A 57476-nucleotide genomic window follows, 5' to 3' on the forward strand; every position below is an offset into this window, starting at 1 on the left:
GGCGACCACCCGCTCGATCCTGCTGCGCGACACCGACCAGCGGATCAACGGCCTGCTCGCGCAGGAGGCCGGGGAGTTCGCCAACTTCGAGGAGCAGGGCTTCGACCCGGAGACGGGCCGCCCGTTCACCGACCCGGGCCGGCTGCTGCGGGTCTTCCTGGAGCGGCAGTACGCCGACCTGGACGAGGAGCTGGTCGGCCTGGTGGGCGAGGTGGGCAGCAGGCCCACGCAGATCATCCAGCAGCGCGAGATCCCGGTCGACCGGCCCCTGCACGAGGACGCCGACGCCCGGCGCCGCATCTACGCCTCCCCCGACTCCTCCGGCACCCTGCACCGGCCCGAGGGCGAGATCCGCTGGGCCAAGGTCACCGTGGCCCGCTACGGCGGCGAACCGGCGGCCGCGTTCGTGGTGGCCTTCCACCCGGGGCGCGAACAGGCCCGCGCGGACGAGGTGTTCCGCGTCCTGCTCGCCATCTCCGGCGTCGCCCTGCTGATGACGACCGGCATCGCCTGGGTGGTCGCGGGCCGCATCCTCAAGCCGGTGCGGCTGGTGCGCACGACCGCCGCCCAGCTCACCGAGCAGGACCTGACCCGGCGCATCCCGGTGCACGGCCACGACGACGTGGCGGCCCTCGCCGAGACGTTCAACGCCATGCTGGACCGGCTGGAGCGCGCCTTCGCCACCCAGCGCCGGTTCGTCGACGACGCGGGCCACGAGCTGCGCACCCCGATCACCATCGTGCGCGGCCACCTGGAGCTGATGGGCGACGATCCGGCGGAGCGTGAGGAGACCGTCCGCCTCGTCACCGACGAACTGGACCGGATGAGCCGCATCGTCGAGGACCTGCTGCTGCTCGCCAAGGCCGAACGCCCCGACTTCGTCACCCCCGAGCCGGTGCAGCTCGCCGAACTCACCGCCGACGTCTACGTCAAGGCCCGCACCCTGGGCGACCGGGAGTGGGTGCTGGGCGAGGTCGCCGACCGGGAGGCGCACCTCGATCCCCAGCGGATCACCCAGGCCATGGTGCAGCTCGCGCAGAACGCCGTGCAGCACACCACGGCCGGTCAGCGGGTCCGCATAGGCTCCCGCGCCGACGGTTCACGGATCGAGCTGTACGTCGCCGACTCCGGGCCCGGCGTCCAGCCGCAGGACGCCGAGGTGATCTTCGAGCGGTTCCGGCGCGGCACCGCCCGGCGCGGAGTGCGCGGCACGGGCGCCGGGCTCGGCCTCTCGATCGTGCGGGCGATCGCCGAGGGCCACGGCGGCCGGGTCGACCTGCGCACCACCGAGGGCGGCGGCGCCACCTTCGTACTCACACTGGAAGAGGCACGACCATGAACCGCATCCTCATCGTCGAGGACGAGGAGCGCATCGCCTCCTTCGTCGAGAAGGGCCTGCGCGCCAACGGCTTCACCACCACCGCGGTCGCCGACGGCGAGGCCGCCTACGCGTACGCCCTCACCGGCGGCTTCGACCTGGTCGTCCTGGACATCGGGCTGCCCGGCCGGGACGGCTTCACGGTCCTGCGGGAGCTGCGCGAGGCCCGGGTGACGACCCCGGTGATCGTGCTGACCGCCCGGGACTCGGTACGGGACACGGTGGCCGGTCTGGAGGGCGGCGCCGACGACTGGATGACCAAGCCGTTCCGCTTCGAGGAACTGCTCGCCCGGGTGCGGCTGCGGCTGCGCACGGCGGCCAGGGCGCCGGAGGTGACGGTGCTGCGCTCCGGCGACCTCTCCCTGGACCTGCGCACCCGCCGGGCCCGCGCCGGGGACCGGACGGTGGACCTGACGGCCCGTGAGTTCGTGCTGCTCGAACTGTTCCTGCGGCACCCGGGGCAGGTCCTGTCGCGGGAGCAGATCCTGTCCCACGTGTGGGGCTACGACTTCGACCCGGGCTCCAACATCGTGGACGTGTACGTGCGGGCGCTGCGCAAGAAGCTGGGGGCGCACCGCGTGGAGACGGTGCGGGGCATGGGGTACCGGCTGCCGGGATGACCGGCTTTCGCGTGAAGTTTCCTTCATGTCGGGCTCATTGAGGACTCACCGCCCGGAAGAACCCTCGATGGCGTGACGTTGAACCTCCGCCTCGGGGCGGCCCTGTGCGCGGCGCTGTCCCTGTGCGCGCTGCTGGCGGTCCCCGCCAACTTCCCCGCCCTGGGCGGCGACGCGCGCCTCACCCTCGCCGTGTTCGCGCTGGCCACCTGCGCCTGGATCGGTACGCCGATCGACGACACGTACATCGCGCTGGGCGCCGGACTGGCGCTGACCGCGACCGGCGTCATCAGCAGCGACACCCTCTTCGGCACCCTCGGCGAAGACACGGTGTGGCTGCTGATCTGCGCCTTCGTACTGGCGGCCGCGGTCGCCCGGACGGGGCTCGCGGGGCGGGCCGCGGCGTTCCTGGTGGGCGGGGCGCGCACGGTGCGGCAGTTGGTGCACCTGACGACGGCCGCGCTGGTCGTCACGGCCTTCGCGGTGCCGGCCACCTCGGGCCGGGCGGCGCTCGCGCTGCCGGTGTTCCTCGCCCTCGCCAAGGCGCTCGCCGACCGGAAGCGACTGGTCGTGATGCTGGCGCTGCTGTTCCCGACCGTGATCCTGCTGTCGGCGGTGGCGACCCTGATCGGCGCGGGCGCGCATCTGATCACGGTGTCGGTGCTGTGGGAGGCGACCGGGGACCGGATCGGCTTCACCCAGTGGCTGCTGCTCGGCCTGCCGCTGGCGGTCGCCTCCTCCCACCTCGCCGCCGAGACGGTCCTGCTGACGACCACGCGGCGCGCGGACCGCGCGGGCCCCGTCCACATCCGTGCCGAGGAGATACAGCGGCACAGCGAGAGCCCGGTCACCGGGCCGTGGACGCAGGCGGAGAAGCGCTGCGCGCTGCTGCTGGCCACGGTGGTGGCCCTGTGGTGCAGCGAGCCCCTGCACCGGGTCTCCCCCGCCGTCGTGGCGCTGATCGGCGCGGTCGTCGCGTCCTCCCCGGCGCTGGGCACCGTACGGCTCAAGGACGCGCTGAAGACCGTCCCGTGGTCGCTGCTGCTGTTCATGGCCGCCACGATGGCGATGGGCGTCGCGCTGGCCGACTCCGGCGCGGCGAAGTGGCTGGTGTCGGGCCTGCCCGCGGACGTCGCCCCGGGCGTCTTCCTCGGCGTGGTGGTCGCGGTGAGCACGGCGGCCCACCTGGTCCTGCAGTCCCGTTCGGCCCGCTCCTCGGTCCTGGTCCCGCTGGTGATCGCGGCGGCCGTCGGCGCCGGGGTCAACCCGGTCGCCGCCGCGCTCGCCTCCACGGCGGCGGCCGGGTTCTGCCACACGCTCCCGGCCTCCGCCAAGCCGGTCACGCTCTTCTCCGACGTCCCCGGCGTCCCCACCTACACCCCGCGCGACCTGCTGCGGCTGTCCGCCGTCCTGGCGCCGCTGACCGCCCTGCTCGTGCTGTTCTTCGCCGCCGCGGTCTGGCCGCTGCTCGGCGTGCCCGTGACCCGCTGAAGGAGCCCCCGTGTCCTCTCCGTACCCCCCGGCCTCTCCGTCCCGTGTACTGAACCGTGTCGTCGTGGCGCCCAGCGGCTTCAAGGAGTCGCTGTCCGCCCAGGCCGCCGCCGACGCCATCGCGGCGGGCGTCCGCCGGGTGCTGCCGGAGGCCGAGATCGACCGGATCCCCCTGGTCGACGGCGGCGAGGGAACCGCCGTCGCGCTGGCGTCGGCGACCGGCGGACGGCTGGTCGCGCTGGCCGCCACCGGTCCGGTCGGCGACCGGGTCGGCACCCACTTCGCGCTGCTCGGCGGCAAGGACACGGCGGTGGTGGAGATGGCCGCCGTCGCGGGCCTGTCCCTGGTGCCCCGCGCCCTGCGCGACCCCGGCGCCACCACCACGTACGGCGTCGGCGAGTTGCTGCGCGCCGCGCTCGACACCGGGGTGCGGCGCGTCCTGGTGGGCTGCGGCGACTCGGGCACCTCCGACGGGGGCGCGGGCGCGCTCCAGGCGCTCGGGGCGCGGCTGCTGGACGCGGACGGCTTCGAGCTGGCGCCCGGCGGACGGGAGCTGAACCGCCTGGTCCGCATCGACCCGTCCGGTCTGGACGCCCGGCTGAAGGACACCGAGCTGCTCGTCGCCTGCAACCCCTACAACGTGCTGTGCGGACAGCGCGGCGTGGCCCGGGTGTTCGGACCGCAGAAGGGGGCGACGCCCGCGCAGGTCGAGGAGTTGTCGGCCGGGCTGGAGAACTGGGCGCGCGTCCTCACCCGCGACCTCGGCGTGGCCGGCACCGATCTGCGCACGGGCGCGGGCACCGGTGCCTCCGGCGGTCTGGGCGCGGGGCTCGCCGCCGTCGGCGCCCGGCTGCTGCCCCGCTTCGACGTGCTCCTCGACCATGTCGACCTGGACGCCCGCCTCGCCCGCGCCGACCTGGTGCTCACCGCCGAGGGCGCCCTGGACCACCAGACGCCGCGCGGCAAGGTCCCGGCCGAGGTGGCGCGCCGCGCCAAGCTCTCCGGGCGGCCGGTCCTGGCCCTGGCCGGCACGCTCGGCGAGGGAGCGCACGAGGTGCCGGGGGTGGACGCCTGCCACGGGATCATGCCGGCGCCGATGGCCCTGGCGGACGCGCTGGTGCGCGCCTCCGAACTCCTCACGGACGCCACGGAGCGGGCGCTGCGGATGATCGTGCTGGGGTCGCGGCTGCCGGGCCGGGCGGCTCAGGCGCCGGTACCGGCCGCGGGGGCGGCGGAGGTGGTGTCGGGCACGCAGCGCCCGTCCTCGGTGCGGTAGTTCCAGCGGGCGCCGTCGCTCACCAGCTCCTTGACGGCGCCGACGAACCGCTCGACGTGCTCGTCGGGGGTGCCGGCGCCGAAGCTGACGCGGATGGCGTTGAGGGACTTCTCGCCGGGCGCTGCCTCGGGCGCCCCGCACTCGCCCTGGGTCTGCGGGTCGCTGCCGAGCAGGGTGCGCACCAGCGGGTGGGCGCAGAACAGTCCGTCGCGCACGCCGATGCCGTACTCGGCGGACAGGGCGGCGGCGAAGTGCGAGCTGTTCCAGCCCTCGACGACGAAGGAGAGCACCCCGACGCGCGGCGCGTCGTCGCCGAAGAGGGACAGGATCCGCACCTCGGGCACCCCGGCGAGGCCCTCGCGCACCTTCCGGATCAGGTACTCCTCGCGGGCCACCAGCGCGTCGAACCCGGCCTCGGTGAGCACCTTGCAGGCGGAGGCGATGGCGTAGGCGCCGATGACGTTGGGCGACCCGGCCTCATGGCGGGCGGCGCTGTCGTGCCACTGCACGTCCACACCGCCGTCCGCGCGCCGGGTCACGCTGCGGCTGGCGCCGCCGCCGGCCAGGTACGGCTCGGCCTCGCGCAGCCAGTCGGCCCGCCCGGCCAGTACGCCGGAGCCGAAGGGCGCGTACAGCTTGTGCCCGGAGAAGGCGACCCAGTCGACGTCGAGGTCGGTCACCGAGACGGCGTGGTGCGGGGCGAGCTGGGCGGCGTCCAGCACGATCCGGGCGCCGTGCGCGTGGGCGGCGGCGGCCAGTTCCCGCACCGGCCACAGCTCGCCGGTGACGTTGGAGGCGCCGGTGACGCAGACCAGGGCGGGCCCGTACGGCTCCCGTGCGGCGAGGGCGCGCTCCAGGGTCTCGACGGCCTGCGCGGGGGTGCGCGGGGCGTCGAGGTAGGTCACGTCGGCGTCCCGCCAGGGCAGCAGCGAGGCGTGGTGCTCGGTCTCGAAGACGAAGACCCGGCAGTGGGCGGGCAGCGCGGCGGCGAGCAGGTTCAGGGAGTCGGTGGTGGACCGGGTGAAGACCACCTGGTCCTCGTCCCGGCAGCCGAGGAACTCGGCGACGGTCCTGCGGGCGTTCTCGAACAGGTCGGTCGACAGCTGCGAGAGGTACCCGGCGCCCCGGTGGACGCTGCCGTAGTACGGGGCGTAGGCGGCCACGTCGTCCCAGACCCGCTGGAGCGCGGGCGCGCTGGCGGCGTAGTCGAGCGCGGCGTAGGTGACCTCCCCGCCGGTGACGAGCGGCACGGTGACGTCCCGGCCGAGAACGGGCAGCGGGGTGGCGACAGCGGTGGGTACGGACATGGCGGACTCCCGTGAGGACCAGCGCGCGGCGAGGCGCTGTGAAAGAGGAAAAAAGGGGGATGCGGAGGCGGGGCTCTGCGGCCCTATCGCATTCGCTGGTTCACGGGAGACTCCCTCGGACGACCCAGGACCCCTGGTTTCGCGAGGGGTCCGCGCTTGCCGTGGACCTTGCTGTCCACGACCTGGTCTTCACCCGGGGCACCCCGCCACGGACGGAGGGTTGCCGGACAGTCGGCCGGGGCCTCGTGACTGTCACTCATGACCTGTCGAAAAACCTAGGGGAACTGATCGGCGTCCCGCAACCCGAGTCCGGATCGCGGGACGCACGTCACACGGACCGCCGTACCGCTGTACCGCCGGCCGTACTGCCGCTCAGGCGTTGCTGACGGCGACCCAGCGCTCCAGCGCCCGGCGGGCCGCCCCGGAGTCGATCGCCTCGGCCGCCCGGTCCATCCCGGCCCGCAGCCGCTCCGCCAGGGCCCCCTCGCCGGGCTCCAGGGCGGCCAGGGCCGCCGCCGAGTTCAGCAGGACCGCGTCCCGGACCGGGCCCGTCTCGCCGGCCAGCAGCCGACGGGCGACGTCGGCGTTGTAGGAGGCGTCGGCGCCGCGCAGCGCCTCGACCGGCACCAGCTCGATGCCGACGTCCCGCGGGTCGAAGGTCTCCTCGGTCACCCGGCCCCCGCGCACGGTCCACACCCGGGAGGTGGCGGTCGTGGTCAGCTCGTCCAGTCCGTCGTCGCCGCGGAAGACCAGCGACGAGTGACCGCGCTCGGCGAAGACACCGGCGATGATCGGCGCCATCCGGGCGTCGGCGACCCCGACCGCCTGGGCCTTCACCCGGGCGGGGTTGGTCAGCGGGCCCAGGAAGTTGAACACCGTGCGGATGCCGAGCTGGCCGCGGGCCGCCGCCACGTGGCGCAGCGCCGGGTGGAACTTCACGGCGAAGCAGAACGTGATGCCGGCTTCCTCGGCAACCTCCGCCACCCGCGCGGGCGTCAGCTCCAGGTTGACCCCGAGCTTCTCCAGGACGTCGGAGGCCCCGGACGCCGAGGAGGCGGCGCGGCTGCCGTGCTTGACGACCTTGGCGCCCGTGCCGGCCAGGACGATCGCCGACATGGTGGAGATGTTGACCGTCTTGGCGCCGTCGCCGCCGGTGCCGACGATGTCGACGGTCTCCCCCGGCACCTCGATCACGTTGGCGTGGTCGTACATCGTGCGGACGAGGCCGGAGATCTCCTCGACGGTCTCCCCCTTGGCCCGCAGGGCCACGGCGAAACCGGAGATCTGCGCGTCGGTCGCCTCACCGCGCATGATCACGTCCAGCGCCCAGGCGGTGTCGTCCGCGCTCAGGTCGCGGCCGTCCAGCAGTCCGTTCAGCAGGGCGGGCCAGGAGCGGTCCGCCGTGGTGTCGCCTCCAGCGGGGGTCACAGCGCTCATAGCCGCTCCTGAATCGTGTGTGTCGTCGACGGGATCGTGCTCCCACCCTATCCAGCCCCGGGCACGGCGAAGGGCCCCGTCCGCAGACCGGAACGGGGCCCTTCGACCGTGGTGTGGCGACGCTGGAGGGTCAGTGGTGGCCGTGGCCGCTCGTGATCTCCTTGTACTCCTCGACGGTCGGCTTCGGAATCTGCGACTCCTCGCCGTAGTAGGCCTCGCTGAGCTTGGCGCGGAGCTTCTGCGTGCCCGTCGCCTTGCGCTCGACGCCGTTCTCGTCGACCGTCGGGCCGATCTCGGCCGGCTTGTACTGCTCGTGCGCCGTGAGCGTGTGCAGCTGCTCCTGGCTGAGCGGCTCGTGCACCTCGATGAACTCACCGTGCGGCAGGCGCTTGATGATGCCGGACTCGCGTCCGTGCAGCACCTTGTCCTTGTCGCGGCGCTGGAGGCCGAGGCAGATCCGCTTGGTGACGATGAAGGCGACGACCGGGCCGACGAAGAACGCGACGCGGACGAACCAGGTGATCGCGTTGATCGACAGGTGGAAGTGCGTGGCCCACAGGTCGTTGCCGCCACCGATCAGCAGCACGAAGTAGACGGTCAGCCAGGCGACACCGAAGGCCGTGCGGGTCGGGGCGTTGCGCGGGCGGTCCAGGATGTGGTGCTCGCGCTTGTCGCCGGTGACCCAGGACTCGATGAACGGGTAGACCGCGATCGCCGCCAGGACCAGCGGGAAGATCAGCAGCGGGACGAACACGCCCAGGACCAGTGTGTGGCCCCAGAAGTTGATCTCCCAGCCAGGCATCACTCGGATCAGGCCCTCGGAGAAGCCCATGTACCAGTCCGGCTGGGCGCCGGTGGAGACCTGGTCGGGGCGGTAGGGACCGATGGCCCAGATCGGGTTGATCGTGGCGATGGCCGAGACGACGGCGATCACACCGAAGACCAGGAAGAAGAAGCCTCCGGCCTTGGCGGTGTACACCGGCAGCAGCGGCATGCCGACGACGTTCTTGTTGGTCTTGCCGGGACCCGCGAACTGCGTGTGCTTGTGGTAGAAGACCAGGATCAGGTGGCCCACCAGCAGGCCGAGCATGATGCCCGGCAGCAGCAGGATGTGGATCGAGTAGAACCGGGACACGAAGTCGTGGCCGGGGAACTCCCCGCCGAAGAGGAAGAACGAGATGTACGTGCCGACGATCGGCACGGACAGGATCGCGCCCTCCATGAAGCGGATACCGGTGCCCGAGAGCAGGTCGTCCGGGAGCGAGTAACCGGTGAAGCCGGTGAACATGCCGAGGACGAGCAGCAGGAAGCCGAACAGCCAGTTGACCTCGCGCGGCTTGCGGAACGCGCCGGTGAAGAAGACGCGCATCATGTGCACGAACATGCCGGCCAGGAAGATCAGCGCGGCCCAGTGGTGGATCTGCCGGATCAGCAGACCGCCGCGGACGTCGAAGCTGATGTCCAGAGTGGAGGCGTACGCCTCACTCATCATCTGGCCCTGCAGCGGCACGTACGAGCCGTGGTACTCGACCTCGGCCATCGACGGGTGGAAGAACAGCGTCAGGTACACACCCGTGAGGATGATGATGATGAAGCTGTAGAGGCAGACCTCACCCAGCATGAACGACCAGTGGTCGGGGAAGATCTTGCGCATGTTGGCCTTGGCCAGGGAGTAGATCCCCAGCCGGCCGTCGGCCCAGTCGGCGACGCGCTCGCCGGCCGGTGCCTTCCCGCGCGAGCGGGGTTCGTTGGCTGCAGTACTCATCCGCGCTCCCAGTAAGCAGGACCGACGGGCTCCTCGAAGTCGCCGAGCGCTTCGAGGTAACCCTCGTCGTTCACGCCGATGCGCAGCTGCGGCAGGGCGTGACCGGCGGGACCGAAGATCACCCGGGCACCGTCGGCAAGGTCGAAGGTGGACTGGTGGCAGGGGCAGAGCGCGTGGTGCGTCTGCTGCTCGTACAGGGAGATCGGGCAACCGACGTGGGTGCAGATCTTCGAGTACGCCACGATGCCCTCGTGCGACCACTCGAGCTCGCGCTTGTCCTTGATGGAGTCCGGCTCCAGCCGGATGATCATCAGGGCGGCCTTGGCGATCTCGTTCTGGAAGTCCTCGTCGTGCTCCTCCAGGCCCTCGGGCATGGCGAAGGTGAGCGAGCCCACCGCGACGTCGGAGGGACGCAGCGGCTCGTTGGTGTTCATGTTGACGAGGAGCTTGCCCTTGGACCACAGGGTGTGGCGGAGCTTGGTCCCGGGCAGCGGACCGAGGTCGCGCAGCAGGACGACGCCGGAGAGCGGCACCAGGGTGAGCGCGCCCAGCATCGTGTTGCGGATCAGCTTGCGGCGTCCGATCACGGACTCCTTGGCACCCTGCTTGAAGTCCGCGTGGACCTTGGCACGGACCTCGGGGGATGCCTCGATCGGGTGGCGCTCGTCGGCGACCTCCTCATCGGACATCAGGGTGCGGGCCCAGTGGACCGCGCCGGCGCCGATGGCGAACAGCGCGACGCCGAGCGTCATGCCGAGCGCGAAGTTCAGCGCACTGATGTGACCGAGCGGGAAGATGTAGACCGACTTGTCGACCGGGATCGCCACGAACGAGGCGATGAAGCCGATGGTGGCCAGCATCGACAGCGTGAACAGCAGGGCGACCGTGCGCTCGGACCGCTTGGCGGCCCGCTCGTCGACGTCCTGGACCCGCGGCTCGTGGGGCGGCAGCCCCGGGTCGGCGAACGGGTTCGTCTCGTCCGCGGGCCGGGCGGCCGCGCCGTGCGGGCGGTCCTGCTCTGCCGGCAGCTTCTCTTCTGGAATGTCTTGGCTACTCATGACTTCTTGGCCTTTGCGGTCCGAGCGGCGACCCAGACGGCGACGGCGATCAGCGCGCCCAGTCCGAACACCCAGGCGAACAGACCCTCACTGACCGGGCCGAGTCCGCCGAGGCTGAGACCACCGGGGCTCTCGGTGTCGTCACCGTTGACCGCGTCCAGGTAGGCGATGATGTCCTTCTTGTTCTGCTCCGACAGGGTGGTGTCGGGGAAGGAGGGCATGTTCTGCGGGCCGGTCTGCATGGCCTCGTAGATGTGCTTCGGGTCGACACCCTCGAGGCTCGGCGCGAACTTGCCGTGCGTCAGGGCGCCACCCTTGCCGGTGAAGTTGTGGCACTGCGCGCAGTTGGTGCGGAACAGCTCGCCGCCCTTGGCGATGTCCGCGCCCTCGGGGCCGTACTTCTCCTCCGACGGGATGGCCGGACCGGCACCCAGCGAGGCGATGTAGGCCGCGAGCTGGTCGATCTCCGCCTGGGAGTAGATGACCTTCTTCTTCGGGACCTGCGCGCCGGGCTGCTGGGCCGGCATGCGGCCGGTGCCCACCTGGAAGTCGACGGCCGCGGCGCCCACGCCGACCAGGCTCGGACCGTCGGTGGTGCCCTGCCCTCCGGTGCCGTGGCAACTGGCACAGCCGACGGCGTAGAGCTTCTTGCCCTCGTCGATGGCGAGGGACTGGGCGGATTCATCGGCCTGCGCCTTGCTCGCGGGTGCGAACGCGGCGTACAGCCCCCCTGTGCATGCCAGCGCGAGGAGTAGGACGACGAGAGCCGCCAGCGGATGGCGTCGTCGTGCGGAGAGCTTTTTCACGGATTACCCCGGTGTCAGGATCTTCTGCGTCGATGCTTCTGGTATTGCGCGGGTGCGTGCCGCGACTACTTGATCAGGTAGATCGTGGCGAACAGGCCGATCCAGACCACATCGACGAAGTGCCAGTAGTAGGACACGACGATGGCGGCTGTCGCCTGCTCGTGGGTGAACCTCCGGGCCGCGTAGGTGCGGCCGAGGACCAGCAGGAAGGCGATGAGGCCGCCCGTCACGTGCAGTCCGTGGAAGCCGGTGGTCAGGTAGAACGCCGAGCCGTACGGGTCGGACGAGAGCGAGATGCCCTCGTGCTTGACCAGCTCGGTGTACTCGAACACCTGACCGCCGATGAAGATCGCACCCATCACGAAGGTGACGATGAACCACATCCGGAGCTTCTTCACGTCACCGCGCTCGGCCGCGAACACGCCGAGCTGGCAGGTGAGCGAGGAGAGCACCAGGATCGTGGTGTTCGTCGCGGAGAACGGGATGTTCAGCGCGTCGGCCTTCTCGGACCAGAAGTCCGGGCCGGTCACCGATCGCAGGGTGAAGTACATCGCGAAGAGGGCCGCGAAGAACATCAGCTCGGAACTCAACCAGATGATGGTTCCGACGCTGGTGAGGTTCGGCCGGTTGACCGACGGGTGCGCGTGCCCGGTTTCTACTGTCGTTGCTGTCGCCACGACCGACATTATGTCGGTCGCTTATCCCGCCCTCACCCCGGGGGGTGCCGTTCGGTGTGTTCCCCCTGCTCGTACGGCCCGGATGGCCCATCGAACGGCCCGTCGAAGCGCTGTCCGAACCAGTGCTGACGGGGCGTTCGAGGGAGTAGCATCCGCCCCAACGGGCTACGACAGCCTTCACCGGTCTCACCGCGTATCGGAGGAAGCATGCAGGCGACCGCCACGGTGCTGGTCTACAGCGACGACTCCAACACCCGCGAACAGGTGCGGCTCGCGACGGGGCGCCGGCCGGCTCCGGACGTGCCCGTGGTCGAGTTCGTGGAGTGCGCCACCCCGGCCGCCGTGCTCAAGGAGCTGGACAAGGGCGGGATCGACGTCTGCGTCCTGGACGGTGAGGCGGTGCCCATGGGCGGCATGGGCATGTGCCGCCAGATCAAGGACGAGGTCTTCCAGTGCCCGCCGGTGCTGCTGCTCATCGCCCGGCCGCAGGACGCGTGGCTGGCGACCTGGAGCCGGGCGGAGGCGGCGGTGACGGCGCCGGTGGAGCCGGTGGAGTTCGCGTCCGCGCTGGCCGCGCTGCTGCGGGAGAAGCGGCTGCAGGGCGTCTAGGGGCGCCTTGGAGCCCGGTCGGCTGCGTCGTTCGGCGGCTGACGGCCGGTGGGGGTTGATCGCGCAGTTCCCCGCGCCCCTGGCGGCGCTGCCCCGGACGGCGTCTTCATGCGCTCTCCGGTCGCAGACGGGCTTGCTCTGCCGTGCCGGTCGCGTTGCCCGTGCCGCCCGTCAGGGCGCTGCCCGTGCGCCACTTGGTCCAGTCCATGTTCCAGTCGCCGAAGCCGTTGCCGAAGGGTTCCATCGTCTCGCCGCCGGAGTTGACGACCTCGACGAGGTCGCCCTCCTGGACGGTCTCGAAGAACCACTCCGCGTTGTCGGTGCTCATGCCGACGCAGCCGTGGCTGACGTTGGCGATGCCCTGGGAGCCGACAGACCAGGGGGCGGCGTGCACGTACTCGCCGCTCCAGGTCACCCGGGTGGCCCAGTAGACCGGCAGGTCGTACGACTCCGAGGAGCCCTCGGCGATGCCGACGGTGCTGCTGCGCATGCGTACGAAGGATTCCTTGCCGAGGACGACCTTGACGCCGTTGCGGGTCTCGAAGCCGGGCTTGCCGGTGGTGACCGGGATCTGGCGGATCTCCTCGCCGTCCTTGAAGACCGTCAGCGTGTGCGCGGCGGCGTCGGTGACGGCCACGACGCGGTCGTCCGTGGTGATCTTCAGCGGCTTCGCCTTGCCGCCCCACATCCGGTCGCCGATCTTGATGCCCTCCAGGGTGCTGCGGACCTGGACGGTGGCGTGAGCGGGCCAGTACTCCTGGGGCCGGTAGTGCAGCTTCTTGTCGTCCACCCAGTACCAGGCGCCGCTCACCGCGGGGGTGGAGTCGACCTTCAGGGCACGCTCCACTATGGCCCGCTGCGCCGGGTCCCGGACCGGCTGGCTCAGTTCCGCGGTGACGGGCTGACCGACGCCGTACGCGCCCGCCTTGGGCCCGAAGGTGACGTCCAGGGTCTTCTTCGCGCCGGGCTTGCCGGTCTCGAAGGTGAGCACCTTGCGGCCGGGCGCCCCGTCCCCGTCCTCGGTGCTGACCCGCACCGTGTAGCTGGCGTTGGCCGCCAGCGGAGAGGTGCTGTGCCAGCGGGCGCCGTCGGCGGACAGCTCGCCCGCGACGTGGCGTCCGGCCGCGTCCACGGCGGTGACGTCCGTGATGCGCCCGTCGGCGCCCTCGGCGACCACCTCCAGGGGTTTGTCCGGGTCGGCCTTCTTCCCGGCGTCCGTGGGGCCGTTGAAGGAGATCTGGCCGGCCGCGTCGTAGGGCGTGGCGGACAGCGGGTTGTCGTCGTCACCGAGGCAGGCGGTGCCGCTCGCGCCGAGGGCGATCACCAGCAGGGTGCAGCCGACGACCGTACGCCCCCGCGCCTGGAAGTGAACCGTGATGCTCATGGCCTCACGCTAGGGAGAGACGTCAACGGCGGCACGGTGGGTAAGCCGGAAGGGTGAGAGACGGTACGGCAGACGAAGGGGCCCGGACGCTCCTGACGGAGTGTCCGGGCCCCTTCGTGCTCGACGCGTGCTACTGGGTGCGGTTCTCACCGCGGTAGTACTCGAAGACCCAGCCGAACAGGCCGACCAGGATCACCGGTGCCGAGAAGTACATGATCCACCAGCCGACGGCCACGCCCAGGAAGGCGAGGGCGCCGCCCAGACCGAGCGCCAGCGGCTGCCAGCTGTGCGGGCTGAAGAACCCGACCTCGCCGGCGTCGTCCGCGACGTCCGCCTCCGTGTTGTCCTGCGCACCGGCGTCGACCCGCCGCGCCGTGAAGGCGAGGTAGAAGCCGATCATGATGGCCAGGCCGAAGGCGAGGAAGAGCGCCGTGGTGCCGGCCGGCTCCTTGGACCAGTAGCCGTAGACCACGGCCACGGCCAGGATGAACAGGCTCAGCCAGATGAAAATCTTGCCCTGGATCTTCACTTCCCGGCCTCCTTGCCGCCGGCGAGGGCCTTCTCACCGTGGCCGACGTTCTCCAGCTGGTCGATCGCGGAGATCTCGGGGTGGTGCAGGTCGAAGGCGGGGGATTCGCTGCGGATGCGCGGCAGCGTGAGGAAGTTGTGCCGCGGCGGCGGGCAGGAGGTCGCCCACTCCAGCGAACGGCCGTAGCCCCACGGGTCGTCCACCTCGATCTTCTTGCCGTACTTGGCGGTCTTCCAGATGTTGTAGAAGAACGGCAGCATCGACATGCCGAGCAGGAACGAGCTGATCGTCGAGATCGTGTTCAGGGCGGTGAAGCCGTCCGCCGCCAGGTAGTCGGCGTAGCGGCGCGGCATGCCCTCGGCGCCCAGCCAGTGCTGAACCAGGAAGGTGCCGTGGAAGCCGACGAACAGCGTCCAGAAGGTGATCTTGCCGAGGCGCTCGTCCAGCATCTTGCCGGTGAACTTCGGCCACCAGAAGTGGAAGCCGGCGAACATCGCGAACACCACGGTGCCGAACACCACGTAGTGGAAGTGCGCCACCACGAAGTACGAGTCGGAGACGTGGAAGTCCAGCGGCGGCGAGGCGAGGATGACACCGGTCAGACCACCGAAGAGGAAGGTGATCAGGAAGCCGGTGGACCACAGCATCGGTGTCTCGAAGGACAGCGAGCCCTTCCACATGGTGCCGATCCAGTTGAAGAACTTCACACCGGTCGGGACCGCGATCAGGAAGGTCATGAAGGAGAAGAACGGCAACAGCACGCCGCCCGTGACGTACATGTGGTGGGCCCACACCGTCACCGACAGACCCGCGATCGCGATCGTCGCACCGATCAGACCCATGTAGCCGAAGATCGGCTTGCGGGAGAAGACCGGGATGATCTCACTGACGATGCCGAAGAACGGCAGCGCGATGATGTACACCTCTGGATGCCCGAAGAACCAGAACAGGTGCTGCCACAGCAACGCTCCGCCGTTGGACGAGTCGAAGATGTGGGCGCCGAACTTGCGGTCGGCCTCCAGCGCGAACAGGGCCGCGGCCAGCACCGGGAAGGCCAGCAGGACCAGCACACCGGTCAGCAGCACGTTCCAGGTGAAGATCGGCATGCGGAACATGGTCATGCCCGGCGCGCGCATGCAGATGATCGTGGTGATGAAGTTGACCGAGCCGAGGATGGTGCCGAAGCCGGAGAAGGCCAGACCCATGATCCACAGGTCGCCGCCGATACCGGGCGAGTGCACCGCGTCGGACAGCGGCGAGTAGGCGAACCAGCCGAAGTCGGCCGCGCCCTGCGGGGTCAGGAACCCGCCCACCGCGATGGTCGAGCCGAACAGGTACAGCCAGTAGGCGAACATGTTCAGCCGGGGGAAGGCGACGTCCGGCGCGCCGATCTGCAGCGGCATGATCCAGTTCGCGAAGCCGGAGAACAGCGGCGTCGCGAACATCAGCAGCATGATCGTGCCGTGCATCGTGAACGCCTGGTTGAACTGCTCGTTCGACATGATCTGCAGACCCGGCCGGGCCAGCTCGGCGCGCATGAACAGCGCCATCACGCCGCCGATCACGAAGAACGCGAACGACGTCACGAGATACAGCGTGCCGATCGTCTTGTGGTCAGTGGTCGTCAACCACTTGATCACGACGTTGCCGGGCTGCTTGCGCCGTACCGGCAGCTCGTTCTCGTACGAGTCCTCCGCTGCCGAGGCACCCTGGGGTTCGTTGAGGATGCTCACAGGTTGTTCGTCTCCCGGTTCTTCTCGTGGCTCGTCTGAGCGATGCCCGCGGGAACGTAACCGGTCTGCCCCTTCTTCGCGAGGTCCTGGAGGTGCTGCTCGTAGCGCTCCGGGGAGACGACCTTGACGTTGAACAGCATCCGTGAGTGGTCCACGCCGCACAGCTCGGCGCACTTGCCCAGGAAGGTCCCCTCCTTGTTGGGGGTCACCTCGAAGGCGTTGGTGTGGCCCGGAATCACGTCCTGCTTCATCAGGAACGGCACCACCCAGAAGGAGTGGATGACGTCACGCGAGGTCAGGACGAAGCGGACCGTCTTGCCCTTGGGGAGCCAGAGGGTCGGACCCGGGTTGTTGGTCTGCGGGTTCCGCGTGCCGGGGGTGCCGCAGTCGTAGACACCGCCCGCGTTGGCCGGGAAGTCCTCGATGTACCGGTCCGGGATGCCGGCCAGTTCCTTGGAGGTCTTGGCGTCGCCGGTGGAGCCCGGAACGTCCTCGATGTGGTTGAAGCACCAGCTCCACTGGAAGCCGACCACGTTGACCGTGACGTCCGGCTTCTTCTTGAGGCTCATGAGATCGGACTCGTCGCGCGCGGTGAAGTAGAACAGCACCGAGACGATGACGAGCGGAACCATGGTGTACAGCGCCTCGATGGGCAGGTTGTACCTGGTCTGCGGAGGGACCTCGACCTTGGTGCGGCTGCGCCGGTGGAAGAAGACACTCCACAGGATCAGGCCCCACACCAGCACGCCGGTGGCCAGCGCGGCTGCCCAGGAGCCCTGCCACAGGGAGAGGATCCGCGGAGCCTCTTCCGTGGTGGGGGTGGGCATGCCGAGGCGGGGGAAGTCCTCGTATGTGCAACCGGTGGCGGTCGCCAGGACCAGGCCCGCGGTCAGTGCCTGCAGCAGCTTCCGCCGCATCGGGCGCCGCGGCGAGCGGTCGGAGCCGTTGGGACTCACGTAGCGCCTTCCCGAGAGTCTCGCCCGCGCGGTTGGCTGCGGCCTGCCTTCTCGCTGGTCGGTCGCCGCCCTGCGTCGGGCAGGGGTTTGATGTTTATGCGGACCAAACCCTAGCCGACGCCCTCCGGGGGGTCGCGGGGAGGGTGGCATACGCGCCGGGGGTCACTCTTTAAGGGTGGGATGGGGCGCCTACGGGGCGGGATGGTGCGGTGTCGTTGGCGGCTGACGGGCCGTTGCGGCTTGTCGCGCCCACGCGGCGGAGCCGCACATGGCACAGCCCCGCGCCCCTTGGCGGCGCTTTCCTGCCCTGCGTCATAGCGTTGGCCCGTGGCCTACTTCGATGCTGCTTCCGCTGCTCCCCTTCATCCCGTTGCCCGGCAGGCGCTGTTGGCGTCTCTCGACGAGGGGTGGGCCGATCCTGCTCGGCTGTACCGCGAAGGGCGGCGGGCGCGGTTGCTGCTCGATGCCGCCCGGGAGGCGATGGCCGAGTGCGTGGGGTGTCGGCCGGACGAGTTGGTGTTCACCCCTTCGGGGACGCGGGCGGTGCATTCAGGCGTGGCGGGGGTGCTGGCCGGGCGTCGGCGCGTCGGATCGCACCTGATCGTGTCAGCGGTCGAACACTCCTCCGTACTGCATGCGGCCGAGGCGCACGAGGCCGGCGGCGGGAGCGTCACGGAGGTACCGGTCGACCGGACGGGCGCGGTCGACCCGGCGGCGTACGCGGCCGCCCTGCGCGAGGACACGGCGCTGACCTGTCTCCAGTCGGCCAACCACGAGGTGGGCACGGAGCAGCCGGTGTCCCGGGTGGCGGAGGCGTGCCGGGCCGCCGGTGTGCCGCTGCTGGTGGACGCGGCCCAGTCGCTGGGCTGGGGCCGGGTCGAGGGCGGCTGGTCGGTGCTGACGGGCAGCGCGCACAAGTGGGGCGGGCCCTCGGGCGTCGGGCTGCTCGTGGTGCGCAAGGGGGTCAGGTTCGCGCCGCAAGGGCCCGGGGACGAGCGGGAGTCGGGGCGGTCGCCCGGGTTCGAGAACCTGCCGGCGATCGTGGCCGCGGCGGCGTCGCTGCGGGCGGTGCGTGCCGAGGCGGCGGCGGAGGCGGCCCGGCTGCGGGAGCTGACGGAGCGGATCCGGTCCCGGGTGCGGGATCTGGTGCCGGACGTGGAGGTGGTCGGCGATCCGTCGCGGCGGCTGCCCGGGATCGTCACCTTCTCCTGTCTCTATGTCGACGGGGAGACCTTGCTGCACGAGCTGGACCGCGCCGGTTTCTCCGTGTCGTCCGGATCGTCCTGCACCAGCAGCACGCTGACGCCGAGCCACGTCCTGCGGGCGATGGGGGTGCTCAGCGAGGGCAACGTCCGGGTGTCGCTGCCGCCGGGGACCGCGGCGGAGGACGTCGAGCGGTTCCTGGAGGTGCTGCCGGGCACGGTGGCCGCGGTGCGCGAGAAGCTGGGGGCGCCGGCCGCGACGGAGCCCGTCCGCGCGGCCGGCCCCGGCCTCGTCGTGGACGCGCTGGGCCGGCGCTGCCCCGTTCCGGTGATCGAACTGGCCAAGGTCATCGGCGACGTCCCCGTCGGCGGCACGGTCCGCGTCCTGTCCGACGACGAGGCGGCCCGCCTGGACATCCCGGCCTGGTGCGAGATGCGGGGCCAGGAGTACGCGGGCGAGGAGCCGGCGGAAGAGGGAACGGCCTACCTGGTCCGCCGGATCAGGTAGGCACGCCAGGGGCGCGGGGCTGTACCGGACGGTCGCCCCCGAAATCAGCCCAGGTGCGTCCGGACCTCCCCCGCGGCCTCCTCCCCGTAAGCCTTGGTGAACCGCTCCATGAAGTGCCCGCGCCGCAACTGGTACTCCTGCGTCCCCACCGTCTCGATGACGAGGGTCGCCAGCATGCAGCCCACCTGCGCCGCGCGCTCCAGCGAGACCCCCCACGCCAGCCCCGACAGGAACCCCGCGCGGAAGGCGTCGCCGACGCCCGTGGGGTCGGCCTTGCGCTCCTCGTCGGGGACGCCGACCTCGATGGTGTCCCCGCCGGCCCGCTCGATGCGCACGCCCCGCGCGCCCAGGGTGGTGACGCGGTGGCCGACGCGGCCGAGGATCTCGGCGTCGCTCCAGCCGGTCTTGGTCTCGATGAGCCCCTTCTCGTACTCGTTGGAGAAGAGGTAGGTCGCCCCGTCCAGCAGTATCCGAATCTCGTCGCCGTTCATCCGGGCGATCTGCTGGGAGAAGTCGGCGGCGAAGGGGATGGAGCGGGTGCGGCACTCCTCGGTGTGCCGGAGCATCGCCTCGGGGTCGTCGGCGCCGATGGAGACCAGGTCGAGGCCGCCCACGCGGTCGGCGACGGTCTTCAGTTCGATGAGCCGGGCCTCGCTCATCGCGCCCGTGTAGAAGGAGCCGATCTGGTTGTGGTCGGCGTCGGTGGTGCAGACGAAGCGTGCGGTGTGCAGGGTCTCGGAGATGCGGACCGAGCCGGTGTCGACGCCGTGCCGGTCGAGCCAGGCCCGGTACTCGTCGAAGTCCGCGCCGGCCGCGCCGACCAGGACCGGCCGGGTGCCGAGCTGACCCATGCCGAAGGCGATGTTCGCGGCGACGCCGCCCCGGCGCACGTCCAGCTGGTCGACCAGGAAGGAGAGCGAGACCGTGTGCAGCTGGTCCGCGACGAGCTGGTCCGAGAAGCGTCCGGGGAAGGTCATGAGGTGGTCGGTGGCGATGGAGCCGGTGACTGCGATGCGCACGGCGTGGACTCTCTCCTGAGGGGAGGCGGGTTGACGGTTCACGCTACCCGGCGGCGCCGCCGGCCTGAAGCAGGCGAAACTACCCGGTAGTACAACTTTCTTCGCGGTACGGGACGTGCCTACGGTTCTGTTATGACGAATCCGAGGACCGTCGACCCCGCCCCGGCCGACCTGGACGGCGACCTGGCGTCGCTGCGCGGTGACTGCGCGCGGATGACCCCTCGCTGGTCGGCGCCCGCCGACGTCTCCGCCCGGCCGGTGCCGCTCACCCTCATCCACGGGGTGCGGGTGCCGCCGGCCTACGCCCGGTTGCTGGACGCGATGTCGGACTACGGCGACTGAGCGCCCCCGGGCGGGCTCCGGGGCCGTTCGGGCGACGCGTGCCGCCGCCGGGAACCGGTTCCCGCCCCACCGCGTCCCATCGCTGTCCCCAGTAACAGCCGAAGGAGCGATGCGGTGAACACCGAGCGACCCGACAACGACGACGCGGCCGCCGACGAGGCCGGCGGCGGCCGTCCCGCGCGGCGGCGCCCCCGGGCGGTCGCGGTCGCGTCGGTCGCCGCGGCCGTGCTGCTCGTGGGAGCGGGCGGCGCCTATGTGGCCACGTCCGCCGCCGACGGCGACCCGGACGGCGGTACGGCGTCCGGTGCCTCGGGCGACGGCACTCCCCCGCCGCTCCCCCTCGACGACTACGCCGGAACCTCCCCCGAGGGCGGCTCGAACGGCATCGCGCCCGGCGAGCCCGACCCGTACGGCGTCACCTACCGCGCCGACGGGCCGCTCCCCGACGGACCCGGCTCGGCGCCGGTGTACCGGGCCGAGGGCGAGGTCACCGAGGCCGAGGTGGCCCGGCTGGCCGGGGCACTGGGCGTCGAGGGGACGCCCCGCACCCAGGGCGGGGCGTGGCGGGTCGGCAACGCCGAGGACGGTTCCGGGCCGCTGCTCACGGTGGAACGGCAGGCGCCGGGCACCTGGACCTTCCACCGGTACACGCCCCGCACGGACAACTGCAAGAAGGGCCCCGAGTGCAAGACCCCGTCCGCCGACGGGGACCCGGTGGGCGAGGCGGCCGCGAAGAAGGCGGCGGCTCCGGTGCTGAAGGCGCTGGGCCAGGACGACGCCAAGCTGGACGCGGGCCAGGTCATGGGCGCCCGGCGGGCCGTGAACGCGGAACCGGAGGTGGGCGGGCTGCCCACGTACGGCTGGACGACCGGGGTCGTCGTCGACGCGCGGGGCGAGGTGGTCGGCGGCAGCGGCCGGGTGAAGGCGCCGGTCAAGGGGGACACGTATCCCGTCCTGGACGCCGGGCAGACGCTGGCGCGGCTGAACGCGCCGGGTGCCGGGTCGGGTGCGGGCGCCGGGGGCATCGGCGGCTGCGCGAGTCCCGTACCGCATCAGGACGGCACGGACCTGCCCTGTGAGCTGCCGACCGGGACTCCGGAGCGGCCGGGGACGGGGAAGGAGCGGGTGGCCACCGTCGAGGAGGCGGTGTTCGGGCTGGCCGCGCATCCGGTGCGGGGCCGGCCGACGCTGGTGCCGTCCTGGCTGTTCGAGGTACGGGCACCGGGCGCGGACGCCGCCGTCACGGTCACGTACCCGGCGGTCGACCCGAAGTACCTGACCACGGTGTCATCCGCCTCGCCCGCCTCCCCCGTGCCGTCCGACGAGCCGACCGCGAAGCCCGAACCGACCGCGAAGCCGGGCGAGCCGCGGGACGTGCGGGTGAGCGGCTACACGGCCGCGGACGGCGAGCTGACGGTGCACTTCACCGGCGGCGTGTGCTCCGACTACGCCGCCGAGGCCGAGGAGAGCGGCGGGAAGGTGACCGTCACGGTGACCGAGACCCCGCATCCGGACAAGGTCTGCATCCTGATCGCCAAGGAGTACGAGCGGACGGTGCCGCTGGACCGGCCGCTGGGCGACCGGACGGTGGTGGGCTCGGACGGCGAGGACATCCCGGTGCACAAGCCGGGCGCGCGGCTGCCGGCCCCGTCCGGGGGCCGCTGAACCCGCGGCGTGACACGACAAGGGCGGCGGCCCGGGGAGGAACCCCGGGCCGCCGCCCTTGTCACGCTCGGGTGCCGTGCGGCTCGGCCCGTCAGCTGAACGAGTCGCCGCAGGCGCAGGAGCCCGTCGCGTTCGGGTTGTCGATCGTGAAGCCCTGCTTCTCGATCGTGTCCACGAAGTCGATGGTGGCTCCGCCCAGGTACGGGGCGCTCATGCGGTCGGTGGTGACCTTGACGCCGCCGAAGTCCTTCACCACGTCGCCGTCGAGCGAGCGCTCGTCGAAGAAGAGCTGGTAGCGCAGGCCGGAGCAGCCGCCGGGCTGGACGGCGACGCGCAGCGCGAGGTCGTCGCGGCCTTCCTGGTCGAGCAGCGCCTTGACCTTCGACGCGGCGGCGTCGGTCAGGATGATGCCGTCGGTGACGGTGGTGGTCTCGTCCGATACGGACATCTACATCTCTCCCGGGTTGTACGGAGACTGCTTGCCGACGGTGTCAACCGACGGAGCCGCGGATTCATTCCGGGCACGGCCGAGTCTTTGTCCTCGGCGTCCCCTTCATGCTCGCACACGCCCCCGCCGACGGTCAGCGGCCTGTGGACGGCGACCGCGGACCACGGCCGCGGACGACGGCTCGGGGGCGGCTCGGGCGGCGGCTCGGGCGCCGGGATTCACGTCACACCGACACTATGGGCATCGTCAAAGTGACGTGAAGCGGTTATGATATATAGCGTCAGTTCGACGAAAAGGTCGATCGAAAAGTAGAAAGGGTGCGTGTCGTGACCACCGCCCAAACCCAGGAGCTCGACGTACAGCCGACGCCCCTCGCCCTGCTGCTGCTCGGCCGCGAGGCCGATCCGAGGAGCGAGCGCGGAGTGGAGTGCCCCGGGGACCTGCCCTCGGCCTCCGACCCGGACCTGGTCGCGCGCGCCCGTGCGGCCAAGGAGAAGCTCGGTGACAAGGTCTTCGTCCTCGGTCACCACTACCAGCGCGACGAGGTCATCCAGTTCGCCGACGTCACGGGCGACTCCTTCAAGCTGGCCCGGGACGCGGCCGCGCGCCCGGAGGCCGAGTACATCGTCTTCTGCGGTGTGCACTTCATGGCGGAGTCGGCCGACATCCTGACCTCGGACGACCAGAAGGTGGTCCTGCCCGACCTGGCGGCCGGCTGCTCCATGGCGGACATGGCCACCGCCGAGCAGGTCGCCGAGTGCTGGGACGTGCTGACCGAGGCCGGGATCGCCGAGCAGGTCGTGCCCGTGTCGTACATGAACTCCTCCGCGGACATCAAGGCGTTCACCGGCAAGCACGGCGGCACCATCTGCACCTCGTCCAACGCCAAGCGCGCCCTGGACTGGGCCTTCGAGCAGGGCGAGAAGGTCCTGTTCCTGCCGGACCAGCACCTGGGCCGCAACACGGCGGTGCGGGACATGGGCATGTCCCTGGAGGACTGCGTCGTCTACAACCCGCACAAGCCGAACGGCGGGCTGAGCGCGCAGGAGCTGCGCGGGGCGAAGATGATCCTGTGGCGCGGGCACTGCTCGGTGCACGGCCGCTTCAGCCTCGACTCGGTGAACGACGTGCGGGAGCGCATACCGGGCGTGAACGTCCTGGTGCACCCGGAGTGCAAGCACGAGGTCGTGGCCGCGGCGGACTACGTCGGCTCGACCGAGTACATCATCAAGGCCCTGGAGGCGGCCCCGGCCGGTTCCAAGTGGGCCATCGGCACCGAACTGAACCTGGTCCGCCGCCTGGCGAACCGTTTCGCCCCCGAGGGCAAGGAGATCGTCTTCCTCGACAAGACGGTCTGCTTCTGCTCGACCATGAACCGCATCGACCTCCCGCACCTGGTCTGGGCCCTCGAATCCCTGGCCGAGGGCACCCTGGTCAACCGCATCGAGGTCGACAAGGAGACGGAGGCGTTCGCCAAGCTGGCCCTGGAGCGGATGCTGGCGCTGCCGTAACCGGCCCCCGCGCGCACGGGCCCCGCCCGGTCACCTTCTGCGGCGACCGGACGGGGCCCTTCTCGATCCGCGCAGGAAGGTGCGGCCCTGAGTGCACACCTTCAGCGGCGTCGTTGGCCCGCGGGGCCGCCTGTGCGACGGTGGGGTCCGGGAGCGACTGGAGGGCTGTCATGGCAGGTCAGGGGCAGGTCCCCGGTGGGGACGGGGGTTCGTTCGGCCGCGGGGCGGGGCAGGGGTGCGGATTCTGCATGGGTGTGCTGCTGGCCCTGGTGATCCTCGCGGCGGTCGTGCTGTTCGGCGGCATCGCCGCGCTGTCGGGACACTGACGCCCCCGCGCCGCACCGCGCCGCCTCGGCGCCGGCCCGTCTGCCGTTCCTCGCACGGGCGCCCCCGTGGGAGAGTCCACGGGGGCGCCTGCGTCGGGCCGGCAGGTGTCAGACCTGGGCCGGCTCCGCTTCCTCCGACGGCTGCTGCGACTGCTCGGGCAGGCCCTTCTTCGCGGCCCGCTTCTTCGCGCGCCGCTCCTTGCGCAGCTCCAGCATCGCGTAGAGCGTCGGGACCAGCAGCAGGGTCAGCAGCGTCGACGTGATCAGACCGCCGATCACGACCACCGCGAGCGGCTGGGCGATGAAGCCGCCCTCGCCGGTGACGCCCAGCGCCATCGGGAGCAGGGCGAAGATCGTCGCCAGGGCCGTCATGAGGATCGGGCGCAGCCGGTGGCGGCCGCCCTCGATGACGGCCTCGACGACGCCGTAGCCCTGCTTGCGGTACTGGTTGATCAGGTCGATCAGCACGATGGCGTTGGTGACCACGATGCCGATCAGCATCAGCATGCCGATCATCGCCGGGACGCCCATCGGGGTGCCCGTGGCGACCAGCAGGCCGATCGCGCCGGTCGCCGCGAACGGGATCGACACCAGCAGGATCAGCGGCTGGGCCAGCGACCGGAAGGTGCCGACCAGCAGCATGAACACGATGGCGATCGCCGCGAGCATGGCGAGACCCAGGTTGACGAAGGCCTCGTCCTGGTCCGCGGTGACGCCGCCGATCTCGGCGGTGGCGCCGGCCGGCAGGTCCAGGCCGTTGATCTTCGACTGGAGGTCCGCGCTGACCGCGCCGGTGTTGTCGCCGGTCGGCTTGGCGGTGATGGTCGCCGCGCGCTGCCCGTCGATGCGGGTCATCGACACCGGGCCGTCCACCAGCTGCACGGTGGCGATGTCACCGAGCTTCGCCGGGCCCAGGTTCAGCGCCTTCAGCTCGGCCATGGTGTCGGCGGGCTGCGCCGACCGGATGACCACGTCGCGCTCGGTGTCGTCCAGGGTGGCCTTGGCGGCCGGGGTGCCGCGCACCGCCTGGGCGACGGCCGCGCCGAGGGTCTGGTCGCTGAAGCCGGCCTCGGCGGCCTTCGCGTTGGCCTTGACCGAGATCCGCGGCACGCTCTGCGCCAGGTCGCTGGTGACGTCGGTGACGTCGTCGAGTCCGGCGACCGTCTTGCGGACCTGCTCGGAGGCCTCGCGGAGCACCTGCGCGTCGGCCGCCTTGACGACGACGCTCAGGTCCTGGCTGCCGAAGCCGTCACCGGCGGCGATGGTGGTGGTGCCGATGCCGTCGCCGAGCTCGGCCAGCCCGTCCTCGATGTGGTCCTGGACGTCGTCGGCGTTCGCCGAGTCCTCCAGCATGATCTGGTACGAGGCCTGGTTGGTGTCCGTGCCGCCGCCGAAGGCGGCCATGAAGCCGGACGAACCGATGGTGACCTGGAAGTCCTTGACGCCCTCGGTGTCGCCGAGCAGCTTCTCGACCTTCTTCACCTGCGCGTCGGTCGCGCCGAGGCTGGTGCCGGGCTTCAGCTCCTGCTTGACGCTGAGCACCTCCTGCTCGCCCTGGTCGAAGAAGTTGGTCTTCAGCAGCGGCGCCATGCCGAAGGTGCCGACCAGCACGACGACCGCGATGGCCACGCTGGTCAGGCGGCGGCGGGTGGCGAAGCGCAGGACGGGGACGTAGAAGCGCTGCAGGCGGCTCTTGGCCTCCTTCTCCTCGGCCAGCCTGCGGGCCTCGGCCGCGTCCTCGGGGGTGCCCTTCGGGGGCCGCAGGAACCAGTACGACAGCACCGGGACCACCGTCAGCGACACCAGCAGGGACGCGAGCAGCGCCGCGGTGACGGTGAGGCTGAAGGAGCCGAACAGCTCGCCGACCATGCCGCCGACCAGACCGATCGGCAGGAACACGGCGACGGTGGTGAGCGTGGAGGAGGTGACCGCCCCGGCGACCTCGCGGACGGCGCCCAGGATGGCGTCCTTGCGCTCCTCGCCGTAGCCGAGGTGGCGCTTGATGTTCTCCAGGACCACGATCGAGTCGTCGACGACCCGGCCGATGGCGATGGTCAGCGCGCCCAGCGTCAGCATGTTGAGCGACAGGTCGCGCGTCCACAGGACGATCAGCGCCAGCACCACCGACAGCGGGATGGAGACCGCGGTGACCAGGGTGGAGCGGAGCGACGCGAGGAAGACCAGGATGACCAGGACGGCGAAGAGCAGTCCGAGCCCGCCCTCCGTGGTCAGGCCGGAGATGGCCTTGGACACGGCCGGGCCCTGGTCGCTGACGACGGTGAGGGTGGCGCCGGAACCGAGCTGCTCGCGCAGGTCGGGGAGCTTGTCCTCGACGGCGTTCGAGATGGAGACCGCACTGCCGTCGTGGTCCATCGTCACGGCGACCGCGAGGGACGGCTTGCCGTTGGTGCGGGTGAGGGAGTCGGCCCGGGCCTCCTCCTCCTTGACGGTGGCGACGTCGCCGAGGCGGACGGGCTTGACGACGCCCTCACCGGTGACCATGAGGTCCTGGATCTGCTTGACCGAGGTGAAGCCGCCGCCGACCTGGACGGTGCGGTTGGCGCCGCCCTCGTCGAAGGAACCGGCCGGGACGGTCGCGCCGCCGGCCTGCAGGGACTGGGCGAGCACCTGCGGGCTCACCTTCGCCGCGGCCAGCTTCGCCGGGTCCGGCGTGACCGTAACCTCGACGTCGCGGACGCCGTCGACCACGACCTGGGCGACCCCGTCGATGTCCTTCAGCTCGGAGACGACGGTCTTGTCGAGCTGGTCGGCCAGCGCCTGCTGGTCCTTGTCCGAGGTGACGGCGAGGACGACGGTCGGGATGTCGTCCGTCGAGCCGGAGATCACCTGCGGGTCCACGTCCTCCGGGAGCTGGGCGCGGGCCCGGTTCACGGCCTGCTGGACGTCGGCGACCAGCTGCTGGGTGTTCGGGCCGTAGTCGAAGGACGCCATGATGACGGCGCTGCCCTCACTGGCCGTGGAGGTGACGCCCGAGATCCCGTCCACCGCTTCGAGGTTGTCCTCGATCGGCTCGACGACCTGCTTCTCGACCACGTCCGGCGAGGCACCCTGGTACGGAGCCAGCACCGACACCATGGGCAGTTCGATGGTGGGCAGCAGCTGCTGCTTGAGCTGGGGGATCGCGATCGCCCCGAAGACGAGCGCGACGATCGACATCAGCCCTATCAGGGCCCGTTGCGCGAGGCTGAATCTCGACAGCCAGGACATGGATCAGGGTCTCTCTTCTGTGGCCGAGCGGGGGACGGGGCACATGGCAGCGCCGGGCGCGGGCGACACAGGTGAGCGCCCACCCCAACACCCTGAGCCATGCGGGGCCCCGCATCCCTAGGCCCCAGGTCCATTTCCTTATCCCGCGCCTACTCCCCCCGCAGTACACGGGAGCGGCACTCACTCCACCCTTGGACGTACCAGCCCGGATTCGTACGCGATGACGACCAGTTGGGCGCGGTCCCGGGCGCCCAGCTTGGCCATGGCTCGGTTCACGTGGGTCTTCACGGTGAGCGGGCTGACTTCCAGGCGCTCGGCGATCTCGTCGTTGGAGTGCCCGCCGGCCACCTGGACCAGCACCTCGCGCTCCCGCACGGTCAGCGACTCCAGCCGCTCGGCGCGGGCCGGGTCGCGGTCCTCGGCGGCCGTGTCCTGCTGGGCGAGGAAGCGGGCGATCAGCCCCTTGGTGGCGGTCGGCGACAGCAGCGCCTCGCCGCCGGCCGCGACCCGGATCGCGCTGAGCAGTTCCTCGGGCTCCGAACCCTTGCCGAGGAAGCCGGAGGCACCGGCGCGCAGCGACTGCACCACGTAGTCGTCGACCTCGAAGGTGGTCAGTATGACCACGCGGACGTGGGCGAGGGCCGGGTCGGCGCTGATCATGCGGGTGGCGGCGAGACCGTCGGTGCCGGGCATCCGGATGTCCATCAGCACCACGTCGGCCCGCCGCTCGGCGGCCAGCCGGGCCGCCTCCGCGCCGTCGGACGCCTCCCCCACCACCTCCATGTCGGGCTCGGAGTCGACCAGCACCCGGAAGGCGCTGCGCAGCAGCGCCTGGTCGTCGGCGAGCAGGACACGGATCGTCATACGGGGTCCCTCGTGGCTTGGGGGGCGGCGTCGGTACGGCTCCTGACCGGAAGGATCGCATGCACGCGGAAACCGCCGCCGTAGCGGGGACCGGTGGTGAGGGTGCCGCGCACGGCGGTGACGCGCTCGCGCATGCCGAGCAGCCCGTGCCCGCCGCCCTCGACCGGGGCGTCCGGGGCCTCGCCCTCGCCCGTCCCGTCGTCGAGCACGGTCACCTCGATGTTCGGACCGACCCGCACGACGCTGACCTCCGCCTTCGCCTGCCGTCCCGCGTGCTTCTGCACATTGGTCAGCGCCTCCTGGATGATGCGGTACGCGGCCAGGTCGACGGCGGCGGGCAGCTCGGTGTCCTGGTCGGTGCGGGCCAGCTCGACCCGCAGTCCGGCGTGGTGGAAGGTGCTCACGAGTTCGTCGAGGCGGGCGAGGCCCGGGGCGGGCTCGGTCGGTGCCTCCGGGTCGCCGGACTGGCGGAGCAGGCCGACGGTGGCCCGCAGCTCGTCCAGCGCGGAGCGGCTGGCCTCCCGTACGTGGGCGAGCGCCTCCTTGGCCTGGTCGGGGCGCTTGTCCATGACGTGCGAGGCGACCCCGGCCTGCACGTTGACCAGCGCGATGTGGTGGGCGACCACGTCGTGCAGGTCGCGGGCGATGCGCAGCCGTTCCTCGGCGACCCGGCGGCGGGCCTCCTCCTCCCGGGTGCGCTCGGCCTTCTCCGCCCGGTCCCGGATGGCCTGCACGAAGGCGCGGCGGCTGCGGACGGCGTCCCCGGCGGTGGCGCCGATGCCGGTCCAGGCGAAGACGGCGAGGTTCTCCTGCGCGTACCAGGGCAGGGGGCCGGCGAGCATCGCGGCGCCGGTGAGCACCGTCATGGTGAGCAGGCCGACCCGCCAGGTGGTGTGGCGGTCGGTGGAGGCGGCGACGGTGAAGAGGGCGATGACGGCGGACATCACGACCGGGGCGCGCGGGTCGCCGGTGACGCTCTCGACCACGGAGACGGCACCGGTGACGACGAGGACCGCCATCGGTGCCCGCCGGCGGAAGGCGAGCGCGGCGGCGCCGGCGGTCATGAGGGCGAGGCTGAGCGCGTCCGGGGTGCGCAGGCCCCAGCTGACGCCCTCCGGGCCGTGCGGGTCCACGAAGGAACCGGCGACCATGCACAGCAGGACGGCCGCGGCGAGGGCGGTGTCCAGGGCGGAGGGGTGGGCGCCGATGGTGCAGCGGGCGCGGGCGAGGGTGCTCACGGTTTTTTACGGTAGCTGGAGTGGGGGTGTCTTATGAGGGGCCCCGCATGCAGTGGGCGTCTTGAGGGGAGCTGCGCCCCCGGGCCCCCGCTTCGGCCCTGGACGGGCCTCGCCCTCAAACGCCGGACGGGCTGGATGTGCCGACCCGCGCCGGAAAGGCACCGAAACAGGCTGGATATGCCGACCCGCGTCGGAAAGGCACCGAAACGGGCTGGATGCGCCGGTCCGCGTCGGAAAGGGACCGAAACGGGCTGGGGATATCGACCCGCGTCGACAGGGTACCGGGCGGGCTGATGGTTGCCTGCCTGCGTCAGGAAGGCACCGTCAGGCACTCCCCGGGATGAGGCCGTCGTCGCTCAGCAGCTCCCGGACCTCCTCCAGGGTGGCGTCCGGGGACGGGAGGATGAGGTCGGAGGGCTCCAGGGTGTCGTCCGGGAGGGGCTCGCCCAGTTCGCGGACCTTGGCCAGGAGGGCCTTAAGGGTCGCGCGGAAGCCGGGGCCGTCGCCGTTCTCCATCTCGGCCAGGAGCTCGTCGTCCAGCTTGTTCAGCTCACCGAGCCGGCCGTCGGCCAGCGTCAGCTGTCCCTCCCCCATGATCCGTACGATCATGTCGGCCCTCCTAGGCGTGGGCTACTGCTTGTCGAAGCGCGGGGTGTCCTGCGGCTGGGACTGCGGGGCGGCCTGGCCCTGCCCCTGGCCGCCCTCGATGGCCTGGCGGTCGGCGGTGGAGCCGCCGGCCAGCTCGGCCTTCATGCGCTGCAGTTCCAGCTCTACATCCGTACCACCGGAGAGGCGGTCCAGCTCGGCCTGGATGTCGTCCTTGTGCATGCCCGACTGGTCGTCGAGGGCACCGGAGGCAAGCAGCTCGTCGATGGCACCGGCGCGGGCCTGGAGCTGAGCCGTCTTGTCCTCGGCCCGCTGGATGGCCAGGCCGACGTCGCCCATCTCCTCGGAGATGCCGGAGAACGCCTCGCCGATGCGGGTCTGCGCCTGGGCCGCCGTGTAGGTGGCCTTGATGGTCTCCTTCTTCGTGCGGAAGGCGTCCACCTTGGCCTGGAGGCGCTGGGCCGCAAGGGTGAGCTTCTCCTCCTCGCCCTGGAGGGTGGCGTGCTGCGTCTCCAGGTCGGTGACCTGCTGCTGGAGCGCGGCGCGCCGGGACAGCGCCTCGCGGGCCAGGTCCTCGCGGCCCAGCGCCAGCGCCTTGCGGCCCTGGTCCTCCAGCTTGCCCGACTGGGACTGGAGCTGGTTGAGCTGCAGCTCCAGCCGCTTGCGGCTGGTGGCCACGTCGGCGACGCCGCGGCGCACCTTCTGCAGCAGCTCCAGCTGTTTCTGGTACGAGTAATCGAGGGTCTCGCGCGGGTCCTCGGCCCGGTCAAGGGCCTTGTTGGCCTTCGCGCGGAAGATCATCCCCATACGCTTCATGACACCGCTCATGGGCTTCGCGCGCCCCCTTCTGACCGACTCCAGCTCCAGCGACTGCAACAGAACCCACAGTACGGGCCCTGCATCCATTACCGCACTGTTCGGGGACGGATGCGCTCATCCCCAAGGACGACTGCGTACGCTCCCCGTCCGGCGCAGGGAGTAGGTGCTCCCCGGGGTTGTCCGGAAAGTACCGGTGTCCGGGTCCGTGAGCACCATCCGCTCCGAACTTCCGCTCTGTCCCCTTACAGACGACCGGCGTTGCCGGATCGTTCCCCACCGGACTGGGGTCCACACCCCGGCACCCCGTACCCTTGGGTTTTGTGTTCCGTAGCCGTGCCAAGGATGAGAAGGCCCAGAGCGCCGTCAGCGCGCCGGTGACCGACTCCAAGCAGCCCCGTGACCCGCAGGCCCCCAAGGGCAGGCCCACGCCCAAGCGCAGTGTGGCCCAGTCCCAGCGCCGCAGCGTCGCCAATACGCCGATGACGCGCAAGGACGCCGCCAAGCGGCAGCGCGAGGAGCGGCGGACCGCGATGGCCCGGCAGCGCGAGGCGCTGGCGAAGGGCGACGAGCGGTACCTGCCGGCCCGCGACAAGGGCCCGGTCCGCAAGTTCGCGCGCGACTGGATCGACTCGCGGTTCAACATCGCGGAGTACTTCCTGCCGATGGCCGTGATCATCCTCGTGCTGAGCATGATCCGGGTGGCCTCGCTGCAGAACATCGCGCTGCTGCTGTGGCTGGTCGTGATCGTGCTGATCGTGCTGGACTCGATCGTCACCGGCTTCCGGCTGCGCAAGCGGCTGGCCGAGCGCTTCCCGGACGAGCGCCGGCGCGGCGCGGTGGCCTACGCGCTGATGCGCTCGCTCCAGATGCGGCGACTGCGGCTGCCCAAGCCCCAGGTCAAGCGTGGGGAGCGGCCCTGAGCACGACGCCGTTCACCGGGGGCGCGGCCGAGGCCTGGACAGCGGGGCTGTCCGGGCTTCGCAACGTCGTACGGCAGGAGCTGGTGGCCCGGCAGCTGGACGAGCAGATAGCCGGGCGGTTCGCCGTGGGCAGGCGGCTGCGGGTGCTCGACGTCGGGATGGGCCAGGGCACCCAGGCGCTGCGGCTGGCCCGGGCCGGGCACCAGGTGACCGGCGTGGAGCGGGACGCGACGATGATCGCGACGGCCCGCGAGGCGCTGGCCGGGCAGCCCGAGGGCATCCGGGAGCGGATGCGGATCATCGAGGGCGACGGCCGGGACACCGGCGTGCACTTCCTGCCCGGCAGCTTCGACGTGGTGCTGTGCCACGGCGTGCTGATGTACGTCGAGGAGCCCGATCCGCTGCTCGCGGGGCTGGCCCGGATGCTCGCGCCCGGCGGCCTGCTGTCGCTCGTGGTGCGCAACGGCGACGCCCTCGCGCTGCGCCCCGGCCTGCACGGCGACTGGGCGGGCGCGCTGGCCGCCTTCGACACCACGAACTACCGCAACCGCCTGGGCCTCGACGTCCGCGCGGACCGGCTGGCGACGCTGACGGCGAAGCTCGCGGGCATCGGCGCCCCGCTGCACACCTGGTACGGGGTGCGGGTCTTCACGGACACGGCGCCCGACGGGACCGCGCCGCCCGACGACCTCGAGACCCTGCTGGCCGCCGAGGAGCGGGCCGGCCGGACCGACCCGTACCGCGCGGTCGCGGCACTGCTGCACCTGTGCGGGGTGCGGGGCTAGGGGCTGCCCCGGCTTCGCCCGTTCGGGTGTTCACCGGGGGCCGGGTGACGGGGGCCCGGTGAGACTCGGGCCATGGACACTTCCCGCTCCCGGCTGCCCCGGCTGCTCGCTCCGCTCGCCGTCCTGGCCTGCTCCCTGCTGCTCGCGGCCGGCTGTTCCGACGCCGGTACGGGGACCGAACGGGGCGCGGGGAGTACGCGGGAGGGGGACACGGCGCAGGCCGCGGCGCCGCGCGCGGCCAACGACCTGCAGGCCGACTACGAACGGGTGATCAAGGACGTACTGCCGTCGGTCGTGCAGATCCAGGCGGGCGACTCGCTGGGGTCGGGGGTCGTCTACGACGACAAGGGGCACGTCGTCACCAACGCGCACGTCGTCGGGGACGGCAGGTCCTTCCGGGTGACCACGGCCCGCGCCGAGGGCGCCCTGACCGCGAAGCTGGTCTCCTCCTACCCGGAGCAGGACCTGGCGGTCATCAAGCTCGACAAGGTGCCCGAGGGCATGAAGGCAGCCCGTTTCGCGGACTCCGCGAAGGTGGAGGTCGGCCAGATCGTGCTGGCGATGGGCTCGCCGCTCGGCCTCTCCTCCAGCGTGACGCAGGGCATCGTGTCGGCGACCGGGCGGACCGTCACCGAGGGCAGCAGCGGGGGCGGCACGGGCGCGACCATCGCCAACATGGTGCAGACGTCGGCGGCCATCAACCCGGGCAACAGCGGGGGCGCGCTGGTGAACCTGGACGGGCAGGTGATCGGCATCCCGACCCTGGCGGCGACCGACCCGGGCCTCGGCGACAGCGCGGCGCCCGGCATCGGGTTCGCGATCCCGGCCTCGATGGTGACGACGGTGGCCGGCCAGATCGTCAAGGACGGCAGGGTCACCGACTCGGGCCGGGCCGCGCTGGGCATCACCGCACGGACGGTGGTCGACGACAGCTACCGGCCGGCCGGGGTGGCCGTCGTCGAGGTGAGCGACGGCGGGGCCGCCGACGACGCCGGGCTGCGGCCCGGGGACGTCATCGTCCGGCTCGGGGACACCGACATCACCACCATCACCTCGCTGTCCGAGGCGCTGGCGTCGATGCGGCCGGGCGACCGGACGAAGGTGACGTACACCCGGGACGGCGACGAGCGCACGGCCGAGGTGACGCTGGGCGAGCAGTGACGGGGGCGCGGCCGCCCCCGCCCCCGGGCCTCAGGCCTCGGTCCCCGCCTCGGCCTCGGCCTCCGCCTCCTCGGCGTGCAGGCTCATCGGGCCGTAGATCTCGGTGGAGTCCTCGAAGAGCCGCACCTGGTCGGTGCCGCCCTCCTGGAGGTCCTTCCAGTGCTCCCCGATCCAGGACTCGGCGTCCCCTTGCGTGGTGAACTCCTCGGGCTGCACCGCGGGCTGGACCTCCGTCCCGCCGGCCGTCTCGAACCGCCACGTCCATGCCGCCATGTACGCCTCCAAGATGTGAGCACATGCAGAGCGGAAGCCGGATCTTGGTCCGGCCCCCGCCCGCAGCCTATGCGCTGAGCCGGGCACTCCGTAGAAGACCGTGAGACAAGATCGGGTGACGGGAGAGGCCCCTCGCACGCCCCCTGGGGGGACTCGGGCGCGCACGTCGCCGGGCGACCGGTGAAAATCGGTGCGTGGACGTGACTCTGCTCGGCACCGGTGCCCCCGCGGGACTGCCCCGCCCCGACTGTCCCTGCGCGGCCTGTGCCGCGGCGCAGGGCGAGCAGGCGCGGGCGGCGGCCGCGCTGCTGGTGGACGGGGCGCTGCTGCTCGACCTGACGCCCGGCGTCGCCTTCGCCGCGGCGCGGGCCGGGCGCTCCCTGGCCGGCGTACGGCAGGTGCTGCTCTCCCACCCGCACGACGGGCCCGCCGTGGAGGTCCCGGCCGGGCTGCCGCAGCCGGGCCGGGTGCCGGACGGCCGGGAACTGGCCCTGCTGACCGGGCACCGGGTGCGGGCGGTGGCGCTGGACGCGCCCGGCACCGGGTACGCGGTGACGGGCCCGGACGGCCGACGGCTCCTGTATCTGCCGCCGGGCGGCGCCCCGGCCGGCCTGGAGGAGCCCGCGGAGCCGTACGACCTGGTCCTCGCGGACGTCGTGGGGCGGCCGGACGCGCTGGCGAAACTGCGCGCGGTGGGCGCGGCGGGCCCGACCACGGACGTCGTCGCGGTCCATCTGGACCACGACGTGCCGCCGGGCCGTGAGCTGGCCCGGCGGCTCGCGGCGGCGGGCGCCCGTGCGGTGCCGGACGGCACGACGCTGGCGGTGGGCTCGTACGAGGACGTGCCCGACGTACCGCGGCGCACCCTCGTGCTGGGCGGCGCCCGGTCGGGCAAGTCGGTCGAGGCGGAACGCCGGCTGGAGTCCTTCCCCGACGTGCTCTACGTCGCCACCGGCGGCTCCCGGGGCGGCGACACCGAATGGGCGGCCCGGGTCTGCGCCCACCGGGAGCGCCGCCCCGGGTCCTGGCGCACCACCGAGACCTGCGACCTGGTCCCCCTCCTGAAGGACGAGGGACCGCCCCTCCTCGTCGACTGCCTGTCGCTGTGGCTGACGGACGCGATGGACGCGGTCGGCGCGTGGGACGACGCGGAGTGGGCCGACGGCGGCGAACGGGCGCTCAGGGACCGGATGCGGGAGCTGACTCAGGCGGTCCGGACCACCCGGCGCACCCTGGTGGCGGTGTCGAACGAGGTCGGCTCGGGCATCGTCCCGGCCACGGCGTCCGGCCGCCGCTACCGCGACGAACTCGGCCGTCTGAACGCGGCGTTCGCGGCCGAGTGCGAACAGGTGCTGCTGGTCGTGGCGGGCCAGACGCTGGTGCTACGGGGCTGAGGCGTCCTTGCGCGCGATGACGCGCTGACCCCGGGAGCCGCTGAGGACCGTGCACCCCTGGGCCACGAGTTCGGCGCCCAGCCCGACGGGGTGCACGGGCACCAGGCGGCGCGGGTCGGCCACGTCGACCAGCAGATGCCCGCCGGGCCGCAGCGCCCCCAGCGCGGCCCGCAACTCCGCCCGCGGGTCCGGAACGCGCTCCAGGTGCTGGACGAGGCTGACGACGTCGTAGCGCTCCCGCACCCGCACCGCGACATGAGGGTCCGTCAGGCGTCCGACGAACGCCTCCTCCACCCGCTCCACGGCGCGGGCCCGCAGCACCCGGCCGGTGGGATCCACGCCGTCGAACGAGGTGTAGGGGAAGTGAGCACGGGCGGTCCGCGGGAAGTCGGCGTCCCCGGTGCCGACGTCCAGCCAGCTCTCGGGCTCGGGACAGCGGCGGGCCATCGCACGGGCGGCCAGCGCGTGTCTGAGCCGGACGCCGGCCCGGACCACGGGGTGTTCGGGTCCGGGGGTGAGCGGCGGATTGCGGAAGGCGTGCCGGCAGTCCGAGCACCGCTCGACCGGAGACCGGTGCGGCGCCCCCTGCCGCGGCCCGGCACCGCGCGACCGGCCCCGCAGCCGCCGCGAGCCGCACCAGGGGCAGTCCTCGCGGTACGGCCCGTACGCGGGGACGGGCGGCACCGAGGAGGCGGAGGTTCCGGACACGAGCGGCTCCCGACGTACAGGGGCGGTTACGACATTCCAGTCAAAACGTTACGTAGGTGAAGGCGCTCCGGAGCGCAACGACGCCGCCCGGCCGCGCCGACCGCCCCTTCGACCGGGGCCGGTACTGTTCGGCGAATGAGCTCGCTGAATCTCGACGACTTCACCGACCTGATCGAGCGCCCCGACGGCGGGGTACGCCGCGACGCGGAGGCACGCCGGGAGCGTCAGGTCGTCCCGCCCGGATCGCTGGGCCGCCTCGACGACCTGGGCGAGTGGCTGTCGGCGGCCCAGTCCGCCGTACCGGTACGGCCCGTCGAACGTCCCCGTGTGGTGCTCTTCGCCGGTGACCACAAGGTGGCCGAACTCGGCGTGTCGGCACGGCCCGCGGGCGGCGCGGGCGAGCTGGTGCGCGAGGTGCTGGCGGGCGGCCGGCCGGTGTCGGTGCTGGCCAGGCGCCTGGACGTCCCCGTGCGCGTCGTCGACATGTCCCTGGACTGCGACCCGGAGACGCTGCCGGCCGAGGTGGCGGGCCACCGGGTGCGGCGCGGCGGCGGCCGCATCGACGTCGAGGACGCGCTGACCCTTGAGGAGGCCGAGGCCGCCTTCCGGGCCGGGATGGCGGTGGCCGACGAGGAGGCCGACTCGGGCACGGACCTGGTGGTGCTCGGCGACCTGAGCGTGGGCGGTACGACGGCGGCGGGCGTGCTGGTCGCCGCGCTGTGCGGGACGGACGCGTCGGTCGTCACCGGGCGGGGCGGGCTGCCGATCGACGACCTGGCCTGGATGCGCAAGTGCGCGGCGATCCGGGACGCGCTGCGCCGCGCCCGCCCCGTCCTGGGCGACCAGCTCCAGCTCCTCGCCACGGTCGGCGGCGCGGACCTCACGGCCATGACGGGCTTCCTGCTGCAGAGCGCGGTGCGGAAGATGCCGGTGATCCTGGACGGCGTCGTGACGGCGGCGTGCGCGCTGGTCGGGCAGCGGGTCGCCTTCCGGGCGCCGGACTGGTGGCTGGCCGCGCACGACAGCGGGGAGCCGGGCCAGACCAAGGCGCTGGACCGGATGGCGATGGAGCCGCTGCTGTCCCAGGGCGTGCGGGTGGGCGAGGGCGCGGGTGGCTTGCTGGCGCTGCCCCTGGTCCAGGCGGCGGCGTCGCTGGCAGCGGAGCTGCCGGAGGTCTCCGACGGGAGCGAGTGACCGCGGTGCGGTGACCGTGGCTTCCTGGTCGCCCGGCGTTCGGGTGGGCGCGGGGCGGGGACGCAGCCCGGCGTTACGGGGTGCCGCTGCGCCCACCCGTGCCGCCCCAGCGGCACGACTGCCCGCAGCTACGCGGGGGCGACGCGGCGGGAAAGTCGCGTACGGCGGGAAGGGGACGTGTCGGGGGGTGTTCGCCCGCAGCGGTTGGCGCGTCAACGCCGGGAACCTCTAGGCCCACCGATTCCGCGCCGTTCCGAGGACGAACACCCCCCGGCGCGGCCCCGACCCACCCACCGAACCCAAGGCGCCACGCGCACCCCCACCAAACCCGCACAGGCGCCGCAGGCATACCGCACCGCGCACGCCACCGTCACCGCGGATCCGGACGCCCCCCGATCCAGTCCTGGACGACCCGGCGCGGCCCGGACCAGCGGCGGTCGTGGCGGCGGGCGCGCAGCCGGGCCCTGGCACGGGCCCGCGGCCGTCGGGCGTAGAAGCGGCGGTCCCACGGCGACCCGGGACGGGCCAGCCGCACCGCCCCCACGAGGGCCACGACGGGCACGATGACCCCGAAGATCGCCAGCCGCGCCTTGCCCTTGGCCAGGGCGAGCAGGGAGAAGAAGAAGTTGCCCGCGACCGTCGCGATGACGTTCGCGCGGTCCTGCAACTCGTCCTGGGACATCCCGTCGACACCGAACGGCGTGAACCCCGCGAGCACCAGCCCCACCAGCGCCGCGGTGAGCACCACGACCTCCACGCTCTTGCGCCCCGCCTCGGTCCAGTACACGTCGTCGAGGTGCAGGATCAGCGCGAACTCGTCAAGCACGAGCCCGGCCCCCATCCCGAAGACCACCGCCGCGAGCGCCGACCCGAACCCGTGCCGGCCCCCCGCGACCGCGCCGAAGCCGCCGACGACGGTGAGCACGACCCCCGGAACCACGTGGTGGATGTGCACCCCGCCCGCCTTGACGTTCCCGAAGGGCCCCTTGCCCGCCCGGATCAGCCGGGTGATGACCCGGGTGACCACGAACGTCAGCACGAACGCCGTCAGCGCGAGGAGCAGCGGCAGCTTGCCCGGTTCCAGGATGTTGCGCTGCCACCAATCTCCCATATGCGCACTTTATCCCCGAGACCCGTCAACGCCCCTCCGACCGCCGGGTAGTCTGCGCCGGTGCTCAGGACCCCCTCCCCCGACGGCCTCCGTTTCGCCTTCGGCACCCTCACCGTGCTCCCGGTCGAAGTCACCCGCTGGGACAGGACCGCCGCGCGCGGCGGCATGCTGTGGGCCCCGCTGGCCGGCCTGACCGTGGGCGTCCTCGCCGCGGGCGTCGGGCTCCTCCTGCTCGCCCTGGGCGCCGGAAGCCTGCTCGCCGCGGTCGCCACCGCCGCCGTCCCCGCCGTACTCACCCGCGGACTGCATCTGGACGGACTGGCCGACACCGCCGACGGACTGGGCAGCGGCAAGCCCGCCGAGGACGCCCTGCGGATCATGAAGCAGTCGGACATCGGACCGTTCGGCGTGCTCACCCTGCTGTTCACGCTGCTCGCCCAGGTGGCCGCCCTCGCCCAGGCCTACGACGGCTCGTGGGCCCGGGGAGCGCTCGCCGCCGCGGTGTCGGCGACGGCCGCCCGGCTGGCGCTCACGACGGCGGCCCGGGCCGGGGTGCCCGCCGCCCGTCCGGAGGGCCTGGGCGCGGCGGTCGCCGGAGTGGTCCCGGCCGGCGCGGCACTGGCAGCGGTGGCGACGGTCGTCGTACTGGCCGCCGCGACGGCGGGCGCGTACCTCGGCCCGTACGACGCACTGCGCACGGCGCTGGCCGTCGGGTGCGCGGTCGCCGTCGCCGAACTCCTGCTGCGGCACTGCGTCCGCCGCTTCGGCGGCGTCACGGGCGACGTCTTCGGCGGGGTGGCCGAGACGGCGGCCACGACCGCGCTGGTGGTCCTGGCCCTGGGCTGAGGACGACGCAGGAGCCAGGGCCCCAGCCAGGGCCCGGGCCAGGACCGGAGCCAGGACCGGAGCCAGGGACTCAGCAGGCCTCCCGCCACGCGTCCAGTTCGTACTTCTTCAGCATCGAACTGAGCCGCAGCTCACGGGAGTCGGCGCAGAACCGTTCCGTCGGCAGCTCGTACTCGACGTGGAAGACCGCCTTGCCCGCGTCGGTGAACGGCTGGTTGTCGGCGCACTCGCCGTACTGGGCGCACTGTTCGTTGACGGCGAAGTCGAAGTCGTCCACCAGGTCCGGGATCTGGTCCAGGTCGTTCTTCAGGCCGACGGCCATCCCGCGGTCGTGGGCGAGGTCGGCGATCAGCCGGTTGTAGCGGAGCTGGTCGTCGCCGGTGAGCGGGAAGCCGGTGTCGTTCTTGTAGCCGTCCATGTTGTCCGGCTCGACCGCGTCGAAGCCCTTGTCCCGGCACATGTCGAGGCGTTCGGCCATCAGCGGCTCCAGGACGTCCGTCGCCCGGATGTCCAGCCACCGCTCGCCCTCCCAGCCGTTGCCCTTGCCCAGCACCTCCTCGGGGAACTCGTCGGCGTCGGGCCGGAAGTCCTCCCAGGCGCCGGTGGAGACGTAGCAGATGACCTTGCGTCCGTCGTCGTGCAGACCCGCGACCGCGGCCTTGTCGTGGTCGAAGCCGTCGATGTCGTAGACGGGTACGTCGACGGAGGTGTCGAGCTTGCCGCTGAGCTGCCACTGCCAGGCGGTACCGGGGGTCGGCCGCCAGTGGTCGGCGGCGCCCCCGCCGTCGTCACCGGGGGCCGCCGTGCAGCCCGCGAGCAGCAGCGGGAGGAGGGCTGTCGACAGGACCGGGCGTCTCACGGGAAGTGCTCCAGAGTGCGTCAGGGGTGGACGGCGTACCTCCGGAATGATCTCCCATCCGCACGACCGGGCGGAAACCGCGGCCCCGCGGGAGGGAGCGCGGCCGGGCGCGAGCGTAGGCTCGTGGCGAGTGTTCGCCTGCCCAGGCGAGGACCGCATCGCAGGAGGGATCTAGGGTCGGATGTCGGGCCCGGTCGACCCACCCGCATTCGGCCACACCAGACTTCATACGGAAGCGAGATTTCACCACCGTGACTGCTCTCACTCTCTCCACCGCCGCGGCGCCCGGCCTCCGGGCCGACGCGATCGTGATCGGTGTCGCCAAGGGCGCAGGCGGCCCGTCCGTCGCCCCGGGCGCCGAGGCCGTGGACAAGGCGTACGACGGCCGGCTCGCCGGCGTCCTGGAGACCCTCGGTGCCTCGGGCGCCGAGGGCGAGGTGACGAAGCTGCCCGCTCCGGCCGGTTTCAAGGCGCCCGTCGTGGTGGCGGTGGGCCTCGGTGCCGAGCCCGAGAAGGACGCCGGTTTCGACGCCGAGGCGCTGCGCCGGGCCGCCGGTGCGGCCGCCCGTGCCCTGGCCGGGGCCAAGAAGGCCGCCTTCGCCCTGCCGCTCACCGAGGCCGCCGACGCCGGTGTCGTCGCCGAGGGCGTGCTGCTCGGCGCGTACTCCTTCGACGCGTACAAGGAGTCCGCGAAGGACGCCAAGGGCGCCAAGGGGAAGGGCAACGGCAAGGCCCCGCTGGCGGAGGCCGCGCTGCTCGGCGGCAAGCCCCGCGACAAGGCGTACAAGGCGGCGGTCGAGCGTGCCGCGGCGGTCGCCGAGGAGCTGAACCGGGCCCGCGACCTGGTGAACACCCCGCCGAACGACCTCAATCCGGAGGCGTTCGCGGCGGTGGCGCAGGCGGCCGCCAAGGAGCACGGCATCAAGGTGCAGGTGCTCGACGAGAAGGCGCTCGTCAAGGGCGGCTACGGCGGCATCCTGGGCGTCGGCGCCGGTTCGGCGTCGGGTCCGCGGCTGGTGAAGCTGTCGTACACCTCGCCCAAGGCGAAGAAGTCCCTCGCCTTCGTCGGCAAGGGCATCACCTACGACTCGGGCGGCATCTCGCTGAAGCCGGCCGGGCACAACGAGACGATGAAGTGCGACATGGCCGGTGCCGCCGCCGTGTTCGCCGCGGTGGTCGCCGCCGCGCGGCTCGGCCTGGAGGTCAACGTGACCGGCTGGCTGGCGCTGGCCGAGAACATGCCGTCGGGCTCCGCGACGCGCCCGGGTGACGTGCTGCGCATGTACAGCGGCAAGACGGTGGAGGTGCTCAACACCGACGCGGAGGGCCGGCTCGTGCTCGCCGACGCGCTGTGGGCGGCCTCGCAGGAGAAGCCGGACGCGATCATCGACGTGGCGACCCTGACCGGCGCGATGATGCTGGCGCTGGGCAGCCGGACGTACGGGATCATGGCGAACGACGACGCGTTCCGCTCCGCGGTGCACGAGGCGGCGGAGGAGTCCGGCGAGCCGGCCTGGCCGATGCCGCTGCCGGAGCACCTGCGCAAGGGCATGGACTCGCCGACCGCGGACATCGCGAACATGGGTGAGCGGATGGGCGGCGGTCTGGTGGCCGGTCTGTTCCTGCGGGAGTTCGTCGGCGAGGGCATCACCTGGGCGCACCTGGACATCGCGGGTCCGGCCTTCAACGAGGGCGGGCCGTTCGGGTACACGCCGAAGGGCGGCACGGGGACGGCGGTGCGGACGCTGGTGCGGGTCGCCGAGCGGGTTGCCCTCGGCGATCTCGGGTGACGTACGCCTGAACTCGGGGGGTGCGGGTGGTACTGCGGCTGCGGGTCCGTCGTGGCTCGTCGCGCAGTTCCCCGCGCCCCTCGGGTCGGCTGCCCCCGGGGCGGCCGTCCCGGTGTCGGCCGAGAAGGACCGTCGGTCCCGCGGAGGAGAGACCCGCTCACCTGAACGTGGGGTGTCTCACACCCCGGCCCCACGTCTCGTTCGCCTCTCACAAGTGCGAAGATGGAGCCCGGCAGGACAGGGCCCACCCAAGGGCCGAGAACAAAGAGCGGCCGGACACCAGCCGCCGACCGGTCACTGGAGACCGGCGTGGCGCACATGCATGGAGGACGTGACGTGGCGAACGACGCCAGCACCGTTTTCGACCTAGTGATCCTCGGCGGTGGCAGCGGTGGTTACGCCGCGGCCCTGCGCGGGGCGCAGCTGGGCCTGGACGTCGCCCTGATCGAGAAGAACAAGCTTGGCGGCACCTGCCTGCACAACGGCTGTATTCCCACCAAGGCCCTGCTCCACGCGGGCGAGGTCGCCGACCAGTCCCGCGAGAGCGAGCAGTTCGGCGTCAAGACGTCCTTCGAGGGCGTCGACATGGCCGGCGTGCACAAGTACAAGGACGAGGTGATCGCCGGCCTGTACAAGGGGCTGCAGGGTCTGGTCGCCTCCCGCAAGATCACCTACATCGAGGGTGAGGGCCGGCTCTCCTCCCCGACCTCCGTCGACGTGAACGGCCAGCGTGTCCAGGGCCGCCACATCCTGCTGGCGACCGGCTCCGTGCCGAAGACCCTGCCGGGCCTGGAGATCGACGGCAACCGGATCATCTCCTCGGACCACGCCCTCACCCTCGACCGCGTGCCGAAGTCCGCGATCGTGCTGGGCGGCGGCGTCATCGGCGTCGAGTTCGCCTCCGCGTGGAAGTCCTTCGGCTCCGAGGTCACGGTCATCGAGGGCCTCAAGCACCTGGTCCCGGTCGAGGACGAGAACAGCTCCAAGCTCCTGGAGCGCGCCTTCCGCAAGCGGGGCATCAAGTTCAACCTGGGCACCTTCTTCCAGAAGGCCGAGTACACCCAGGACGGCGTCAAGGTCACCCTCGCCGACGGCAAGGAGTTCGAGGCCGAGATCCTGCTCGTCGCCATCGGCCGCGGCCCGGTCTCGCAGGGCCTGGGCTACGAGGAGAACGGCGTCGCGATGGACCGCGGCTTCGTCCTCGTCGACGAGTACATGCGGACCAACGTCCCGACCATCTCTGCCGTCGGTGACCTCGTTCCCACCCTCCAGCTCGCGCACGTCGGCTTCGCCGAGGGCATCCTGGTGGCGGAGCGGCTCGCCGGCCTGAAGACCGTGCCGGTCGACTACGACGGCGTGCCGCGGGTGACGTACTGCCACCCGGAGGTCGCCTCCGTCGGTCTCACCGAGGCCAAGGCCAAGGAGGTGTACGGCGCGGACAAGGTCGTCTCGATCAAGTTCCCGCTGGGCGGCAACGGCAAGAGCCGCATCCTGAAGACCGCGGGCGAGATCAAGCTCGTCCAGGTCAAGGACGGGGCCGTGGTCGGCGTCCACATGGTCGGCGACCGGATGGGCGAGCAGGTCGGCGAGGCGCAGCTGATCTACAACTGGGAGGCGCTGCCGGCCGAGGTGGCCCAGCTCATCCACGCCCACCCGACGCAGAACGAGGCGCTCGGCGAGGCCCACCTGGCGCTGGCCGGCAAGCCGCTCCACATGCACGACTGACCGCTTCGGTCTTCGGGCGCGACGACACAGACTTCCGCAATTTCGTAAGGAGCAACCGAAACCATGGCGGTTTCCGTAACCCTTCCGGCGCTCGGCGAGAGCGTCACCGAGGGCACCGTCACCCGTTGGCTGAAGGCCGAGGGTGAGCGCGTCGAGGCCGACGAGCCGTTGCTCGAGGTCTCGACCGACAAGGTCGACACCGAGATCCCGGCCCCCGCCTCGGGCGTGCTGTCCTCCATCAAGGTCGCCGAGGACGAGACCGTCGAGGTCGGCGCCGAGCTGGCGCTGATCGACGACGGCTCCGGTGCCCCCGCCGCCGCTCCGGCCCCGCAGGCCGAGCCGGTCGCCGAGCCGGCCCCCGAGCCCGCCCCGGCCGCCCCCTCCACCGAGCAGGCCGCCCCGGCACCCGCTCCCACGGCCGACGCCTCGGCCGGCGGCGGCTCCGCCGAGGGCACGGACGTGGTCCTGCCCGCGCTCGGCGAGTCCGTCACCGAGGGCACCGTCACCCGCTGGCTGAAGTCGGTCGGTGACAGCGTCGAGGAGGACGAGCCGCTGCTGGAGGTCTCGACCGACAAGGTCGACACCGAGATCCCGGCCCCCGCCTCCGGCACCCTGCTGGAGATCGTGGTCGGCGAGGACGAGACCGCGGAGGTCGGCGCCAAGCTCGCCGTCATCGGTGCGGCGGGTGCCGCCCCGGCGGCTGCCCCTGCCGCCCCCGCCGCCCCGGCCCAGCCCGAGCCCACCCCGGCTCCGGCGGCCCCGGCTGCCCCGGCTCCCGCGCAGGCCGCTCCGGCTCCGGCCGCCCCGGCCCCGCAGGCGCCGCCGGCTCCGGCCCCGCAGCCCGCCGCCCCGGCGCCCGCGCCGGCCCCGGCCGCCGCTCCGGCCGCTCCGGCCGCCGCCCAGCCGGTGGACGACGGCGCCTACGTCACCCCGCTGGTGCGCAAGCTCGCCACCGAGAACGGCGTCGACCTGTCCACCGTCAAGGGCACCGGCGTCGGCGGCCGCATCCGCAAGCAGGACGTCATCGCCGCCGCCGAGGCCGCGAAGGCCGCCCCGGCTCCGGCCGCTGCCGCGCCCGCCGCCCCCGCCGCGAAGAAGGCCCCCGTCCTGGAGGCCTCCCCGCTGCGTGGCCAGACCGTCAAGATGCCGCGCATCCGCAAGGTCATCGGCGACAACATGGTCAAGGCGCTGCACGAGCAGGCCCAGCTGTCGTCGGTCGTCGAGGTCGACGTCACCCGTCTGATGAAGCTGCGCGCCCGTGCCAAGGACGCGTTCGCGGCGCGCGAGGGCGTCAAGCTCTCGCCGATGCCGTTCTTCGTCAAGGCCGCGGCCCAGGCGCTGAAGGCGCACGCGCCGATCAACGCCAAGATCAACGAGTCCGAGGGGACCATCACCTACTTCGACACCGAGAACATCGGTATCGCGGTGGACTCCGAGAAGGGCCTGATGACCCCGGTCATCAAGAACGCCGGTGACCTCAACCTGGCCGGCATCGCCAAGGCGACCGCCGACCTGGCGGGCAAGGTCCGGGCCAGCAAGATCAGCCCGGACGAGCTGGCCGGCGCCACCTTCACCATCTCCAACACCGGTTCGCGCGGCGCGCTGTTCGACACGATCATCGTGCCGCCGGGCCAGGTCGCCATCCTCGGCATCGGTGCCACGGTCAAGCGTCCGGCCGTCATCGAGACGGAGGACGGCCCGGTCATCGGCGTCCGCGACATGACGTACCTGACCCTGTCCTACGACCACCGTCTGGTGGACGGCGCCGACGCCGCCCGCTACCTGACCGCGGTCAAGGCGATCCTGGAGGCGGGCGAGTTCGAGGTCGAGCTCGGCCTGTAGTCCCCCTCGTCAGCGGGCCCCTGTGATGCCCCCGTCCGGAACCTTCCGGGCGGGGGCATCACCGTGTTCCGGCCTGGGGCATCACCGTGTTCCGGCGGGGGCACGCTGTGTAAGTCTCGTCTCACCTGCGTCCAAGCGCCCCCGTGCGCCCTTCCCGCCCACCGTGACGGCCGTATTGTTTCTCCACGTCAGTCGCCCCAGGGTCCGAAGGTGACCCTCCCGAAGGAGCTCTCATGACCGCGCCCGTCGTCCACTCGCTGCGCGAACAGATCCGCGAGCACATCCTGGAAGGGATCATCAGCGGACGCTGGCAGCCGGGCGAGCGGATCGTGGAGCGGCGGATCGCGACCGAGCTGGAAGTCAGCCAGACGCCGGTGCGGGAGGCGCTGCGCGAACTGGAGTCGCTGCGGCTGATCGAGTCCGCGCCGAACAAGGGCGTGCGGGTGCGCAACCTGACCGCCGCCGACCTGGAGGAGAGCTACCCCGTCCGGGCCGGCCTGGAGGCGATCGCGGCGGAGCTGGCGGCGGAGCGGCTCGCCGAGGACTGCTCGGCCCTGGAGCCGCACGTCGCCGCGCTGTACGAGGCCGACCGGGCGTCCGACGGGACGGGCCAGGTGCGGCACACGGTGGGATTCCACCGCGAGCTGGTGCGGGCGGCGGGCAATTCGGTGCTGCTGCACACGTGGGAGGGGCTGGGGATCGAGGTGTTCACGGCGCTGTCGATACGGTGGCTGGGGACGGTGCAGCAGTCGTACGCGGAGGAGCACGAGGAGCTGGTCGCGGCCTTCCGCCGCCGCGATCCCCGCATCCCGGAGATCGTCAAGTCCCACGTCCTGGGCTGCGCGCCGCGCCCGTAGTTCTTCCTCGCCCCCGCCGCCCCTTCCCGTCCCGACCCTGGGGGCTCCGCCCCCAGACCCCTTTTTGCGCAGTTCCCCGCGCCCCTGAAGAACGGCGCAGCCGTTCCAGGGGCGCGGGGAACTGCGCGATCAACCACGACACACCCGCAGGCGCCACACAGCGGAACCACCCGAGCCGCACCGCGCTCACCTGCACAAACCCCCAACTTCAAGGTCACCCCGTGCCACCGCCGGAGGCACCCCGTGCCGACTTTCTCGTGATCAAGAGTTTTTGCCCCTCAACCCTTTGATCGATCATCGATCAGGGAGTTACAGTCACGCTTGGACTCCCACCGGAGCCCAGCCCTGTCCTGCCAAAGACCTAGGGCACCCCGAACCCTTGCCGATGAGGGAACCCCCTTCGACTGAGGAAGGCGGCGACATGACCGACCCCAAAGCCATCCAGCCGAGCGAGCTCGACCAGCTCCCGGACCGCGACCCGGAGGAGACCGCCGAATGGCAGGCCTCCCTGGACGCCGTCACCCAGGCGGCCGGGCCGCACCGTGCCGCGTACCTGATGCGCCGCACACTGGAGCGCGCCGAGGGCGCCGGCCTCGCCCTGCCGAAGCTCCTCGAGACGGACTACGTCAACACCATCCCCACCTCCGCCGAGCCCGCCGTGGACGGCGACGAGGCGATGGAGCAGCGGATCACCGCCTGGAACCGCTGGAACGCGGCGGCGATGGTCACCCGCGGCAGCAAGCACGGCGTCGGCGGCCACATCGCCACCTTCGCCTCCGCGGCCTGGCTCTACGAGACCGGCTTCAACCACTTCTTCAAGGGCAAGGAGGGTGACGGCTCCGGCGACCAGCTCTACGTCCAGGGCCACGCCTCCCCCGGCATCTACGCCCGCGCCTTCCTCGACGGCCGCCTGTCCGAGGAGCAGCTGGACAACTTCCGCCGCGAGGCCGGCGGCAACGGCCTGCCGTCCTACCCGCACCCGCGCCGCCTGCCCTGGCTGTGGGAGTTCCCCACCGTCTCCATGGGTCTCGGCCCGATCTCCGCGATCTACCAGGCACGGTTCAACCGCTACCTGACCAGCCGCGGCATCAAGGACCTCACCGACTCCCACGTGTGGGCGTTCCTCGGTGACGGCGAGATGGACGAGCCGGAGTCCACCACCGCGCTCACCCTCGCCGCCCGCGAGGGCCTGGACAACCTGACCTTCGTCATCAACTGCAACCTGCAGCGCCTCGACGGTCCGGTCCGCGCCAACTTCAAGATCGTCCAGGAGCTGGAGGCCCTGTTCCGCGGCTCCGGCTGGAACGTGATCAAGTCGCTCTGGGGCACCGCCTGGGACGAGCTGTTCCAGCTCGACACCACCGGCGCCCTCGTACGCCGCCTGCGCGAGGTACCGGACGCCCAGGTCCAGACGTACCAGACGCGCGACGCCGCCTACATCCGCGAGGACTTCTTCAACAAGGACCCGCAGCTCGCCGAGATGGCGAAGCTCCTGTCCGACGACAAGATCCTCGACTGCTTCCACTTCTCCCGCGGCGGCCACGAGGCCCGCAAGGTCTACGCCGCGTACAAGGCGGCGCTCGCCCACAAGGGCGCGCCGACCGTGATCCTGGCCCAGACGGTCAAGGGCCACACCCTCGGCACCGGCTTCGCGTCGAAGAACGCCAACCACCAGATGAAGAAGCTCTCGGTGGACGAGTTCAAGGACATGCGCGACCTGCTCGGCCTGCCGATCGCGGACAGCGCGTTCGTCGACGGCGTGGTCCCCTACGGCCACCCGGGCGCCGACTCCCCCGAGGTGCGCTACCTCCAGGAGCGCCGCGCCGCCCTCGGCGGTCCGGCCCCGGCCCGCCGCGTGCACCCGCTGCCGCCGCTGCCCGCGCCCGCCGACAAGGCGTTCGCGGCCTTCGACAAGGGCTCCGGCTCGCAGAGCGTGGCCACCACGATGGCCTTCGTCCGCCTGGTCAAGGACCTGGTCCGGGACAAGGAGACCGGCAAGCGCTGGGTGCCGATCGTCCCCGACGAGGCGCGCACCTTCGGCATGGAGAGCCTGTTCCCGTCCCTGGGCATCTACTCGCCCAAGGGCCAGACGTACGAGCCGGTCGACCGCGACCAGCTGATGTACTACAAGGAAGCCAAGAACGGCCAGATCCTCAACGAGGGCATCACCGAGGCCGGCTCGATGGCCGACTTCATCGCCGCGTCCACCGCGTACGCGACGCACGGCGAGGCGATGATCCCGTTCTACATCTTCTACTCGATGTTCGGCTGGCAGCGCACGGCCGACCAGATGTGGCAGCTCGGCGACCAGCTCGGCCGCGGCTTCCTGGTCGGCGCCACCGCGGGCCGCACCACCCTCACCGGTGAGGGCCTGCAGCACGCGGACGGCCACTCCCCCGCCATCGCGGCGACCAACCCGGCCGCCCTCTCCTACGACCCGGCGTTCGCGTACGAGATCGCCACGATCGTCAAGGACGGCCTGCGCCGCATGTACGGCGAGGCGGCCCCGGGCGAGGACCCGAACGTCTTCTACTACCTGACGGTCTACAACGAGCCGATGCCGCAGCCGGCCAAGCCGTCCGTGCCCGGCGTCGACGAGGGCATCGTCAAGGGCCTGTACCGCTTCAACACGGCCGAGACGGCGGGCCTGACCCCGGCCGCCAACGCCCCGCGCATCCAGCTGCTCGGCTCCGGCACGGCGATCCACTGGACGCTCAAGGCGCAGCAGCTGCTCGCCGAGGAGTGGGGCGTGGCCGCCGACGTGTGGTCCGCGACCTCCTGGACGCAGCTGCGCCGGGACGCCATGGACGCCGACGCGGCGCTGCTGCGCGGCGAGGAGCGGGTGCCGTACGTCCGCCAGGCGCTGCAGGGCGCCGAGGGCCCGGTCCTCGCGGTCTCCGACTACATGCGCCAGGTCCCGGACCAGATCGCGCAGTGGGTCGAGCAGGACTGGGCCTCGCTGGGCGCCGACGGCTTCGGCCTGTCGGACACCCGCGACGCCGCCCGCCGCCACTTCGGCGTGGACGCCGAGTCCATCGTGGTCGCGGCCCTGGCCCAGCTCGCCCGGCGCGGCGAGGTCAAGGCGACGGCCGTGAAGGAGGCGCGCGAGCGCTACGGCCTGTAGAGGCGAGTCATGAACGGAAGGCCCCCGCACCGGCGGGGGCCTTCCGCGTCTCCTGCATCATGTGGGGATGCGTGCTGCCCGCCTCATCAAGATGGTGCTGCTCCTCCAGTCCCGCCCGACGATGACCGCCGCCGAGCTGGCCCGGGAGCTGGAGGTGTCGGAGCGGACCGTGACCCGGGACGCGCAGGCGCTGTCGGAGGCGGGCGTGCCGGTGTACGCGGAGCGCGGCCGGGCCGGCGGCTACCGCCTGATCGGCGGTTACCGCACCCGGCTGACCGGGCTGGCGAGGGGCGAGGCGGAGGCGCTGTTCCTGTCCGGAGTCCCCGGTGCGCTGCGCGAGATGGGCCTGGAGGACGCGGCCTCGGCGGCCCGTCTGAAGGTGTCGGCGGCCCTGCTCCCCTCCCTGCGGGACGCCTCCCGTACGGCGGCCCAGCGGTTCCACCTGGACGCGCCGAACTGGTTCCGCGAGCCGGAGACGCCCGAGCTGCTGCCCGCGGTGGCGGACGCGGTGTGGGACGACCGGCGCGTCGCCGCGCGCTACCGGCGCGGGACGGACGAGGTCGTCCGCGAGCTGGAGCCGTACGGCCTCGTCCTGAAGGCCGGGGTCTGGTACCTGTGCGCGCGGGTCGCGGGAACGGCGGGCGACGGCCCCTTCCGCGTGTACCGCATCGACCGTTTCACGGCGGTGGACCCGAGCGAGGAACGTTTCACCCGGGACGACGGCTTCGACCTGCCCGCGTTCTGGGCGGAGCGGGCCGAGCAGTTCGCGCGGTCGATCCTGCGGGCCGAGGTCGTGGTGCGGCTGTCGGAGCGGGGCGTGCGGGCGCTGCCGTACGCCGTCGACGCGCTGTCCGCCCGGGAGGCGCTGGAGGGCGCGGGGGCGCCGGACGCGGAGGGGTGGGTGACGGTGACGCTGCCGGTGGAGTCGGAGGAGGTCGCGCACACGCAGCTCAGGGGGCTCGGGCCGGAGGTGGAGGTACTGACGCCGGCGCCCCTGCGGGCGCGCTTCGCGCGGGATGCGCGGCGGTTGGCGGGCCTGTACGGGGGCCGTGGCCCGGCGTAGCGGGGTCCCCGGCGTTCGGGTGGGCGCGGGTCGGGTCACGCGGCCCGGCGTTACGGGGTGCCTCCCCCAGTGCCTGAACGGCCTGGGAGGTACCCCCATCGCCCACCCGTGCCGCCCCAGCGGCACGACTGCCCGCAGCGGCGGCGGCTGGCGACTGCCCGCAGCGACGGGGGCGACGCGGCGGGAAAGCCGCGTACGGCGGGAAGGGGACGTGTCGGGGGGTGTTCGCCCGCAGCGGTTGGCGCGTCAACGCCCCGAGCCTCTTGGAGAAACCGATTCCGCGCCGTTCCGAGGACGAACACCCCCCGGCGCGGCCCCGACCCACAAACCACGCACCGCGCACCGCGAACCCCCACCGAACCCGCACAGGCGCCGCAGGCACCCCGCACCCCCACCGGAGCCGCACAGGCGCCGCACAGGCGCCGCAGGCATAGCGCACCCCGCAGATAACGATCCGCCGTACTCCGCGTGCGCCGCCCCCGCCCAGGGACGATGCTGGACGCGTGATGGACGAGACGGAGTTCTGGGAGCTGATCGACGCCGCCAGGCAGCGCGCCGACGGCGATCCCGAGGACCAGGCCGACCTGCTCGTGGAGCGGCTGCTCGGCATGGACCCGGACCTGGTGCTCGACTTCGCCCGTCACTTCGAGGCCCGCTACAACCGCGCCTGCACCTGGGACCTGTGGGCCGCCGCGTGGATTCTGCTCGGCGGTGCGAGCGACGACGCCTTCGACTTCTTCCGGTGCTGGCTGATCGGCCAGGGCCGCGAGGTCTACGAGGGCGCGGTGCACGAACCCGACTCGCTCGCCGAGCTGCTGGACGACTTCGACGAGGAACTGGACGGCGACGGCGAGGAGCTGGGCTACGCGGCCGACGAGGCCTACGAGCAGCTGACCGGCACCGTCGCGCCCGACCTGGGCATCGCGCCGGCGCCCGCCGAACCGCTGGGCACCCCGATCGACCTGGAGGACGACCGGGCCCTCGCCGAGCGCCTGCCCCGCCTGTGGACGAGGTTCGGACCGGAGTGAGAACCGGAGTGGAAGAAGCACCCCGCCCGGGCGGTCACAGCCGCCCCTGGAGACGGGCCGCCGTGTCCCTGATGTCGCCGAGCCGGGCGCTGAGCGCGGCGCCCGGACAGCTCGTCGCGTAACCGTCGTCGTGGCCCGCGACGGCGGGCAGCCTGGCGGTGGCGCCCGCGGCGAAGCGGCTGAGGCCGTTGCTGGAGACCAGGGCGACCTTCGCGCGCGGGTCGGTGCCGCTCTCGCCGAGTTTCCAGGCGGCCACCGCGGCGATCGCGTCGGTCAGCTCCGCCGGCACCGGCACGCCCGCCGTGTAGGTGCCGAGGGCGGCGATCCCGGTGGTGCGGTGGTTGAAGCCCTGGGTGTGCGCCCCGGTGACGGGCCGGTCGATGCCGCCGGCCCGCCCCTCGTAGATGGTTCCGCAGCGGTCGACGACGAAGTTGTAGCCGATGTCGTCCCAGTCCCGGGCACCGGTCTGCCCCTGGTAGACCCCGCGGAGTATGGCCGGCACGTCGGCGCAGTCGTAGCCGTTCGGCGTGTCCGTGTGGTGGACGAAGACGGCGACCACCTGGTCGTCGTAGCGGGGGGCGGGCTGGGCCCGGGCGGCGTCGCCCAGCCAGACCGACCGGGGCACGATGTCGGGCCGGGGCGCGGCGTACCGGTCGGCGGCGGCCGGGGCGGCCTGCGTGTCGGCCGCCCGCTGCACGCCGTCCGCGCACAGGAAGAGCGCGGCGACGGCGGCCAGCCCGGGCAGGGCGCCCAGCAGCGCCCGGACCGCGGCCGGCGGGCGGGCGGCGCCGGATATCCGGGCGGGCCGCCGTTCCCGGGCCCGGCGCGGTCCTCGGAAGACTCGCATGGTCCTACTGTCCGGCGGATCCGCTCTGTCCGCGATGTGTGCTGTGCCACCCGGTGGAACCATCGTCCCGGTGCACGGCGTTTCACCGTTGACCCGACCGGGTTGATCACCGGCCCGGTACGGCACGTACTGAGGGGCCCGGGCTCCGGCAGAAAGGCGGTTCGCGTGGACCTGCTCGACATCGTGCTGGCGCTGGTGGTGCTGGTGTACGCGGCCTCCGGCTACCGGCGCGGCCTGGTGGCCGGCTGTGTGTCGCTGGCCGGCTTCGTGGGCGGTGCGGCGCTCGGCGTGTGGGTCCTGCCGTGGGTGACGGACCTGGTCGAACGGGGCTCGACGGCGGCGACGGCGGTCGCGGTGGTCACGGTGCTGCTGCCGGCGATGGTGGGCCACGAACTGGCGGGACGCCTGGCGCTGCGGCTGCGCCGGGAGCTGGACACCGGCCCGCTCCGGGTGGCCGACGGGGTCGGCGGCGCGGTGGCGAACTCGGCGGCGGCCCTGATCGTGGCGTGGGTGGCGGCGAGCGTGCTCGCGGCCTCCTCGTCCTCGCTGCTCACCTCGGCGATCCGGGACTCGACGCTGCTGGGCGCGGTGCAGCGGGTGATGCCGGACACCACCCCGGCGTGGTTCTCGGGGGCGACGTCCGCGCTCGCCGACGCCGGGTTCCCGCAGGTCTTCAACCCGTTCGAGAACGAGTCGGCGGCCGAGGTGGCCGAGCCCTCGGGCGACAGCGTGACACCCGCGGCCACCCGCGCGGCCAAGCTCAGCACGGTGAAGGTGGAGGGCGTGACCGGCACCCAGGGCCGCGAGGGCAGCGGCTTCGTGTACGCGCCGGAGCACGTGATGACCAACGCCCACGTGGTGGCCGGCATCGACGACCCGACCGTGCGGATCGGCGGCGTGGGCCCGGCGCACGAGGCACGGGTGGTGCTGTTCGACCCGGACAAGGACGTGGCCGTGCTGTACGTCCCGGACCTGAGCGCGCCGGTGCTGCGGTTCGACGAGGACGCCGCGCGGGGCGACGCCGCGGTGGTGGCGGGCTATCCGCAGAACGGCGACCTGGATCTGCGGGCGGCGACGGTGGCCAACCGGGTCCGCGCCACCGGCCAGAACATCTACCACGACGAGAACGTCACCCGGGAGATCTACTCGATCCGCTCCACGGTCCGCCCCGGCAACTCGGGCGGACCGCTGCTCACCACCGACGGCCGGGTGTACGGCGTGGTGTTCGCCCGTTCCACCTCCGACGCGGAGACGGGCTATGTGCTGACGGCGGCGGAGGTGGCCCCGGAGGCACGCGACGCGGCGGAGGCCACCCGGGCGGTGGACACGGGCGAGCCGGTCACGTCGTGAGCGCGCCGTCGGCCGGGCCGTCCGGCCCGGTCAGCATCTGCCCCATCAGCACGTCGTCGACGTACTGCCCGTCGAGGTGGAACTCCTCCGGCTGTACGCCCTCGACGACGAAGCCCTCCGACTCGTAGAGCTTGCGGGCGGCCGTGTTGTGGCCGAGGACCCGCAGCGTGATGCGGCGGAAGCCCTCGCGCCGGGCCTCCGCCACGGCGGCCCGGACCAGCGCCCGCCCCACGCCGTGGCCGCGGGCCGCGGCGGCGACGGCGAGGCCGCGGATCTGACGGACGTGGGTGTTGGAGGCCAACGGGGTGGGGAAACCGAGGCGGACGTACCCGACGACGGCGCCGTCGAGTTCGGCGACCAGGTGGGCGTCGGGCCCGCAGATGTCGCGGAAGAAGGGGTCGTCCGGTCCCGGCGGGGGCGAAACGGCGTGCAGGTAGGACCAGGTCTCGAGGTCGATCCGGCGCAGCGGCTGCTCGTCTTCCGGCCTGGCGCGGCGTATGTGCGGGGCTGGCATGACGATCACTGTACGACGCGGTGACGGGGACCGTTCCGTGGTTTTCGGCGGGCCACCCGGCAGGATGGGCCCATGGACGACGGGCACGTGGGCGGCGGGCACATGGACGACGGACACATGGGGGCCGGGCACACGGAGCCCGGGCACACGGACGGACGGCACATGGACGGCCGGCATAGGGACGGACGACACATGGACGACCGGCACGTGGACGATCGGCACATGGTCGGCGGACACCCCGGCGGGGGCCGTTCCCGCATCGCGGTGGCCGGCGCGTCCGGTCTGATCGGCGGCGCGCTGGCCCGCTCGCTGACCGCGGACGGGCACCGGGTGGTGCGCCTGGTGCGGCGCGCGCCCGAGGGCCCGGACGAGGTCCGGTGGGACCCCGAGAACGGGTGGGTGGACGCGGCCGGGCTGGAGGGCTGCGACGCCGTGGTCAATCTGGCCGGGGCCGGGGTGGGCGACCGCCGCTGGACCGACGCGTACAAGACCCGTATCCGCAGCAGCCGGGTGCACGGCACGACGGCGCTCGCGGAGGCCGTCGCGGCGATGGAGCGGCCGCCGCGCGTCTTCGTGAACGGCAGCGCGATGGGCTACTACGGCCACACCGGCGACCGGCCCGTGGACGAGAGCGCACCGCCGGGAGAGGGCTTCCTGCCGGGTCTGTGCGTGGAGTGGGAGGCCGCGGCGGCCCCCGCCCGGGAGGCGGGCGTGCGGACGGTGTTCACGCGCACCGGGCTGGTCGTCGCGCGCGGGGGCGGCGCCTGGGGGCGGCTCTTCCCGCTCTTCCGGGCGGGGCTCGGCGGGCGGCTGGGCGGCGGTTCGCAGTACTGGTCCTTCGTCGCGCTGCACGACGAGGTGGCGGCGATCCGTCACCTCATGGACCGCGACGACCTGTCCGGCCCCTTCAACCTGACCGCCCCGCGGCCGGTGACGAACCGTGAGGTCACGGTGGCCATGGGCCGGGTGCTGCACCGCCCGACGCCGTTCCCGGTACCCGCGCCGGTGCTGCGGGCGGCACTGGGCGAGATGGCGGGCGACGTCCTGGGCAGCGCCCGGGTCCTGCCGGCCCGCCTCCTGGACTCGGGCTTCCGCTTCGCCTTCCCGGAGATCGACGGGGCGATCCGGGCGGCGCTGTAGGCGTGTCCGTATGCGACCACCGTGCGACCGTGTGCTTCCTCCGCGCGACTCCCGCTGACCGTTCCGGGCCCTAACCTCGTCTCGAACTCGGGTATTCCTCAAGCCTGTTGGGGGCATGACGTCTCCAGCGGCCGCGCAACCTCGAGGAGGGGCACGTGCTTGAGCCCGCGTACCAGGCGGACGTCGTCGTCGTGGGGGCCGGGATCGCCGGACTCGCCGCGGCGCAACGGCTGACCAGCGCAGGAGTGACGACCACGGTCCTGGAGGCCGCCCATACGGTGGGCGGCCGGATGGCCACCGAGAAGGTCGACGGTTTCCGGCTCGACAGAATCGGACAGCTGCTGTCCACGGCGTATCCCGAACTGCGCCGCACCCCCGGGCTCGACGGCCTCGCGCTGCTGCCCTTCGCCCCCGGGGTCCTGCTGCACAGCGAGGGCCGTCACCACCGCGCGGGCGCCCCGGCGGGCGTACGGAGCGCACGGGGCGCACTCCATGCGGTGCGCGCCCTCGCGAGCGCCCCCCGCTCGATGCCCGCGCCCCGGCGCACGATCAACGCGCCCGGCACCCCCGGCAGGCCTCCCGCCGCCTCCCGCACCCGCCCCGGGGCCCCGCTGGGCACCGCCGTGGACCAGGCCCGGCTCGGTGCCGCGCTGGCCCGGCTCGCGCACACCCCGGCCGAACGGCTGCTGGCCCGCCCGGAGCTGCCCGCCGCCCGGGCGCTGGCGGCCCGCGGGCTGCCGCCCCGCACGATCGACGGCTTCCTGCGCCCGCTGCTCGCCGCGCTGCTGTACGACCCGGACCTCACGACCTCCAGCCGGTGCGCGGACCTCGCGCTGCGCGCCTTCGCCGGCGGACGGCTGGCGCTGCCGGAGGGCGGTGCCGAGGCCCTGCCGGAGCACATGGCGCGGTCGCTGCCGCCGGGCACCGTGCACACCGGGGTCCGCGTCACCTCGGTCGCGACCAACGCCGTGACCACCGCGGAGCACGGGGTCATCCGCTGCCGGGCCGTCCTGGTGGCGACCGACGCCCGCGCGGCCGCCGAACTGCTGCCGGGCCTGCGGGTGCCGGACTTCCACCCGGTGACGGTGGTCCACCACACGACCGACGAGCCGACGACCACCGGCGCGGCCCTGCTGCTCGACGCCGACCGGGGCGGTCCGGTCGCCCACACGGCGCAGATCAGCCAGGTCGACCCGGCCCGTGCGCCCGCCGGACGCACCCTCGTCTCGTCGACGGTCCTCGGCCCGCCCCCGGCCGACCTCGACACCGCCGTCCGCATCCACCTGGCCCGTCTCTACGGCACCCCGACCACCCGCTGGGAGACCCTCGCCGTGCACCACACGCCCGAGGCGGTGCCCGCGATGCGCCCGCCGCACGATCCGCGCCGGCCGGTACGGCTGCTGGCCGGGCTGTACGTGTGCGGCGACCACCGCGACACCAGCACCCCCCAGGGCGCCCTGCACTCGGGTCACCGGGCCTCGGCGGCGATATTGACGGACCTGGGCGCGGGCCGGCCGATGCACACGGCGGAGCCGCTGGGGTCGCCCCGAGCGGCTTAGCACCGCGCTCCGGGCGCCCCGGCGATCCGGCCCCGCCGGGACCGCCCGCCCGGCTCGGGACGCGGGAGCGCCTGCTACCCGAGGGCGGCCACCTTGTCCCGGTACCCCCGTACCGGGGCGGCGTCGCGGTAGGGCTCCAGGCGGCGTTCGAAGTCGCGGACGTACTCCGTGGCCCGCACCGAGCGCATCTCGGCCGCCTGGCCCGCCGCCTCGGCGGCCAGCTGGCAGGCCTGGTCCAGCTCGCCGAGGCCGAGCCGGGCGGTGGCGAGGACGATCCGGCAGAACAGCCTGCTGCGGGCGTAGACGGGGGCGCGCAGCTGCAGCGAGCGTTCCGCGTGCTGGGCGGCGGCGCGGAACTGCTGCAGGTCGCGGTGGCAGTGCCCGAACTCGTCGGCGAGCTGCGCCTCGTCGAAGAAGCGCGCCCAGTGCGGCACCTCGTCGCCGGGCCGGGCGGCCTCCATCGCGCGCTCGGCCCGCACCAGCGCCGCCGTGCAGGCCCGCACCTCCCCGAGGACTCCGTGCGCCCGGGCCTCGGCGGCGTGCAGCAGGGTCTGCACGACCGGCGGCGCGGAGGTCCCCACGCCCTG

Annotated in this window: 50 protein-coding genes and 1 riboswitch (2 of these 51 only partly in view); of the genes, 26 read left to right on the forward strand and 24 right to left on the reverse strand. The window is 72.5% G+C overall.

Features of this window, described 5'->3' with window-relative positions; all coding sequences use genetic code 11:
• The 4 genes from K7854_RS01030 to K7854_RS01045 form a co-directional block, all read left to right on the forward strand.
• Window positions 1-1339, forward strand: partial view of a sensor histidine kinase gene (locus K7854_RS01030; RefSeq protein ID WP_226024408.1) — the 3' portion only. It extends 134 nt beyond the left edge of the window; 1339 of the gene's 1473 nt are visible here — the last part of the coding sequence; the start codon falls outside the window, past its left edge; it ends in the stop codon at window positions 1337-1339.
• Entirely contained in the window at window positions 1336-1998 is a 663-nt protein-coding gene (locus K7854_RS01035) for a response regulator transcription factor (protein WP_226024409.1), read from the forward strand. Before K7854_RS01030 ends, K7854_RS01035 begins: the two co-directional genes overlap by 4 nt.
• A gap of 72 nt (window positions 1999-2070) precedes the next feature.
• Window positions 2071-3486, forward strand: coding sequence for an SLC13 family permease (locus K7854_RS01040; protein ID WP_226024410.1), 1416 nt, complete (start codon window positions 2071-2073; stop codon window positions 3484-3486).
• A gap of 10 nt (window positions 3487-3496) precedes the next feature.
• Window positions 3497-4762, forward strand: coding sequence for a glycerate kinase (locus K7854_RS01045; RefSeq protein WP_226024411.1), 1266 nt, complete (start codon window positions 3497-3499; stop codon window positions 4760-4762).
• Here K7854_RS01045 and K7854_RS01050 read toward each other — a convergent pair.
• The 6 genes from K7854_RS01050 to ctaE form a co-directional block, all read right to left on the reverse strand.
• Complete coding sequence (locus tag K7854_RS01050; protein WP_226024412.1) at window positions 4690-6069, reverse strand: aminotransferase class V-fold PLP-dependent enzyme; 1380 nt, start codon at window positions 6067-6069, stop codon at window positions 4690-4692. The two genes, K7854_RS01045 and K7854_RS01050, sit on opposite strands and share 73 nt — an antisense overlap.
• A gap of 147 nt (window positions 6070-6216) precedes the next feature.
• A riboswitch (SAM riboswitch) is annotated at window positions 6217-6333 on the reverse strand.
• A 108-nt stretch (window positions 6334-6441) separates the two neighbouring features.
• Window positions 6442-7506, reverse strand: a complete 1065-nt coding sequence (gene trpD / locus K7854_RS01055; RefSeq protein WP_226024413.1) for an anthranilate phosphoribosyltransferase — start codon at window positions 7504-7506, stop codon at window positions 6442-6444.
• A 130-nt stretch (window positions 7507-7636) separates the two neighbouring features.
• Window positions 7637-9271 (reverse strand): cytochrome bc1 complex cytochrome b subunit, encoded by a 1635-nt coding sequence (gene qcrB / locus K7854_RS01060; protein ID WP_226024414.1) that lies wholly within the window; start codon window positions 9269-9271, stop codon window positions 7637-7639.
• Window positions 9268-10329 (reverse strand): cytochrome bc1 complex Rieske iron-sulfur subunit, encoded by a 1062-nt coding sequence (gene qcrA, locus K7854_RS01065; protein ID WP_226024415.1) that lies wholly within the window; start codon window positions 10327-10329, stop codon window positions 9268-9270. Before qcrA ends, qcrB begins: the two co-directional genes overlap by 4 nt.
• On the reverse strand, window positions 10326-11135 hold the full coding sequence (gene qcrC / locus K7854_RS01070) for a cytochrome bc1 complex diheme cytochrome c subunit (protein ID WP_226024416.1): 810 nt from the start codon (window positions 11133-11135) through the stop codon (window positions 10326-10328). The genes qcrA and qcrC overlap by 4 nt, the downstream gene beginning before the upstream one ends.
• Window positions 11136-11200: 65 nt before the next feature.
• Window positions 11201-11821, reverse strand: coding sequence for an aa3-type cytochrome oxidase subunit III (ctaE, locus tag K7854_RS01075; RefSeq protein WP_003976664.1), 621 nt, complete (start codon window positions 11819-11821; stop codon window positions 11201-11203).
• Between the two features lie 198 nt (window positions 11822-12019).
• Here ctaE and K7854_RS01080 point away from each other — a divergent pair, with 198 nt between their 5' ends.
• Window positions 12020-12421 carry a response regulator gene (locus K7854_RS01080; protein WP_125632377.1) on the forward strand — a complete coding sequence of 134 codons (402 nt, stop codon included), beginning with the start codon at window positions 12020-12022 and terminating at the stop codon, window positions 12419-12421.
• Between the two features lie 106 nt (window positions 12422-12527).
• On the opposite strand, the gene K7854_RS01085 is transcribed toward K7854_RS01080, so the two are convergent.
• The 4 genes from K7854_RS01085 to ctaC form a co-directional block, all read right to left on the reverse strand.
• A complete protein-coding gene (locus tag K7854_RS01085) occupies window positions 12528-13805 on the reverse strand; it encodes a L,D-transpeptidase (protein ID WP_226024417.1) in 1278 nt (425 codons plus the stop codon).
• Window positions 13806-13935: 130 nt separating this feature from the next.
• The gene (locus tag K7854_RS01090) at window positions 13936-14334 is read right to left on the reverse strand and encodes a cytochrome c oxidase subunit 4 (protein ID WP_226024418.1); all 399 of its coding nucleotides are present in this window, start codon (window positions 14332-14334) and stop codon (window positions 13936-13938) included.
• Entirely contained in the window at window positions 14331-16067 is a 1737-nt protein-coding gene (ctaD, locus tag K7854_RS01095) for an aa3-type cytochrome oxidase subunit I (RefSeq protein ID WP_226024419.1), read from the reverse strand. The genes K7854_RS01090 and ctaD overlap by 4 nt, the downstream gene beginning before the upstream one ends.
• The gene (gene ctaC / locus K7854_RS01100) at window positions 16064-17023 is read right to left on the reverse strand and encodes an aa3-type cytochrome oxidase subunit II (protein ID WP_226024420.1); all 960 of its coding nucleotides are present in this window, start codon (window positions 17021-17023) and stop codon (window positions 16064-16066) included. Before ctaC ends, ctaD begins: the two co-directional genes overlap by 4 nt.
• Window positions 17024-17350: 327 nt before the next feature.
• Here ctaC and K7854_RS01105 point away from each other — a divergent pair, with 327 nt between their 5' ends.
• Window positions 17351-18733, forward strand: a complete 1383-nt coding sequence (locus tag K7854_RS01105) for a cysteine desulfurase/sulfurtransferase TusA family protein (RefSeq protein ID WP_226024421.1) — start codon at window positions 17351-17353, stop codon at window positions 18731-18733.
• A 44-nt stretch (window positions 18734-18777) separates the two neighbouring features.
• On the opposite strand, the gene K7854_RS01110 is transcribed toward K7854_RS01105, so the two are convergent.
• On the reverse strand, window positions 18778-19752 hold the full coding sequence (locus K7854_RS01110; RefSeq protein ID WP_226024422.1) for a carbohydrate kinase family protein: 975 nt from the start codon (window positions 19750-19752) through the stop codon (window positions 18778-18780).
• Between the two features lie 132 nt (window positions 19753-19884).
• Here K7854_RS01110 and K7854_RS01115 point away from each other — a divergent pair, with 132 nt between their 5' ends.
• Window positions 19885-20094 carry a hypothetical protein gene (locus tag K7854_RS01115; RefSeq protein ID WP_226024423.1) on the forward strand — a complete coding sequence of 70 codons (210 nt, stop codon included), beginning with the start codon at window positions 19885-19887 and terminating at the stop codon, window positions 20092-20094.
• Between the two features lie 114 nt (window positions 20095-20208).
• Window positions 20209-21759 carry a hypothetical protein gene (locus K7854_RS01120; protein ID WP_226024424.1) on the forward strand — a complete coding sequence of 517 codons (1551 nt, stop codon included), beginning with the start codon at window positions 20209-20211 and terminating at the stop codon, window positions 21757-21759.
• Between the two features lie 91 nt (window positions 21760-21850).
• On the opposite strand, the gene K7854_RS01125 is transcribed toward K7854_RS01120, so the two are convergent.
• Entirely contained in the window at window positions 21851-22207 is a 357-nt protein-coding gene (locus K7854_RS01125; protein WP_052839876.1) for a HesB/IscA family protein, read from the reverse strand.
• Window positions 22208-22533: 326 nt separating this feature from the next.
• On the opposite strand from K7854_RS01125, the gene nadA reads away from it, so the two are divergent.
• Entirely contained in the window at window positions 22534-23718 is a 1185-nt protein-coding gene (gene nadA / locus K7854_RS01130) for a quinolinate synthase NadA (RefSeq protein WP_226024425.1), read from the forward strand.
• A gap of 170 nt (window positions 23719-23888) precedes the next feature.
• Window positions 23889-24044: a hypothetical protein gene (locus K7854_RS01135; protein ID WP_226024426.1), complete on the forward strand. Its 156-nt coding sequence runs from the start codon at window positions 23889-23891 to the stop codon at window positions 24042-24044.
• 108 nt (window positions 24045-24152) lie between these two features.
• On the opposite strand, the gene K7854_RS01140 is transcribed toward K7854_RS01135, so the two are convergent.
• From K7854_RS01140 to K7854_RS01160, 5 genes are all read right to left on the reverse strand, one after another.
• Window positions 24153-27272 (reverse strand): efflux RND transporter permease subunit, encoded by a 3120-nt coding sequence (locus K7854_RS01140; RefSeq protein ID WP_226024427.1) that lies wholly within the window; start codon window positions 27270-27272, stop codon window positions 24153-24155.
• 180 nt (window positions 27273-27452) lie between these two features.
• Window positions 27453-28136: a response regulator gene (locus K7854_RS01145; protein WP_226024428.1), complete on the reverse strand. Its 684-nt coding sequence runs from the start codon at window positions 28134-28136 to the stop codon at window positions 27453-27455.
• Entirely contained in the window at window positions 28133-29374 is a 1242-nt protein-coding gene (locus K7854_RS01150; RefSeq protein WP_226024429.1) for a sensor histidine kinase, read from the reverse strand. Before K7854_RS01150 ends, K7854_RS01145 begins: the two co-directional genes overlap by 4 nt.
• Before the next feature lie 324 nt (window positions 29375-29698).
• Window positions 29699-29983 carry a PspA-associated protein PspAA gene (gene pspAA / locus K7854_RS01155; protein ID WP_226024430.1) on the reverse strand — a complete coding sequence of 95 codons (285 nt, stop codon included), beginning with the start codon at window positions 29981-29983 and terminating at the stop codon, window positions 29699-29701.
• 21 nt (window positions 29984-30004) lie between these two features.
• On the reverse strand, window positions 30005-30796 hold the full coding sequence (locus K7854_RS01160; RefSeq protein WP_264086733.1) for a PspA/IM30 family protein: 792 nt from the start codon (window positions 30794-30796) through the stop codon (window positions 30005-30007).
• 284 nt (window positions 30797-31080) lie between these two features.
• Here K7854_RS01160 and K7854_RS01165 point away from each other — a divergent pair, with 284 nt between their 5' ends.
• From K7854_RS01165 to K7854_RS01175, 3 genes are all read left to right on the forward strand, one after another.
• Complete coding sequence (locus K7854_RS01165) at window positions 31081-31719, forward strand: DUF3043 domain-containing protein (protein ID WP_226024635.1); 639 nt, start codon at window positions 31081-31083, stop codon at window positions 31717-31719.
• Between the two features lie 83 nt (window positions 31720-31802).
• Window positions 31803-32504 carry a class I SAM-dependent methyltransferase gene (locus tag K7854_RS01170; protein WP_226024431.1) on the forward strand — a complete coding sequence of 234 codons (702 nt, stop codon included), beginning with the start codon at window positions 31803-31805 and terminating at the stop codon, window positions 32502-32504.
• A 72-nt stretch (window positions 32505-32576) separates the two neighbouring features.
• Window positions 32577-33665 carry a S1C family serine protease gene (locus K7854_RS01175; RefSeq protein ID WP_226024432.1) on the forward strand — a complete coding sequence of 363 codons (1089 nt, stop codon included), beginning with the start codon at window positions 32577-32579 and terminating at the stop codon, window positions 33663-33665.
• Window positions 33666-33695: 30 nt separating this feature from the next.
• On the opposite strand, the gene K7854_RS01180 is transcribed toward K7854_RS01175, so the two are convergent.
• Window positions 33696-33938 (reverse strand): hypothetical protein, encoded by a 243-nt coding sequence (locus K7854_RS01180; RefSeq protein ID WP_226024433.1) that lies wholly within the window; start codon window positions 33936-33938, stop codon window positions 33696-33698.
• A 194-nt stretch (window positions 33939-34132) separates the two neighbouring features.
• Between K7854_RS01180 and K7854_RS01185 the strand changes: the two genes are divergently transcribed.
• On the forward strand, window positions 34133-35332 hold the full coding sequence (locus K7854_RS01185; protein ID WP_226024434.1) for a bifunctional adenosylcobinamide kinase/adenosylcobinamide-phosphate guanylyltransferase: 1200 nt from the start codon (window positions 34133-34135) through the stop codon (window positions 35330-35332).
• Here K7854_RS01185 and K7854_RS37645 read toward each other — a convergent pair.
• The gene (locus K7854_RS37645; RefSeq protein WP_226024435.1) at window positions 35321-36040 is read right to left on the reverse strand and encodes a class I SAM-dependent methyltransferase; all 720 of its coding nucleotides are present in this window, start codon (window positions 36038-36040) and stop codon (window positions 35321-35323) included. The genes K7854_RS01185 and K7854_RS37645 overlap by 12 nt on opposite strands.
• Window positions 36041-36175: 135 nt before the next feature.
• Between K7854_RS37645 and cobT the strand changes: the two genes are divergently transcribed.
• The gene (gene cobT, locus K7854_RS01195) at window positions 36176-37234 is read left to right on the forward strand and encodes a nicotinate-nucleotide--dimethylbenzimidazole phosphoribosyltransferase (RefSeq protein WP_226024436.1); all 1059 of its coding nucleotides are present in this window, start codon (window positions 36176-36178) and stop codon (window positions 37232-37234) included.
• A gap of 370 nt (window positions 37235-37604) precedes the next feature.
• Here the strand turns inward: cobT and K7854_RS01200 are convergent, their stop codons facing one another.
• Window positions 37605-38345, reverse strand: coding sequence for a hypothetical protein (locus K7854_RS01200; protein WP_226024437.1), 741 nt, complete (start codon window positions 38343-38345; stop codon window positions 37605-37607).
• 60 nt (window positions 38346-38405) lie between these two features.
• Between K7854_RS01200 and K7854_RS01205 the strand changes: the two genes are divergently transcribed.
• A complete protein-coding gene (locus tag K7854_RS01205; protein WP_226024438.1) occupies window positions 38406-39191 on the forward strand; it encodes an adenosylcobinamide-GDP ribazoletransferase in 786 nt (261 codons plus the stop codon).
• A 70-nt stretch (window positions 39192-39261) separates the two neighbouring features.
• On the opposite strand, the gene K7854_RS01210 is transcribed toward K7854_RS01205, so the two are convergent.
• Window positions 39262-40050, reverse strand: a complete 789-nt coding sequence (locus K7854_RS01210) for an endo alpha-1,4 polygalactosaminidase (RefSeq protein WP_226024439.1) — start codon at window positions 40048-40050, stop codon at window positions 39262-39264.
• Window positions 40051-40301: 251 nt separating this feature from the next.
• On the opposite strand from K7854_RS01210, the gene K7854_RS01215 reads away from it, so the two are divergent.
• The 7 genes from K7854_RS01215 (at window position 40302) to K7854_RS01245 (ending at window position 51479) form a co-directional block, all read left to right on the forward strand.
• The gene (locus tag K7854_RS01215; RefSeq protein WP_226024440.1) at window positions 40302-41840 is read left to right on the forward strand and encodes a leucyl aminopeptidase; all 1539 of its coding nucleotides are present in this window, start codon (window positions 40302-40304) and stop codon (window positions 41838-41840) included.
• A 336-nt stretch (window positions 41841-42176) separates the two neighbouring features.
• A complete protein-coding gene (gene lpdA, locus K7854_RS01220) occupies window positions 42177-43565 on the forward strand; it encodes a dihydrolipoyl dehydrogenase (protein WP_226024441.1) in 1389 nt (462 codons plus the stop codon).
• Between the two features lie 63 nt (window positions 43566-43628).
• Window positions 43629-45407 (forward strand): 2-oxoglutarate dehydrogenase, E2 component, dihydrolipoamide succinyltransferase, encoded by a 1779-nt coding sequence (sucB, locus tag K7854_RS01225; RefSeq protein ID WP_226024442.1) that lies wholly within the window; start codon window positions 43629-43631, stop codon window positions 45405-45407.
• Between the two features lie 233 nt (window positions 45408-45640).
• The gene (locus tag K7854_RS01230) at window positions 45641-46264 is read left to right on the forward strand and encodes a GntR family transcriptional regulator (protein ID WP_226024443.1); all 624 of its coding nucleotides are present in this window, start codon (window positions 45641-45643) and stop codon (window positions 46262-46264) included.
• A 421-nt stretch (window positions 46265-46685) separates the two neighbouring features.
• On the forward strand, window positions 46686-49388 hold the full coding sequence (aceE, locus tag K7854_RS01235) for a pyruvate dehydrogenase (acetyl-transferring), homodimeric type (RefSeq protein WP_226024444.1): 2703 nt from the start codon (window positions 46686-46688) through the stop codon (window positions 49386-49388).
• Between the two features lie 67 nt (window positions 49389-49455).
• Complete coding sequence (locus tag K7854_RS01240; protein ID WP_226024445.1) at window positions 49456-50451, forward strand: helix-turn-helix transcriptional regulator; 996 nt, start codon at window positions 49456-49458, stop codon at window positions 50449-50451.
• 506 nt (window positions 50452-50957) lie between these two features.
• Window positions 50958-51479 (forward strand): DUF4240 domain-containing protein, encoded by a 522-nt coding sequence (locus K7854_RS01245; RefSeq protein WP_226024636.1) that lies wholly within the window; start codon window positions 50958-50960, stop codon window positions 51477-51479.
• A gap of 34 nt (window positions 51480-51513) precedes the next feature.
• On the opposite strand, the gene K7854_RS01250 is transcribed toward K7854_RS01245, so the two are convergent.
• Window positions 51514-52389, reverse strand: a complete 876-nt coding sequence (locus tag K7854_RS01250) for a peptidoglycan recognition protein family protein (RefSeq protein WP_226024446.1) — start codon at window positions 52387-52389, stop codon at window positions 51514-51516.
• 102 nt (window positions 52390-52491) lie between these two features.
• On the opposite strand from K7854_RS01250, the gene K7854_RS01255 reads away from it, so the two are divergent.
• Window positions 52492-53676, forward strand: a complete 1185-nt coding sequence (locus tag K7854_RS01255) for a MarP family serine protease (protein WP_226024447.1) — start codon at window positions 52492-52494, stop codon at window positions 53674-53676.
• On the opposite strand, the gene K7854_RS01260 is transcribed toward K7854_RS01255, so the two are convergent.
• The gene (locus tag K7854_RS01260; RefSeq protein WP_226024448.1) at window positions 53666-54190 is read right to left on the reverse strand and encodes a GNAT family N-acetyltransferase; all 525 of its coding nucleotides are present in this window, start codon (window positions 54188-54190) and stop codon (window positions 53666-53668) included. The two genes, K7854_RS01255 and K7854_RS01260, sit on opposite strands and share 11 nt — an antisense overlap.
• Before the next feature lie 222 nt (window positions 54191-54412).
• Between K7854_RS01260 and K7854_RS01265 the strand changes: the two genes are divergently transcribed.
• Together K7854_RS01265 and K7854_RS01270 are read left to right on the forward strand one after the other, a co-directional pair.
• Window positions 54413-55330, forward strand: coding sequence for a TIGR01777 family oxidoreductase (locus K7854_RS01265; RefSeq protein WP_226024637.1), 918 nt, complete (start codon window positions 54413-54415; stop codon window positions 55328-55330).
• Window positions 55331-55485: 155 nt separating this feature from the next.
• Window positions 55486-56889 (forward strand): NAD(P)/FAD-dependent oxidoreductase, encoded by a 1404-nt coding sequence (locus K7854_RS01270; RefSeq protein ID WP_226024449.1) that lies wholly within the window; start codon window positions 55486-55488, stop codon window positions 56887-56889.
• Between the two features lie 74 nt (window positions 56890-56963).
• Here K7854_RS01270 and K7854_RS01275 read toward each other — a convergent pair whose 3' ends face one another.
• Window positions 56964-57476, reverse strand: partial view of an NsdA family TPR-like regulatory protein gene (locus K7854_RS01275; RefSeq protein ID WP_226024450.1) — the 3' end only. 951 nt of this gene lie beyond the right edge of the window; the window shows 513 of its 1464 coding nt (coding positions 952-1464); the start codon falls outside the window, past its right edge; its stop codon occupies window positions 56964-56966.

This window comes from Streptomyces hyderabadensis (assembly GCF_020404845.1).
Taxonomy (GTDB): Bacteria; Actinomycetota; Actinomycetes; order Streptomycetales; family Streptomycetaceae; genus Streptomyces; species Streptomyces hyderabadensis.

What these genes read in the sequence shown, in the direction of transcription:
- K7854_RS01200 (WP_226024437.1), bottom strand. Translation starts at nt 38,345, where the DNA reads ATGGGAGATTGGTGGCAGCGCAACATCCTGGAACCGGGCAAGCTGCCG.
- K7854_RS01145 (WP_226024428.1), bottom strand. Translation starts at nt 28,136, where the DNA reads ATGACGATCCGTGTCCTGCTCGCCGACGACCAGGCGCTGCTGCGCAGC.
- aceE (WP_226024444.1), top strand. Translation starts at nt 46,686, where the DNA reads ATGACCGACCCCAAAGCCATCCAGCCGAGCGAGCTCGACCAGCTCCCG.
- sucB (WP_226024442.1), top strand. Translation starts at nt 43,629, where the DNA reads ATGGCGGTTTCCGTAACCCTTCCGGCGCTCGGCGAGAGCGTCACCGAG.
- K7854_RS01260 (WP_226024448.1), bottom strand. Translation starts at nt 54,190, where the DNA reads ATGCCAGCCCCGCACATACGCCGCGCCAGGCCGGAAGACGAGCAGCCG.
- K7854_RS01085 (WP_226024417.1), bottom strand. Translation starts at nt 13,805, where the DNA reads ATGAGCATCACGGTTCACTTCCAGGCGCGGGGGCGTACGGTCGTCGGC.
- K7854_RS01175 (WP_226024432.1), top strand. Translation starts at nt 32,577, where the DNA reads ATGGACACTTCCCGCTCCCGGCTGCCCCGGCTGCTCGCTCCGCTCGCC.
- K7854_RS01160 (WP_264086733.1), bottom strand. Translation starts at nt 30,796, where the DNA reads ATGAAGCGTATGGGGATGATCTTCCGCGCGAAGGCCAACAAGGCCCTT.
- K7854_RS01080 (WP_125632377.1), top strand. Translation starts at nt 12,020, where the DNA reads ATGCAGGCGACCGCCACGGTGCTGGTCTACAGCGACGACTCCAACACC.
- K7854_RS01230 (WP_226024443.1), top strand. Translation starts at nt 45,641, where the DNA reads ATGACCGCGCCCGTCGTCCACTCGCTGCGCGAACAGATCCGCGAGCAC.
- K7854_RS01240 (WP_226024445.1), top strand. Translation starts at nt 49,456, where the DNA reads ATGCGTGCTGCCCGCCTCATCAAGATGGTGCTGCTCCTCCAGTCCCGC.
- pspAA (WP_226024430.1), bottom strand. Translation starts at nt 29,983, where the DNA reads ATGATCGTACGGATCATGGGGGAGGGACAGCTGACGCTGGCCGACGGC.
- K7854_RS01125 (WP_052839876.1), bottom strand. Translation starts at nt 22,207, where the DNA reads ATGTCCGTATCGGACGAGACCACCACCGTCACCGACGGCATCATCCTG.
- K7854_RS01115 (WP_226024423.1), top strand. Translation starts at nt 19,885, where the DNA reads ATGACGAATCCGAGGACCGTCGACCCCGCCCCGGCCGACCTGGACGGC.
- K7854_RS01250 (WP_226024446.1), bottom strand. Translation starts at nt 52,389, where the DNA reads ATGGTTCCACCGGGTGGCACAGCACACATCGCGGACAGAGCGGATCCG.
- K7854_RS01140 (WP_226024427.1), bottom strand. Translation starts at nt 27,272, where the DNA reads ATGTCCTGGCTGTCGAGATTCAGCCTCGCGCAACGGGCCCTGATAGGG.
- K7854_RS01265 (WP_226024637.1), top strand. Translation starts at nt 54,413, where the DNA reads ATGGTCGGCGGACACCCCGGCGGGGGCCGTTCCCGCATCGCGGTGGCC.
- K7854_RS01135 (WP_226024426.1), top strand. Translation starts at nt 23,889, where the DNA reads ATGGCAGGTCAGGGGCAGGTCCCCGGTGGGGACGGGGGTTCGTTCGGC.
- K7854_RS01180 (WP_226024433.1), bottom strand. Translation starts at nt 33,938, where the DNA reads ATGGCGGCATGGACGTGGCGGTTCGAGACGGCCGGCGGGACGGAGGTC.
- cobT (WP_226024436.1), top strand. Translation starts at nt 36,176, where the DNA reads ATGAGCTCGCTGAATCTCGACGACTTCACCGACCTGATCGAGCGCCCC.
- K7854_RS01245 (WP_226024636.1), top strand. Translation starts at nt 50,958, where the DNA reads ATGGACGAGACGGAGTTCTGGGAGCTGATCGACGCCGCCAGGCAGCGC.
- ctaE (WP_003976664.1), bottom strand. Translation starts at nt 11,821, where the DNA reads ATGTCGGTCGTGGCGACAGCAACGACAGTAGAAACCGGGCACGCGCAC.
- K7854_RS01050 (WP_226024412.1), bottom strand. Translation starts at nt 6,069, where the DNA reads ATGTCCGTACCCACCGCTGTCGCCACCCCGCTGCCCGTTCTCGGCCGG.
- qcrA (WP_226024415.1), bottom strand. Translation starts at nt 10,329, where the DNA reads ATGAGTAGCCAAGACATTCCAGAAGAGAAGCTGCCGGCAGAGCAGGAC.
- trpD (WP_226024413.1), bottom strand. Translation starts at nt 7,506, where the DNA reads ATGAGCGCTGTGACCCCCGCTGGAGGCGACACCACGGCGGACCGCTCC.
- qcrB (WP_226024414.1), bottom strand. Translation starts at nt 9,271, where the DNA reads ATGAGTACTGCAGCCAACGAACCCCGCTCGCGCGGGAAGGCACCGGCC.
- K7854_RS01035 (WP_226024409.1), top strand. Translation starts at nt 1,336, where the DNA reads ATGAACCGCATCCTCATCGTCGAGGACGAGGAGCGCATCGCCTCCTTC.